A 56,992-nucleotide genomic window follows, 5' to 3' on the forward strand; every position below is an offset into this window, starting at 1 on the left:
TTTACCTCTACTTCTGCAGAGAAACCGTAGTCATCATCATACATTAGTTCAACTGAAACTTCTTCTGGACCAACTTGTCGTTTTTCAGCGATATATACGCAAAGTGCATTTATAAGTTCTTGTTCAGAAATTTTTATTGTTTCCATGCTACTTCATCTGCCTTTTTCTTACGTTGATCTTTGAAGTATTTAAATGCACGAACTGCTAACATTACGATACCAGCCATTACTAACATATTTACCATAAACGCTAATACAGAACCAAGTGCTCCCATATTTGCAAATAAGCTACCCATTAGTAAACCACCAAGACCACCTAGTAATAGGCCTTTCATAAAGCCACCTTTATTACTTTTTGGCGCTGTGTTTGTTGCTTTTGTTTTTGAATCAGTTGTCGTTTTTTGTGAATTCACATTAGAATCTTTTTTGTTTAAATCAACTTTTGACTTTTGACCTGAACTTGGTGTATATGATTTTTTACCAGATTTGTAACTTTTCGCTGCCGCATGATCTACGAACATAAAGCTACTAGCCCCAAAGATAACCATGAATGCTGTCATTACTGCTACAAGTTTTTTCAACATATTATATCCATTCTCCTTTTATATAGATATATGTGAAATCTATCTTTCTAGTAAATTCAGAATGATAGATTTGTTTTAAAACCATTTTAAAGGTTCTTATGAACTTATTATATGAACTTTTGTCGAAATATGCAAGCATTATTTACTTACGACAATTTCATGACATAGGAAAAATTAAGCAAAACGGAATTGACTTTAAATGAAACAAAACATATTATAAGTTCATAAGAACTTTTTATAATTTTGGAGGTGAAAAGATGGAAACATTTCATCTCACACGAAACGAAATGGCAACGCTCCTTCTATCACTAAGAGGATGGAATACGAAGAAGCCTCTCGGCATTTTACAAGAAGCTTGGGCAAAGTCACATAAAAAAGATATTGAAAGCGGACAAAGCGTTACTGCTTTTATTACAACCGCACTTTCACCTATTTTTGAAAAATTGATTAAGATTGACGATACGGATGTCGGTTTTTCTTTAAATGAAATAGTTGCGCTTGGCAATCAGATTGAAAACACGAGTTTCTCTGTAACTGCTATGCAAAACTGGGTGAAACGAGATATAAAAGAAATGATTGGCTCACCTCAAAAAGGGAAAAAATACTCAATCGAACAAGCAGCATTACTATTCATTGTCGAAGATTTAAAAACAGCGCTTGATTTTGAATCTATTCGCAAACTATTACGACTCATCGTAAATGACCCGGCCGATCGAAGTGATGATTTAATTAATCCTCTTCATTTATATGTAGCTTATTCTTCTTTATTTGAAGAACTGAATCAAGGGAATTGCTTACAACTAAATGCTACAGATACAGTTCATACGATCGAAAATATCGTAAAAGAAAAAGCTGATAAAATAGCAAGTAAGTTCGATCAAATTAATAACGAACAACGCGAAGCAATTCGTAACGCTATTATTATCGCCACACTTTCTGTACATACCGCTTATGTACAAATGCTAGCGAAACGATATGTGACAGCAACATTATTTTTACAAAATTTAGATGTGAAACCTTAAAAAACAGGAGCAGATTTGCTCCTGTTTTTTTATATCAATATATCTTTTGTACTATTAAGCTCACATGAAATTCGAAATTGCCCTTCATGAACTTTTTCGGAGACTAAAAAAGTTTTATGTAGACACCTTTATTCTCACTAATATATGAGAAATTTTTAATAATCTTTTCATTATCTCTTCATGAAAACTGGGCTTATATCCTTTACTATAATACTTATGAGAGACATAAAAGAATTGAAATGGCAATCCACTATATAAATAAGGTATAATCTACATATAGTGAACCTTTTACATTGTTAAATAAAGGGGCTTATATTCAAAATTCATAAATTAGAAGGTGCAACAATGTTAAGTAGTTTTATTCATTCAGTATTAACATTTTTTGAGGGATTAGGTTATTGGGGCATAATGCTTGGACTTATGATTGAAATTATTCCAAGTGAGATTGTCCTTGCTTATGCGGGATACTTAGTATTCAATGGTAGTATCTCATTTGTAGGCGCAGTTATATTCGGTACAATTGGTGGGGTTATTGCCCAAATCTTTGTTTACTGGATTGGTCGATATGGTGGTCGCCCTGTATTAGAACGTTACGGTAAGTATATTTTCATACATAAAAAACAAATGGATGCTGCTGAAGATTGGTTTAATCGTTACGGAACTGGCGTAATTTTCACTGCACGTTTCATTCCTATCGTTCGTCATGCGATATCAATTCCTGCTGGTATTACAAAAATGCCATTACTACGTTTCACTACATTAACAGCACTTGCGATCATCCCTTGGTCTATCATTTTCATTTATTTAGGTGAGAAACTAGGTGAAAATTGGGAGAATATTAACGATATTGCTGGACCGTATGTGAAATCGTTCGCTATCGGTGGCGTTGTACTTATACTTTTATATTTCGTAATAAAAAAGTGGACAAAAAAACGTAAAAATCTTGCTTAAGATTATAATAAAAACCGCTATAAATTCATTAAGAATTATAGCGGTTTTTATTATCGGCTTGATCATGTATTAGAAATTGTATTATTTCTTTTTTATGCTTTAAGTCATGCTCGATAAGTGATGAAAAATAATTATTTAACCTCAATTTTTTTGTGCCAAATTGATAGTCATTATTAAAATTCCGAGCAGGAATTCGCTCAATTTGGTCTACTAATTGTTTACGAGTAAAGCTAAATTGATCTATTAGTTCTTCCTTTGAAATACCAGACCTTGCATATTTTATTGCACCCTTATTCATTCCCTCAACATCTGTTGGAACGATATGTACAGATTTCCCGCTTACAAAATATGAAATTCTATACTTCATTAGAAACTCATCCCAAACAATAAAATGTGAAATTACATCCGCAATTGCCCATGAACCTTTTTTAAATGGTTGAAACCATATATCCTCCGATATTCCATTCAATGTTTGGCACCATTCTATTAGATTTAACTTTTCTTCCAGAATCCTTCCTTTCTCCATAATGCACTCCTCTTCCACACTAATAATTCATTCATATTAATGATTTCTAGACATTTCATTAAAACCCTCCAGTCTAAGATTTACATGGATGAGCAACAATTCCACCATAAAATACGTATAGTAACTCAAAAAGGATTGATTCCCTATGCATTGGCAGCAAAAAGTACCATACTTAATCGGACGCCCTGTTGGTGTTTCTCTCATTAATGGGCAAGGGACATCCGGCGTTTTATGCAGAGTTCAAAATAATCAATTATTTGTTTACGAATACCTTTACCAAGCCCAGTTCGCCATGAAACATTATGACTTTAGACAAATTCAAGATATACACGCCTTTCCAAATTGCCCACACCAAAATCCTCTATACTAAAAAACAGAAACGGCTTTATTGCCATTCCTGTTTCTATTGTTTATGCATTATTTTTCAGAGTAAAACTTCTGCACTGCTTCATCAAAATAGATCCATCCTTTCCAGCCTAAATGAATCGTATCTTTTAAGAAATACTTATCATATTCATGGCTAGAAAAATCGACTACTGGGTATCCTGCTTTCTCAACTTGATCGCGAACCTTATTGTAATACACATCACGACGTTCTTTTGGGAAACCAGCGTAATCATACCACGGTCCGTTTACAGGCACAGAAATAAAGAGTGGTTTTACATTTTTTTCTTTGAAAAGATCTAAAACAATTTGTAAGTCATCATATTCTGGTGAATCATCATACGATTCATTTGCTCTAAAGTTTTTTAAACCTTTTAATTTTTTCTTTAAATTATGTTTATAATAATATGGATTTTCAATTCCGAATGTATTTGTTGTGGATCCTACTTTACCTTCTTGTTCCGCATGTTTACGTGCATCTTCCCAAGAAAGCGAACGTAATCCCATATTTGTTTCCTCTTTCATCGGTTCGATCTTAAATAGAGAGTTAAATAAATCTCGATGATCTAAAATGTTCCGGTACATATAAGCTAGCGGTTTAGCTAGTCCAGCTTTTATGTTATGTTTTGTATCGTTATATACAATACTTTCTAGCGAACTACTTAATATCGCATCCTTACGAACAACTTTATAATCTAGTAAACGTTTCGCGATTTTTTTCTTCATTTCAGGCTTTATTTCGTCATTAAAAATAAAGTGATAGGCTTGTTGTTTGGAGAAATTATTTGTAAAATCCCCTTGTGATACACCGGTTTTTGTAAACCATTGTGGTGAAAGAACAAAGACTACCTTTTTACCTTCTAATTCATCCATTGTAGACGTCATATTTAATATATGAGCCAAGCTTTGCGTACCACCAGTCCCTATTAAAAATGGAGTAAAACCTGCTGGATTTACTCTAAAATAGTTAGATGGATGATATGCATCCATTCGTAAAAACTCTGATGAACCATACATCGGTAAATACTGCGAATTCTCTAACATTTTCTGTTGCAAGAAAACACTTTGTAATTTCTCTTTTTGTAAGGAAGTTGCTGCATCTTCTATCTTTTTATCGCTTATTAGTGACACTAAACTCTTAGATGGAATAAGCAATACAATGAAAAAGAGTACACAGGCTAAAATAATTGGTCCGAAAGCATGCTTCATCTTCATCGTTTATTCCTCTTTCTATTGCTAATAAATTGTAACCCTTGTTTATGACACGTCATCATTTTTCTCCTTTTTTCTATACATGTCCCATTCTATTTATCTATTGTATACATGTATGTATTCCTCTCTTTTCTCTGCAAATTCATACATTCATAGAGAAAGAAAATGTTTCCAAAGAAACATGTTAATTATACAAGATTCTACATAAATTTCACACTGGAATTTATGTAATAATTTTATTTTTAAGCTATGAAAAAACTTATAAAATGTCTATAATTCATTTGAATCTATAAGAAAAAACAGACTATCACATACGTGAAGTCTGTTTCTCCATCACTTTATTTTTGTACATCTGCCCATTTTAAACTTGTAGCTGGACCGAATTGATGTACATATAATTCTTTCACATATGGTTTTTGTAAGTAAGAAAGACCGCGCTGGAATACTGGTGCAATTACCGCATCATCAAGGAGCACTTTTTCCGCATCTTGCAGTGCTTTCCAACGAGCTTTTTCATCATTACCTAATTCTGTTTTAATCTTCTTAATTAACGCATCATATTCTGGATTTGCATATCCTGTATTATTTACGGTACTTCCCGAAAGGAAAACTTCTAAGTACGTCATTGGATCTGGATAATCAGGTAACCAACGTGATAACGACATTTCGTATTCTTTTTTCTTCTCTAACGCTAATTTTTGCGTATGTGGTTGTAATTTCACATTTACTTTTAGCCCCGGTAAGTTTTTCTCAAGCTGTTCTTTAATATATTCGCCTACCTTTTTAAAGTTCTCTAAGTCATAGTTTAATAGTTCTAACGTCACTTCATTTGTGCCTGTCTCTTGCTTCGCCTTTTCCCAATATTCTTTCGCTTGTTTTACATCCGTCTTATTAAACTCACCTGCCGTACTTCTAAAATCTTTCTTATCTGGTCCTTTTAAAAATCCTTTTGGTACGTAATAATTCGCAGCAACTGATCCGTCATTTAAAAATGATGTCGCCAAGCCCTTTTTATCAAACACTGTACTTAGCGCAAGACGTGCATTTTTATTTTTAAGAATCGGCACATTTTCATTGAAACGGAAGAAATACATAACCGGATCTGTATATTGTTTCAACTCTTTATTATTTTTATATTTATCTACGAATTCTGTTGAAATGACAGCTCTATCAACTTTATCTGTCTCATATAAATTTACCGCAGTTGAAATTTCTTTAACAATTTGATAGTTTACTTCATCTAACTTCACTTCTTTTTTATCCCAATATTTATCGTTTTTCTTCATTGTAAAGCTCGCTTCGTGCTTCCACTCTGATAATGTAAACGGCCCATTATATATCGCTTTATTTGCCTCTAACCCGTATTTATCACCTTGCTCCTTCGCATATTTTTCATTAATTGGATAGAAAGATGGTAAAATGAGTAGTTTCGTAAAATACGGTACAGGATGTTCCAGCTCTACAACGAACGTTTTATCATCCTTTGCTTTCACACCTAATTCTTCTAAGCCTAATTGTTTCTTATTTATCTTCTCCGCATTTTTCACATCGTACGCGATATATGCATATTGAGAGGCTGTATCTGGATTTATAAGTTGCTTCCAAGCATATACGTAATCATGAGCTGTTACTGGATCTCCGTTAGACCATTTCGCATCACGTAAGTGGAATGTATATGTCTTACCATCTTTACTCACTTCATATTTTTGTGCTCCCGCTTGAATCACTTCATCATTTTTCGATAAACGGAATAACCCTTCCATTACGTTATTCAAAACGTTAAATGATACCGCATCTGTTACTTTCCCTGAATTTAATGATGGAATTTCACCCGTTTCTAGTAGTTGTAATACTTTCTTCTCATCTTTCGGCTTTGTAGCTGTTTTTTCTTTAGCACAGCCTACTAAAAATGAAGATACAAGTAGAGTACTAACTAATGAGTAGCGAACAACCTTTTTCATATAAAGCCCCCCTATCTTTTTTAAGGTAAGTAACGACGAGCACCAGCGTATTCTTCTATATATCCTGGTGTATTTAGCGGTATAATTTCTACCGATCTTTCAGCCTTTGGAGAGTGAATCATATTTCCATCACCAATATACATGGCAACGTGATGAACACTACCTTTTCCTTGATTATGTGCAAAGAATATTAAATCACCCTTTTGTAGGTTTTCTTTATCAACCGCAATTCCTGCTTTTGATTGTGGCCCAGAATCCCTCGGTATTGTAATGCCATGTGATTTATAAATCGTATGTGTAAATCCAGAGCAATCAAATCCAAAACCACTTGTACCAGCCCATATATACGGTAATCCTAAAAACATTTTTCCGGTGTTTATTAAGTCATCAGCGGTTGGAGTCGGAATATCATTTTGAGAATGGTAAACACTTCCATCATTTTTCCGTAGCCACGCCTTCTGACCATTTGGTAACAATACGCGGTATGAGATCGTATCTTCACTTAATAGCGGTAAACGCGTATTATAACTGACTTCTAGCGATTTATGTTTTTCAGAAGGGTTAATATATACAATTGCTGTCGGTTTCGTTACTAATACAAAAGCTTCGTTTGTTTTATCTGCAAATTCCTGATTATACGTTAATTGTTTTTCAGGCATCCACCCTGGATACCCTTCTTCATTTCGCGGCGTTGGCTGTCCGTGCACTAGTACTTTTACCCAATCACCTTTTTTATCAATTACTGTTACTTCTTGACCGAGTAGCGCTTGCGTTTCTAATTTATTTGCACTCGTTAACCAAAGCTTCTCATCTAGCGTCATTGATTTCGTCCACTTCCATAAATCAACTGGATTTGTCGCACTCGGTGCATCAATTGGTCGTAATGAATCTGGTGCAGTCCATAACGTTGCAGCAGATACATCTATAAATGCTTTACTATCCTTCTTCTCTTCAGCATTCACCGAAGTAAACGATGAAAATATAAATAAAGTTGTTAAAAATGCAGTTCCTACTTTTTTCATATATATCCCCCTTATAAGATAGTTTACTAGGTACTACTTCTAAGATTGTATATTCACTATAGAATGCAGGTTTACCTTTGGACCAGTGTAAGTCATCCCTTCTGGCTCTTCTACTAACCATAACGGTGCATCAAGATCAAAGTAATGAATATTCGGATGAGCCGCAGCTAAATGGGCAACAGCGCTAACTGAAAGTGAAGATTCCATCATACTTCCGACCATACATTTCACACCTGCTGCTTCCGCAATATCCGCAATTTTCCATGCTTCTCGTATGCCGCCGCATTTCATTAATTTAATATTAAGTAGGTCTGCATATCCTCCTTGGACAATCTTTAATGCGTCTCTTGCCGAAAACATACTTTCATCTGCCATAATAGGCGTTTGTACATTGTCCTTCACGTACTTTAATCCTTCCCAATCTTTCGCATGAACTGGTTGTTCTACAAATTCTATATTTAAATTTCTATTCTCCATTTCTCTAATAATAGAAACCGCTTCTTTCGGTTTCCATCCTTGATTTGCATCTAAACGTAACGTCGTATTCTTTGGTACTACATTTCGAATTGCCTCTATGCGTTCTAAATCTAAATGTGCCTCTTTACCCACCTTAATTTTTAATGTTTGGAATCCCTTTTCGATATGCTTTTTCGCTTCTTTTGCCATTAATAAAGGCTCATCAACACTTACTGTAATATCAGTATAAATCTCTTTCTTCCCACCTAACAATGCATATAACGGTATGTTGTGAAATCGACAATATACATCGTATAAAGCCATATCTACCGCCGCTTTCGCACTTGTATTTCCTATACAGCTCATTTGAATGTGTAACAATAACGTTTGAAATTGCAGCACATCTTTATCAACTAATACGGAGCGAATTGGCCCTAATATTGCTTCCTCAATCCCGTTGGCAAAATCACCTGTAATAACCGGTGTTGCTGCAGCAGCTCCTTTTCCAACAATCCCTTCATCTGTATGAATAAACACATCTATACTTTCGATTTCCGTTACAGTGCGAAGTGCAGTTTTAAACGGTGTATGAAGCTTTACATGTCGGCGGTTTACCTTCACATCGGTAATTTTCATTTTGTTCATCCTTTCATTGTTTATAGAGTGATACTTTAATATCCGGGTGGCTTTTCCGTTAATGCGAAACAAAAAAATCCAGCCATAAGAAGATTCTTACGGCTGGATTTTGTCTATGAATGGGTAGACAAAGCAGCGATCTGATTATATTTTTTCTGTGCATCCTTTAGCGCTACAAGTAGCGCCTTTTGACACGAACCGAAGTACCGATTTTTTATTTCTGTTACTAATGCTGGGTCATTAATATTTTTATGTAGAAACAAATATTTAACAAATTGAGATGTTAATGCAATTGTGGCTGAGCAATCTGCATCTACAATTTCCCCTGTATCCTTCTCAAGTACAAATGCTACAAAATAACTTTTGAACTTTTCGGTAATGGGATTATTTTGAGGTGCTTTCGCATCCCCTACGACGTAAATTGTATTTGAAGCGTACACAGCTATCTTCCTTTCTTATACGAGGATAACGGTTTTCTTAACAGACGTATAAGCTGTTAACTCAACGTTGATTAAAAAATGTATCCGCTTACCTTGTATTATATACAATTGACAGAATTTTAACAATATTTATTTTGACATATATTCCATAATTATGAAAATCTCTTAAAACAATTAAAATTGGCTCAAACTTCTCATTTTTACAATATGTCATTTCTCCTTGTACCATGACATTCACACTACAAACAACTTTTCCCTCATACATCAAAAAACAGTTAGCTATCGCTAACTGTTCCACCACTTCACTTTGGCAATACGAATATTGTTTCGTTTGACTTAGAAAATTGATACTCTTTTCTAGCAAACTTTAAAATCTCTTCTTCATTATCGGTTAAATTCTCAATGTTAGTCTTTAAAGAACCTTGATCTTTCTTTAAAGAAACTAATTGTTTCTTTTGATTTGTTATTGTATTTTTTTTGCCATTAATTACTTCTTGTTGTTTCGTTAAAATATATTGAACGTACAAAGTAGTCACAGCAATAAAAATGAACATGAAAATAAAACGCCTTAACTTCTTCTTATTTATAGTTCGCTTGTCGTTAGGCTGTGATAGTTGCTCTGGTATATTAGGAACATTGACTCTTTTGAGTTTCCTCATTTTCAAATCCCCCTAACCCATATTTTCTCACTACCATAGGCACGATCTCTTACTAACTTAAATTCTATTCTTATAAAATAACCTCCTTCACAAAAAAATCTCACAAATTAACCAATTAGAGATAGCGTTCGACGACATCTCTGTATTTAAAATGAGAATTTTTATTTATGCTGCTATAAAATAGTAGTTTATGTTATTCTTTTTCCCCAATTGTAGAAAACATTTTTACACATATAAATTCTAGTTTTGCATACCGATGTTATAACATGCTTACAAGGAGGAAAAATGATGCACTACCGTACATTAGGTAAAACTGGAATTACTGTTTCTGAAATTGGCTTTGGAGCGTGGGCGATTGGCGGCGATGAATGGGGTCCTGTTAACGACAAACAATCTATAACCGCTATGAAGAAAGCAATTGAATGTGGCGTAAACTTTATTGATACTGCTGATGTATACGGATTAGGACATAGTGAAAGGTTAGTAACTCAAGCGATAAGAGAGCACCGTAATAATATCGTTTTATCAACGAAAGGCGGTTTAATTGGTCATCACTATGATCCAAGTGGAGAGCCTGTTTATAATACTGCAGAAAAAGTGATCGCAGTATTTGAAACTAGCTTACTGCGCCTAGAAACAGATTATATTGATGTTTATTTCTGTCACATTTGGTGGGATAAACAAGAAGAAACAGAAGCATTTTTACGAGCATTTGAAATATTAAAACGGGACGGAAAAGTAAGAGCTGTTGGTGTTTCAACTCACGACATACAATATATAAAACACTTCAATAAAAACAATGAAATTGATGTTGTGCAACTTGATTACAACATATTAAACCGAAAACCGGAAAACGACATACTGCCCTACCTACAGGAGAACAATTTAGGAGCTGTTATACGCGGCCCTTTAAAAATGGGGATATTAACTGGAAAATTTACAAATAAAACAACTTTTCTTGACGGAGATTTACGCAAAGAATGGCCAAAAGAAAAGTGGTTTCAAGAAGATTTACAAAAAGTAGAGAAACTACGATTACTCTCAAATGAAAATCAAACCTTAGGGCAACTTGCACTTCGTTATGTCCTCACTCATCCAGCGGTATCGGTCGCAATTCCTGGCGCAAAAACAGAAAAACAAGCGAAAGAAAATGCAGACTCGTCTATCCGTCCGATTCTTACAGATGAGGAATTAGCGCATATTCAGTCAATATAAAACAAGACCAGCAGCTGGAAATATCCAACTGCTGGTCTTGTTTTACTTTTAATACTTTAAATCTATATCATATTCCATCCTCTTCGCTGTTTCTTCAGCAACCCGAGCACCCAACAAATTTCGCACAATGTGAAATGACATATTAATTCCAGCTGAAATTCCTCCAGACGTAATAATATGCCCCTCATCTACAAACTTTACATTCTCTAATACTTCCACATTCGGAAAATCATTTCTAAAACTTTCAATACTTGCCCAATGTGTTGTCGCTTTGAAGCCATCGAGTAATCCAGCTTTCGCAAGTAAAAGCGCACCGGTACAAACAGAAGTCATTAACTTTACTTCTTTCATTTGCTCGCGGATCCAATTTGTTATTATTTCATTTTTCATTTCGTTTTCTCTAACACCTAACCCACCAGGAATAATTAAAATATCAACTGGAGGCAAGTTTTCGATACTATAGTCCGGTTGTACCTTTAATCCATTTCTCGCTGTAATCATTTCTCCATCTTGACTAACAGTATGAACTGTAAATAGTTGACCTTCACTTGTTGCTGTAACGGAAAAAACTTCAAATGGACCCGCAAAATCTAACACTTCCACTTCATTAAAAAGAAAAATCCCTACATTCCAGTGGCTAATCATAAGCTCACTTCCTCTTGCAAATGATGTAATAGGGATTCATACCCTTTTTCTAAAGCAATATCATATGCGGTTTTTCCATCATTTTTCTTAATCATTTTATTAGCACCATTTTCAAGAAGTAATATAATGATTTCTTCATTTCCTAATAACGCCGCTTCATGAAGTCCTGTCCAGCCACCACTTTGCACAGCATTCACATCTGATCCCTTTTCAATTAAGAAAGCTACAAGCTCGCTTTGCTTATTCGCAATTGCTGCTTGAAGAGGTGTATTTTCATTTTCGTTTTTTGCTCTAATATGTATTTCTGCTCCCTGTTCTAAAAGGAAACTTGCAATTTCTTTCTGTCCAAAATAAGCAGCTAAGTGAAGCGGTGTCCATCCATCTTCACTAAATGAGTTAACAACACTTGGATCCGTATTAATGATTTCTACTACCTTTTCTTTTTCCCCTCTTATGACTGCTTGTGATATTGATATGATTTGTTCCATAATGAACCTCCATGTATACAAATGTTAAGTACCCCTTAATAAATTCCATTAATAATCACATGTTCCTTTCTAAATAATTAAGTTTACATAATAATATTATTTTTATAATTCGCTATCCTAATAAAAAAACAACCCACTCTAATGAGTAGATTGTTTTTGAATTTCATTTTTATATTTGTTTAAAAAAATATCATTTTCACTTACAACTAATAAACATTAATAAAAATGAAATGAAATTATATATTTAGCAGCCATGAACTCTTTATATATTCAAAACCGGCTATTTACTTAAATTAATAGTTTTTTATCACTTGAAAATAAAAATGGAATTTATCCTTACATTTGAAAAATACATATATAGCAAGAATCTATAGCAGTACTCTTATCATACTAATCTATAACAATTCTGCCTTCTTCCCTTACCTGTATCCTTTAAAACATAAGACTTTAAAACGAGTGCTGTTAGTGAATCTGTTAATGTTTTATATGATAAATTTGAAAGAGCTAATAGATCGTTCGTATATAACATTCTATGCTTCTCTAATAATAATAGTACTAATCGTTCTGACGGTTTTAATGTTTCATCACTTTCTAGTATAAAATCTATATTTTTCATATCCCTACTTCTTACTCCTTATATAAAAAAATGATTTTAGTAGTTATTTAATATAAAAATACTACACAACAAATTTGAAGATATATCGAAATAACATAACACCCAAACACTTTTATACTATAACATAAAAAAGACATTTCCCCAAATTGAAAATGCCTTTTTATATCTACTTCTCTTTTTTATATAATTGATATGATTGTTCTAGCCCTTTATTATATTTCGTATTATTATCTGTCCATTCTCCTCCTAAGTTTCCTGGCCACCCTGATGTATTAGCAACATATTTAAGCAACTCCCAATCCTGCAGTCCTTTTTTCACACCACGTTCATACGATTTGACCATACTTGAAATTGCTATCGTTGTATTTATACGCGAATCCACTAAACTCTCTTCCGATAATTGCGCTGGTGCTAATCCACCACGATGTAATTGGAATAATCCGAAAGATGTTCCGTTATCCCCTATCGCTTTTCGATCAAATTTTGTTTCATGATCAGCAATAGATAATGGTATCCAATCTGGAATATCATACCTCTTTGCAACTTCACTAATTACTTGTTTATTATTTTTAATCTCTTTCTGCTTTTCATAGTTAATATAAATTACATAACTTAAAGTAACTAACGTAAATAATATGAATATATATTGTAGTGCCTTTTTCATCATTTCATCTCCTGTTTTGTATATGTTTCACTTTCTATATACACTATAAGACTTTTATGTGACATTCATTTGACAAAATGATATTAATTATACATAAGCTGTTACAGTTTTAACTATCAATCTAAAAACTACAATTCTTCTAAAAGACTCCTTCAACACATAAAAACAATCAGCCTTTCATGTATAGTACATGAAAGGCTGATTGTTTTTCACTACACTTTTTTATGTATACAGTATATCCCTGCTATAATAAAACAAAAAAGACCTTTATACGTTAAAGATCTTTTTCATCTTATTTTTGTTACAAAAAACGCCAGAATCTAAAAAAACTTACTTTATGATTTGTATTTTTATATATAAATTAAAGGTTATAAGGCTACCAGCATCTTCTCGATTAACATTTTTCACATTAAATATTTCTTGCAATATGCGGTTTGCTGTAATGACTTGTTCCACCACCACCCACTACTACTTTTCCGCCTTTTTCGAAGATTAACAATTTACTTGAACCATCTGAAAGAAGTACTATTACTTCAGCATGATCACTTGTCGCTACATAGATTACATAACCACTTTTTGAAATACAAGTTTCCCAATGCTTATCAAATTCTGATCTTACAACTCGATTAGAATACACTTGATTTTCAATTCTTCCTGGCTGTTCATTTTCCAATTTTTTCTTACCTCCTTCCAAAGTTGTCATTTATATATAAATGACGGTTTCTCAATAAATTAGTGACCGTCCTTAATATAAATAGTATATGTAGTTAGTAGGAGAATGCTTGGACAATGAAAACGTAACAGCATTTAAGTATTTTACAATCGGAATTTTTCCTTAATCATTACAGCTACTTCTTTAGCACTCAAATGAGTATTATTAATTTTTATGTACTCTTCTTTTTCAATTTCATCATGAAATGAATTTAATCTATGTTTTTTCATCGTTTCTTTTAAATTTTTTTCAGACCATTCAATGTCTCTTTTTTTCGGTTTATGCTCTAGTCTATGTGGACTTTTATTTCGCTCTAATCTTTCATCTAATTCTGCCTCGAGCTCTACAAAATATACTGCTGCGCCTTTTGATTCAAAAATACTTACTACATGGTTTATGTAATCCCAATCCGATTGAAGATCAAATGCCCATACATATGTAAAAATCATTCCGTATAAATCACTTTTAGACACTTCTTCAAATAGTTCATTACGAAACAAACTTACTAACCGTTGTGCTTCCGCTTTGTACTGTAATCAAAAAACGAGCTAACAAAATCAATCGTCATATGATTATGAAATAGCTTTAAATCAGTTATTTTTTCTAACTCATGCCCGACCGTCATTTTCCCGACTGCTTGCGGGCCAAATATTAAGATGAATTTCATTTGTTTTCCTCCGATTTTTCTCTATAAACAATTAAATAAAACATATCCTAAAATTGAAAATAAGGCAGTCGATGTTGTGTCGATTGCCTTATTTTCATGAATAGTTCCTATATTATTACTTTCGTACAGCTTCAAAAGTAATAATTTGTTCTGCATTTGACGGTTGCTTTTCATAAACATAGTCAGCAGAGCAAGTAATGTCAGTGAAACCTATACTTTCTAAAAGGAGTTTAAACTCTTCTATTCCATACCACCGCATTGCAAAACGTTGTAGTTCAGTTTGTACTAACTGTCCTTTACTCCATTTTTCATATTTTAAATATGATACAGTTACTTGGTTAAGCCAATCTATTTCAATTGATTTATTTTCTAATGTAATTCCGTCCCCGCTTGGTAAGGAAAAAGTCGATGTATGAATCTCACCCGTCTTCCAGTCATATGGAAGCGCAAGATCTACAATTAAACGCCCGCCTAGATTAAGATGTTCATAAAAACATTTCAAAGCGTTTATAGAATCATCACGATTTTCAATTAAACAAAAGGATCCGGTAGGAATTATTATCGCCTCATATTTATATGGTAATGAAAATTGTTGTAAGCTTCCTTGGTATAAATTAGGGTTTAAGCCTCTCTCTTTACAACGCTTACGGCAAGAATCTAGCATTTCAGTTGAATAATCTATCCCATCAACTTTAAATCCAACTTCAAGAAGTGGAATAATGACACGCCCTGATCCTACTGCCGCTTCGAGAATTCTTCCCCCACAATTATTTAAACGTTCTTGGTAATACTCAATATCACCATTTAAAGAATAACCGACAGGTTTTGTAAAATCATATAGTTCTGTACAAAGTGTACTATAAAAACTAAACATTTATTTTCTCCTCCGTTTTATGTGTACGGAAGATTCTAATTTACTTAATCTTTCCGTACCTCAAATTTTAATGAGAATTCGAAAGAGCTGACTGTCATAATTTATCACTCACTTTCCATGTAATATATTTACATTGTATAATATTTCCTCGCGATTGAACATATAATAGTTGAAAATTCCGATTATAAACAAAGAGCTTACTATAGTAAGCTCTTTATCAAAAACTATTTATTTCACAATCGGCAATGTCACTTCGCTCAATTTCACCGTTAGCTTCGTTCCTGCTTTCGGTCTAATTGTATAATCGTAATCACTTGCGATTAAAACGACCCCCATTTGATGCCCTGCTTTAAATACATAATCATCTGGCTGCATGTCCCATGTAAATGTGTAATCTTTACCAGGTTGAATCGCTGTTGAATTTTCTATACTATTTAAGTTTTGCGGATCCATCCAACCTCTCGTTACAATTTCAGGCCTCGCTCCGCCATAATCAACAAGTAAAGCTGTTAAATTTGAAACAGATCGATCAATATTTCCTGTTATTGAAATTTTAGGCGTACCACTTATTCGCATATCTTTTTGCAGTACAGGCATTGTATATACTAATCGATTCGCTATTTCTAACTCAGGGTTTTCTACTAGTTGATTTGACTTTATTTTAGCATCATCTACTAATGAGAAAACATTGTTTACTGATCCCATACTTAATGGTAGATTGACTGCTTTATTACTTAAATACATACGGACTTTTGATGGTACAGCTGCTGGATCTGGCCAATTTTTTATTTTTTGCCACGATTTATTTTCACGTTGTACATCTACCATCGGTTCATCCATAATTCCATTTTCAATTCCATATAACCAATAATCGAACCATTTATTTTGGGTTTGTTGCCAGTTATTACTTGATGTTCCGCCATGTCCACCTTGATGTAACCACATTTTACGAGGAACATTATTTTTGCCAAGAGCTTCCCACCACTGTGCGAACTGCTTCGTTTTTACATTCCAATCATTTAAACCGTGAACAACAAACACACTAGCCTTCACATTCTTAACATCTTTTACATAGTTACGTTTATCCCAAAAATCGTTATAATCGCCTGTTTTACGATCTTGTCCAGCTGTTAGTTCTTTAATGATTTGCCCGCAAACTTCAGGGTTCTTTCTTGTTAGTACTGCTTCTGCCATATTATCTGTATCTTCTCCCTGATATCCACCTGGCGCAATAACCGCCCCATTTGCACGATAATAATCATACCAGCTACTAATCGCTGCGATTGGAATAATTGTTTTTAACCCTTCCACTCCTGTCGTTGCGACAGCATTTGGTAACGTACCATTATAAGAAACTCCTGTCATTCCTACATTTCCCGAAGACCAATTTGCATTTACTTCCTTACCATCCTCTGTATATGCTTTTGCACGCCCATTTACCCAATCAATGACAGACTTCGTCCCTAGTATTTCTTGTTCATCTCCGGTTGTCGGACATCCATCTGATTTTCCAGTTCCGATGCTTTCGCCTAAAATAACTGCATATCCTCTTGGAACATAATAATTGCCGTATGAACCAAGATTAACCGCTGCATACGGTTTTCCTTCATACGCATACAATTCTTCATCAACATTATAAACAGGAACATCTTTCAATCCAGATCGATATGGACTCATTTCATATATAACAGGAACTTTTACATTTGATTCTGTCTTTGGACGCATAACTTTAATTGATACTCGATCTTTCTTACCATCTCTATCACTATCGACTTCTGTCTCTACAAATAAATTTTCAATAATTGCTTCATCAAGAGAATAGATTGGTTTTGTCATCCCATTTTCCAATTGAATTTTTGTGTTTGGAGTTAAAGCTTCTGAAATTTGACCATTTAACTTAATATCACTCCCTTTTACAGAGCTCCCTTCTTTATTTTCTGCATGTGCAGTCATACTAGAAACTCCTGAAGTAATTGTTAAAGATAATATAGCTGAAAGTGTTATTGCTAATTTCTTTTTCCTCATGCCCTTCCCTCCCCATATATTCCTTCTTTTACTATACATTAAAATTGCAGAAAATTCAGTTTATATTTTATGGAAAGTTGAGAAATTTGTAAAACATTCGAATCTTTCAAGATAATAGAAAAGGAACTAATAACAATTAGTTCCTTTCTATATACATATAAAATTGTATTTCTCCATCTTCTACCGAAACTCCGTATTCAAAACCATGTCTTTCTAATATACTTTTTACAATCGCTAATCCTAATCCAGTACCTGATTTTTCTTTACTGCGAGAAGATTCTAATACGTAAAAAGGCTCCCAAATTTTATCTACCTCTTTAATTACCTCAGCAGCAATACCATTTTGAATTTGAAAATACACAATGCCATTTTTCTCTTCTAATGTGATTTTTATATTTTGATTCGTTGTATATTTTATCGCATTAGAAATTAAATTTTGAAAGACCATTCTCATTTTATTTAAATCAGCATAAACAATCGTGTCACCAACACTATAGTTCACTTGCAACTTGATTTCTTTCGACTCTAGTTCAATCTTATGCTTATCTATTATACTTTGTACTAGTGGTTCAATAGGGAATTCTTCTTTTTGTAAAATATCTCTTTCTAGTTTAGAAAATCGCAATAACTCTTCAATTAAATTTGAAATTTGATCTGTTTGTTTAATGATTGTATCAACATATGTGCCATCATCTAAACCGTCTTTTATTCCCATAGAATATGCTTTTACTAATGCGATTGGTGTTTTTAATTCATGAGTTACATCGCCCATAAATCGTTTTAAGTGGTCATTTCGATCTGTTAAATCTTGATGTGCTTCATGTAATTTATCACTCATAATGTTTATACTATTTGCTAAATCACCTATTTCATCATTCGTTTTAACTTTCGTCCGTTTAAATTTCAGACGTGAAATATCTTCTGCGACATCACTCAATTCATTCAGTGGCGTAGTGATTGTTTTTGAAAAAATCCAGACGAGCACGATAATAAGAAATAGTGAGAATCCCAAAATGTATAAATAAAATGAGTTAAGCGTTTTAATTACTTCATTTGAATGTGCGATAGAAACTCCTACTAAAATCAACATATCATCTTTCGCAATGTATTTCGCAAAAAAACTAGATTTTATCTTTTCTTGATCATATATTTTATTCGATTGTCCGAGGTTCTTCACTTTCGTAATTTCTTCTTTTGTAATCCAAAGTTTATTCAATGCAACTCTCTTTTTTGTAAGTTGCATGCGTAATTCTTCATTAATAGCATCTTCTGAACTATTTATTGATGTATAAGCAATCGTAACATTACCTTCATTTTCAATATGATTTATAGCATTATCCAGCTCTTTACGCGGTATTGACTGGATTTGCGCTGTAATGCCTTCTAAGCTTTCGCGTGTTTTGTGCACATTATATTTTGGTAAAAAATAGTTGATTAATAATAAAGAGATGGCAAAAATAAGGATGACTGTTAAAGAGATGCTGAAAAATAACTTTTTACCGAGTTTATTCACACTCTTCCTCCAAACTGTATCCTAAACCGCGATGTGTCTTTATAATATTTTCTCCTATTTTTTTACGTAATCTTCTTACATGCGTATCAACCGTTCGCTCTTCCCCAAAATAATCAAATCCCCAGACGATATCTAACAACTTTTTCCTCGTTAAAATCGTGCCTTTATGATTTAAAAAGCACTTTATTAATTGTAATTCTGTCTTTGTAATGTCTAATTCTTTCTCATTTTTATATACTTTATTTTTGGTGAAATCTATTTTTAAATCTTGAACTTGAATAACATCTTCATGCTGTACAAGCTTTTTCGCTCGCGTAATTAGCACTCCTGGGTGAAATGGTTTTTTCACATACTCATCTGCCCCGCTTTGAAGAGCTGCTAATTCATCTTCACTTTCACTTTTCGCAGTAAGCATTAATACTTTTACACTCGAATTCTTTTTTATTTCCTGACAGACAGTAATACCACTACTTTTCGGCATCATCCAGTCTAAAATAGCTAAGTCAATTTTCTCATCATAAAATATTTGAAGTGCTTCCTCTCCATCTTTTGCTAATAAAACTTCGAAGCCTTCTTTTTCAAAATATGCTTTTAAAATTTTCAGCATATCTTGTTCATCATCCGCGATTAATACTTTCATTACATTTCCTCCATTACTTATAAACAAATATCAATTTTATCATACAACTTCTTTGTTACATCAATGTGACATAAAAATATTTACAACGTTTGAGGGTATAGTAAGTGTGAGGTGTTATTTCATGTTCAAAAAAATAGGAGTCATTACTCTTCTCTTCTTTTTATTATCAACAAATGCGTTCGCAAATACAAATAAACAAATTGAAGTATTTGATTGTAAAAAAGAAATGGTCGTTCAAAAACAATCTTTAGATCCAGCTATTCAAAAAGAAGCTGTTCAATATGCTAAATACATTACTGGCCCGTTCAAAAACTTAAACGTCGTTCCAAAAGATGGTCACATGATAAAAATCCCTTTATCTAAACCAGTTTCTATTACAAATCAATGGTTACATACAACAATTGATGAGGTACTTATTCTTCTCCCGCTTAATGAAAAACCTTATATTATGCTTTACGATGATGAAAATAATCCGCATTTTTATTATGTAAAAGGTGATCCTAAGGGTTTATTGAAACAAATGAATGTTAAGATGTAATTGCATAAGAAAGGTTCCATACTTGAGTATAGAACCTTTCTACAATCTTATCAGGTGACTTGAACCTTTATAATTTCCGATTTTTACAAATCCATTTGCGCTATAAAACTCCTCACCTTGCTTTGTATCCGAATGTAGAACAACAACGTGAAAATACTTTTCCGCATGTCTTAATAGTTTCTTTAATAACAACTTCCCTAATCCGATGCGCCGATAATCCTTTGAAATATAAAATCTCCTCAATCGGCCAATCTTATTAACTTTCGTATACGGATCTTGATTTAATCCCCCGATTCCAATTAACGTATCACCTCGAAAAATGCCATATAAACATTCGCCCGTTTTACTAAATGTATTTCTTTTACTTTCATATTCATTTATTAGTTTTATTAAGAAGTTAAATCCCTCTTTTGTACTTTCTTGAATAAGGTGATTAATCTCATATTTAAACAAATCTTCAATCTGCTTAATTTGTATATCTTCCAGCTTAATCCCCCACTTTCTCTATCCAAATGTATCTTTTTGAAAAATAAAAATGCCCAAGAATATATTATCCTGAGCATTCATTTGAATGTGAACTTATTCATTTTGTTATGTACGTATTCTTCAATTCTGGTAATATCCCCTTCAGTTCCATTAAATCATCAATTACTAAATCAGCATGAGCAAGTTCATCTTCTTGTGCAAAATCAAAATTACATCCAATTGCAATTAGACCATTATCTTTTGCCGCATTAATATCCGATAAACGATCCCCAACTACCGCTGCCTCTTTTATATCATATTTCATCAAAATACTTTTTACTAAGTCACCTTTATTTAGCGAGTGTATTTGTTCAATACTGAATGTTTCCGTAACCCATTGGTCTAAATCATAATAAGATACGATTGCTTGTAAATATTCCGTTAAACCATTACTAGCAATGTAAACAGAACAATTATTTTCTTTTATAAAACTAAAAACTTCCTTTACATTCGGATATAAAGCACCATTTCCGCTCTTTATATTTTCAATTAGTCTTTCTAAAAAATATGCATCTGTTTGTTCCCTTACTTCATTAGAATGATTAGGTAATAAAGCTTCCCAAACTTTAGATAAAGGTACACCCATAATTTCACGATATTTATCAATTGGTGTTATCGTATTCCATAATTGTAGTGACCGTAAATGATCAAATGTATCATCTAGTGATAACTCTAAAATTTTATCTGTTTGAAATAAAGTTCCATCCATATCGAAAATTAGTGCTTGTAACATGATATTCTCTCCCATTCTTTACTTATGAACTACAATACAGCTTTAATCGAAATATTTTTAAGCATCTCAACAATAATTTCTGAGCAATAATTCGCTGCGGTTTTCGCGAAATCATCATATGAAACTTGCGCTGAATCATCTGCACTGTCAGAAATGCATCTCAAAACGAGAAACGGTATGTCATTTATATAAGAAACATGTCCAATTGCTGCCCCTTCCATTTCTGTACAATGAGGTACATATTCAGTGACTAATTGCTCCTTTAATTTTGAATCCTCGACGAAGCATTCTCCGCTGACGATTCTTCCTTCATGAACAGTAATATTTAAACTACTACTATTAACAGCTTTTCGGGCTAAATCTCTTAATTCCTTGCTTGCATGAAACACTTCTTGAAACGGAAATAGATTCTTCATTTGATTTTTATTAACATCATGATGCGTAACATTTGTAGAAATAACTAGATCACCAATTTTCACATCCGGATGTAATCCACCCGCAATACCTGTATTAATGATAGAATCCACATCAAATTTATTAATTAAAATTTGTGTACATGCGGCAGCATTTACCTTTCCTACACCACATCGCGTAATAATAATTTCTGTATCCATGAAGTTTCCTTTATAAAAAGGTATTCTCGCAATAGTATGTTCCTCTTTAATAAGTAGTTTTTCTAATAGTAAGTCTATTTCGATTTGCATTGCTCCGATAATGCCGATTCTGTTCATGTATGTAGTCCCCTTTATTAATTTGTTCTCCCCCTACATAAGCTGCAAATATTCATCAATATCTTTATTTATTTGTATAAAAGCTTTATTCCAAAATTCATAATTTGTTAGATCAATTTCAAAATGTATTTTCATAAGTTCTTCAACTGGAGCTTTTCCCGTTTCTCGCAAAAATTCTTTATACTTCAAATGAAATTCACTTTTATTTTCTTTCGCTAATTCTAGTAAACTAAAACTTACTAAATACCCAAATGTGTATGGATAATTGTAAAAAGGAACGTCTGCTATATAAAACTGAACGTATTTCATCCAAACAAATGGCTGATATTCTGTTAGTGCATTTCCGTATGCCTTTTCTTGCGCTGCTATAGATAATTTCTCAATTTCATCAGCACTTATAGGACCTTCTTTATTTTTTTCATAAAAACTCTTTTCGAACTGAAACGATGCACGAATTGCCATAACATAATTAAAGCTATTTCTAATTTTCCAGCTAAGCAATGCCTTTTTCATTTCTGTACATTCTGCTGTTTTTATTAAGTGATCTACGAGCACCATCTCAAAGAAAATAGACGCTGATTCTGCTGTACTCATTGGCAGGTAATCATCTAAAAATGAAGTAGATTGTTCCAAACTCATAACATAAAAATGCCAAGCATGTCCTAATTCATGAGCAAGTACTCTTACACTATCAATTGTTCCATCATAACGCATTGAAATACGGGATTCTTTTTCACTGAAAAAAGGAGCACAAAACCCACCTGGTGGTTTATTATCTCTCGGTTCAGCATCTACCCATCCATTTGCTATTGCATTCTGTGCGAACTGTGCCAATTCTTCATCTATATTTTTTAGTGCATCATATATGTTTTTTACTGCTACTGAAAAAGGAATAACAGTCTCATTACTTTCTTTCCATGTCATTAGCTCGTACCATGTAATTGAATTCTTTCCTTTTTTATAACCGTTTAACGCAATTACTAGCTTCGTAAGATTTTGTTCCGTTGCATTCCACATTTGGGATAATGCAGTTTCAGAGATGCCATTTGCTTGTAGTGATTGTTTTAAAATCTCTGTCCCTTCCATTTCATCACTTTTAGCATGACGTAATCTTCCTATTTGATTCAATACAGTAGCGAAGATATCTTTTTCCTTATTCAAAGCATTTGTAAGAGAATCAAATACTATTAATCTTTCATTATGATCATCACTATTCATCGCAACGTAATTTGCTTGTCCAAATGATAAAGTCTCTTTATCGTGTATTACTTCTATTTTATTTCTTAATTGTGTATACATATCTTCCCAAGCTTTTAATTCATTTTCTATTAGTTTAATACTTGAATGATTTGTATTAACACTTTGTCCCTTACTAGATTCTATTAATAGTTGAACTTCTTTCTTTAATTGATTTACTTTTACACTTAGTAAAGTATTTTCAGGATGCTTCTCATCTTCAGCAGCACGGCAATATAAGTAATACTCTGCTTTTTCGATAGCCTCTATAAGTTGTGAAAGGATTACTGAGTCTTTTGTTGCTTTATATTCAATTTTTAATCTTTCTATCGTTTCTATAGAAAACGTGAAGTTTTGTTCTTGAGGATATAGCCTGTCCAAATCCCATTGAGATTGGGCTTGTATTATTTTATTCATTTTGCACCCTTCTTTTTTTACAAATAGTTACAAAAATCTACTCTTTTCACTATTATATATGAACTATCAAAATTTTAATATCTTGAAATGTTCAAACTTATATGAATGTAATTTGATATTTCATTTTCTATTTCTTCCTATACGAAATTCTTATTTTGTGATTCCTTCCCATACAGAACCATTAATGCGTGGGAACCTCTTTTAATTAATAATCTGAGAAAACATATTACTGAAAACCTGTTTTAATCCATTTTATTTTCAGCTGAAATTTTAAAGTACTTCGCAGATAATTTATAAGAGCGATTTTCATTATAAAAGTTACCTAACTCATAGGATAATTCAGCAACTAAGCGATGTTGCTTTTTTTCTACTCCCACGTCAATTGCTTTTTGTATATTTTTCTCATATTCATAATAATCTCCACGTATTTTGAATATTTTAGCTTTCAAACCATATAGTTGGACATGTGCAATTGGTACATCATAAATCGATATAAAATGAAATGCTTCATCCATAACTTTATTAACATTTTTCCAATCTTTAAGTTCTATGTACACCTCTATCATATTTCGTAATGCATACACCTTTTGATCTTTCTCCGATAAAAATTCACTTAACTCCAAAGTTTCTTCATAGTATTTAATGGCATTCGTATAGTCTTTCAAACCTTGATAAATTTTCCCGTAATCATAAGAAATGATAGGTAAATACTTTGAATCACCATTAGTAGCCAAACTATTTTCTACCTGCTGTAAAATTTCAAGTGCCTTGTCATATAACTCATCCATAATATACAATACGGCAAGCATTAAAAGTGCATTTATTACGTTTTTCTGCATACCGTTTTTTCTGTATATATTGAAAGCTTTTAAGGCATACAAACGACTAATACTTTTATCTTTATAAAGCTCCTTATATACATGACATAAATTATAGTATATATGAGCATGTTGTTCAGTTTCTTCTACTCCAAGTAAACTCTCAGCCTGTACATAAATATCATGCGCAGCAATGTAGTCTTGTTTATTATAAAAATAATAACCTCGAGATTTTAAATAATAAATATAATCTTCAGGATCTTGCATTTCGACCTGACTTGGTATCATTTGCGAAGCTTGATCTACAAGCGACTTCACATATAACAAGTTTTTTTGTCGGGCATGATAGTATATAAGTACACCATATACCTTTAATAATAAAGGGATTGAATCCACTTCACGCACATATAATTCTAATGAGGATAATTCAGCTTTAGTTATACTTTTATCTTTTTTATATTTATTACATATTTCAAGAATAGTAAGCTTTATCTCCTCGTGATTACCTTCTATGAGATAATCACCATCAACATCCAGCTTCTTAGAAACTTTCTTTAAAAAAGAAGATGATGGTTTGATTTTCCCACTCTCAATTCTACTTAAATAGGTTACTGAGCATATTTCTGATACGAGCTCCCCCTGTGTTAATCCTTTATGCATACGAACTTGCCGAATACGTTCCCCAATTTCCATCTCTCTACTCTCCCTATTTAACCATTTCATGCTTTTTACTAATTAAGTCATTATGTATTTCTTAATCTTTCATACTAAATAAACTTTATAATTTCACAAATGTAAAAAAATGTATCACCCATTTTAATTTTACATTCATATTATGATTATTTCTAGATACTTTGTTAAATTTAATGGTTAAAATTTGGTTTTTTTGTCCATTTTTTTCATGCAATTTTACTACTTGTTATTAACAAAGACAGCGTCATATACTTGAATTACGATAAACTTAATGAAAAGATTTAACGACATGTAAACTATCCATCTTAAATTAGATCGTATGGTTAATTACATTTACCTAGTACATGAAAGACATCTATTGTATATCAAAATAAATTAATTAAGCTTAATAGATGAATTATCAATATCACTTCCTAGTAATTAGTTTGTCGAATTATTTAGTAAACTCGAAAGGATGATAAACATGATTGTAAGACTTAAAGATGAATCCGCACGAAAAATAGTAAGATATGTTGGAGGCGCTGCTTTACTTTTAATAATCGCTTCTTTCCTTTATCAGTGGAAAAATGACTTAGTAATTGATCAAACTGAAAGAGTCAGCTTTGGACTAGTTATCATTACTTTCCTATCTACCTTCTTACCTTTTAAAGAGAAAGTGAAGAAATAATTACATATTTTTTATTTACATAAAACAATTATAATAGAATAAAAAAAAGGATTGATCAAAAGATCAATCCTTTACTCTACTTCATTTAAGAAGAACAATGTTAACGCACCAGGTCCTGTATGCGCTCCGATTGCAGCTCCAATTGTATTTACGATAAATACTTCACAGCCGAATCTTTCAGTAATTAATGCTTTTAATGCTTCGGCAGTTTCTAAATCATCACCGTGAGTCATACCAATTGTTTGACCTTTAAGGTCTTTCCCACGCTCTTCCATAATATCAACAATGCGGCTTAATACTTTCTTTTTCCCTCTTACCTTTTCAAGTGGTACAAGTTTCCCTTCATCCACATTTAAGATCGGCTTAATGTTTAATAAACCACCGATAAAACCAGCTACTTTACTTAAACGCCCACCTCTCACTAGGTACTGCAAGTCAGCTACAGTGAAGATATGTTCCATATGGTTCATTAGAAAAGCGACACGGTTTAATATTTCTTCTTTTGATGCGCCCTCTTTCGCCATTTTTGCAGCTTCTAATACGACAATACCTTGACCGAGTGAGGCACATTTTGTATCAATAATTTCTAAATCTAAATCAGTGTATGTTTCTTTCACTTCTTCTTTAATGAGAACTGACGATTGATATGTACCGGACAGTTCAGATGAGAAAGCTAAATATATACAAGGATTACCTTCTTTTGCATAAGAAACAAATTTTTCTTGGAATGTTTCAAGTGAAGGCAGTGACGTTTTATACACTGCACCTTCTCTCATTTTTTGCAGTAATGTAACCGATTTTAATGTAACCCCATCTAAATACTCTGTTTCTGCTTCATCATATACACGGAGTGGAATTAAATCAATATCATATGCTTGCAGCAATTCTACCGGTAAATCCGCCGCACTATCCGTAATGATTTTAACACCCATTTTTAAACCTCTATTCTGTTATAAATATAAAAAATATAAAATAAAAATAGTACTTTTAAATTATATACGTAAAACTTAAATGAAGAAAGGAAAAGACTTTATATTATATGCACTCTTCTTCAAAACTTGAACTATTATTAAAAATGATACCGTTTTCTCCTATTTTCATAATTTATTGTGCCAATTATGAATTACAACTCGTATCGTTCTTTATATAATAGAAATATTAAAACATTTCAAATGGAGGCCTAAAAATGGGAATTCAACTAGCTATACCTAATGATATAGAATGGATTAATAACCAATACGAATCAATCGGATTTGTACCGAGTGATTTATCACGAGATAAGGTTGCGATCATTACATACAACAAAGAGTATGCGGGTGTTGGACGTTTAGTCCAAATAGATGAAGATACAATTGAAATGGGTGGAATTTTCATTCTTCCTAAATTCAGGGGTCTACAATTAGCTGGAGAACTTGTTTCATTTTTAGTACAAACTGCGAAAAAATTACAAATACAAAATGTGTATTGTCTTCCTTTTGAAGAACTAGAAAGCTTTTATAAAAAATACGGCTATACTGAAGTCGATACTACAGAAGAAGACGTCCACCCAATTATTCTAAAAAAATATAATTGGTGTTTGGAAAATTACGATAAACATGTTTTACTATTTAAATTGTGAGTTTTGTAAAAAAGGAGTGAATATACTTTATATTACACCCTAGGTTATAAGATGTAATTATCTATGTTATTTAATTAGCTTCATTAATCAAACAACATTTACGCCAATTTTATGTCCGTTTTAAATAAGTGTTAGCAAGTTCGTTGACAAACTTGTTAGCACCTTTTTAAAACTTAAACCTGAAGAAATCCATACAATTAAGTAACTATCCTAGCTAGCAATAATATCATCCTTCATAAATATTAAAATGAATTCATTGAGGATAAACCGTTTGGAGGATATTCTATAGCACTGAATGATTTACAAAAGATTACGCATTGATACGCTACGAATAAAAATAATGAGCTAATCAAGGGAATATAATCATTTTTATGTAATTCGCACTTGTACTTCCTGTTCTTGTATCACTTGAATGATTAATTCCAATACAATATTTTGTACTAACTGATACACATTGTCATGAAATGTACTTTGTTCTGATATGTATTCAATACATTGATATATATATCCTTCTACCAATAGGCTCCCTTTTTCAACTGTAAATTTATTTTGTCCATTCTTTTTTACTTTTGGTACTAAAAATTCGGTTTTTGTCAAAATAATCTCCTGTTCCACCTCTTTTATTCCTATCACTTTTTCTGTAAATACCACTTTTTCTCGTAAACTAATTTCACCTTTATATCTTCCTATTTCTATTGGTAGTCTGGCTGTTATATAATTACTTACTTCTCCCCCATTTTCACTCTCTAATATTATGCTGTGAATAGGAATCCATGAAGATGTCTCTACCTTATTCTCTTCATTATTCCCTTTAACTTTTTGATTATATAATTCAACAAGCACTCTCTTTTCATGAAGATTTAAAGAAACTAATTTACAATAAGCCTCCGAATGATACTGTTGCACTGTAGTTAATAACTTAGAATCTAATTCACGCCCCTCCGCATCTTTTTCATTTCGAAATACAAATGCATCTTGATTTTTCACATTTATTTTTGGAAATACTTTAAAGCTAGACACTTCTGAAATAATAGAAAATGGCGTTTTCACTACCATTGAATGCACTGAAGTCTCTATTTTTGATCCTAAACCTATACTTTCTCTCTTTGATTCAGTTTCTTTACTTTTTTTCTCTGATTCATTTGCTACTTCTACTTTCTCTAATCCAATCACTTTATTTTCTTTTGCTGGTTCAGTCTCTTCACTTTCTTTGTTTGATTCAATTGCTATTTCTTCTTTCTCTAATTCTCTTTCTTCATATTCTTTTACTGATTCAATTTTCACCTCTTCTTCCTCTAATCCAATCGCTTTATTTTCTTTTGTTAATCCAGTTTTTTCACTCTCTTTCTCTATTCCAATTACTTTATCTTCTTTTTTTGACTCTGTTTCTTTACTTTCTTTCTCTATCCCCATTGCTTTATCTTCTTTTTTTGACTCTGTTTCTTTACTTTCCTTTTTTTCTCTTATTTCGCGCGAATCATCTTGAACATTCAGCATTTTCCATTTGTAAACTTTGTTCCATATTTCCTTACCAACCCATGGCTTATTCATCACCATCCCCCCATCTGATGAAATTCATAAAAATATGCTTTTTGTACGCGACCATTCCATCATTATATATGTTTTATAATAATAAAAAAGACATTGTCTTTTTATTAAAGACAATGCTTTTTTAGTCTTATACTTGTACTTGTTGTACTTGTAAAACTTTTAAAGTAAGATCTAGTACAATTTTTTCACGAAGAGTTCCAAATGGCTCGTTTAATTCTGTTGGACAAGGTGAAAAGTCTAATTCGAAAAATTGTGCGCTTACTAATTCACAATATGGTTGTTCATTATAAAAAACTGTATTTTCGAAGAAGTATTTGTCTAAACGTGGTAAATCACCATTTTTAGGATTAATAAAGTGAGATGTAGTATCTGAGGAAGAAGCTACTACAGCTTGTGATAGAAAATCAGCTGCTGTTAAATCTGCAAAACCAGAAAATGGAACATTTGCAATACGATCATATAGCACTCCATTACACTCATCATTTGCATATTCAATATTTTTACGAATATATCCTTGTACAAATAATTTTGCTCTTGTAACTCGGCGGTAATTTGTACCTGGTACTGGAGTAAATGCTACAGGAACTAACTTACATTGTGTTAAAAATACATTTTTTAACACACGTTTAATCTCAGTTGCTGGAGGATCTAATGAAATATCAGATTCTACAACAATTTGAATTGTTCTTTCTGCTAATACAACTGGTATTTTTACAATCGGTGTTCCTGGAGTAAGAATTGGTGTTGCAGCTGCATCACTTAATGGCGTTTGAGTTTGTCCATCTACCTGACATGGTACATTAATTGGGCATTGTTCGCTCATATTTTATAATCTCCTTTATACAATATTTTGGAGTTTTTTAACTCTCTATACTGTATATGTATCTCTTCTATTAATGCGTGGGTTTGTATAATAGTTACTTTCATCATTTACAAAAAAATAGCAAATTTATTGTTAGTTAAGCACACATAACTTAATATATTAAGCCTTTATGATTATCTACCTATATAAAAAGAGAATTTCTGAACCCTCATCGTGGAAGTAGGAACTGATGTGTTAATTATATTCACTAGTAATAGAAGAAAAATCAATATTAGTATCACTCTACTGTTGAAAAAAATAAAAACCGACTAAAAAAAGTCGGTTTTTATACCCAAATTCTTGCGGAATCCCTTCATCCTTATCATTAATATCATTGTTTTATTCTCAAATTTTTCACTAAAATTTATCAACTCTTCTTAGGAAACCAATCTTGTCGTCATTCTTTTCCCTTAATTTCATTTATTAACATCTCTTTTAATACCTTTTTATCTTTGGATAGTTTAGTTTTTGTTTGCAATTATAAAAAATAAGACTACTAAACGTTAATTTACTAGTCTTATGACGTTGTACAATCCGTACACGCTCCCGTTCATTCACTTATTATTTACAAAATAAGTATCATATGCCTTATCAAAAACATACCCTAGCTTTTCTGCTAATTTGACAGAAGTACTATTCGCTGCGTCCCAGTTTGGATACCTCCCCTTTTCTAAACAATCCAATATTAAGGTCGCACAAACTACAGTTGCCAATCCCTTTCTTCTATGATCAAGATCAGTAGCAACTTCAATTTCAATACCATCATTATAAATACTATATGATGATGCACCGCATACGACTTCTCCATTATACAAAATGCTATAACCTATACCTCGATTTACATAATCATCTATTGATCGAAATTGACTTGTAAAATCTTCAGAAACGTTGTGTAATGTTGGATTATTTGCGATATGCTCATCTATTTTTCTTAATTCATATCCTTTTGGAAGTGCAGTTATAAAAGATTGTAATTTTGAGCGATTAAACACTTCTGTATTTCTTTTAAATTTATATCGTAAAAACTTATCTATTTTTCTTTCATGGAATGTTTCTAAACGCTTTTTCCATTGATCACTATTTACGATTACTAAAATTCTTTCAGGGATGTTACGTAATAACTCTTCTGTCTCTTTTGCATTTGGATCCCCAGCGTAAAATGTGAAAATCCCTACCGTAATTTGCGCTACTGTCGGGTTTTCAAGATCGTTCACCCAGGCATTGCCCATATGTCCTTGTAAATAAGAAAGTAGAACAACATTATTAAAATCCTCGAACATAGAAACTAATTTTTTTCTTGTATGTATTTTTGCCTCATATATCATTTACATTCCCGCTTTCTTTAAAATCAACTAGACTCAACATTTTCATGAGTTAACTTTTATTAGTATTCTTATACACACTTATTTATTATCTAAGTAAATGTCTATGAAACTCAACTCTAAAATGTCAAATAATTATAAATTATACGTAAATTAAATTTTATTATAACATCTAATTTCATTGAAATGATTTACCAATCAAGAATTGCTATTTTCAGATTCATTTTAGTCCTCATATCTCATTTTCTATTTACAGGTAAAAACATTATTATTCACAAATAATAGATAGCATTAGGACCATACCACATAGCTATCCACTCAATTAATACATTGTTTCCCAAAACGAAAAATTTGTAATTCCTCAATATAAAAATACATACATCCCAATATTCTAATGAAAACTATTTGTTGATAAATTTTTGCATGTATACCAAATCAAGATAAATAACTGTAAGATTGATTTGTAAATAAGCTTATTAAGGGGGATTATAAAATGTCTGATTTGTATTCTCGTCTTTCAAAAAGTGATGCCGCGGTTCTTCTAGTGGATCATCAAACAGGTCTTATTTCCAGTCTAGTGCGTGACTATGGTGTTGATGAATTCAAGAATAATGTTTTAGCTCTTGCGAATACCGCTAAGTTTTTTGATTTACCTGTTATTTTAACAACTAGCTTCGAAGACGGTCCTAATGGTCCACTCATGCAGCAATTAATCGAACTATTTCCAAATGCGCCTAAAATAGCGCGTCCTGGACAAATTAACGCGTGGGACAATGATGAATTTGTAAAAGCTATTGAAGCAACGGGTAAAAAACAGTTAATTATCGCAGGTGTCGTTACTGATGTTTGTGTTGCGTTCCCAGCTCTATCAGCTATAAATGCAGGGTATGAGGTATTTGTTGTAACGGATGCATCTGGAACTTTTAGTAAACAAGTTGCTGATGCCGCTCTTATGCGTATGGCTCATGGAGGGGTGCAACTAATGAACTGGTTTAGCGTTGCAGCAGAATTACAGCGTGACTGGCGAAATGATGTTGAAGGTTTCGGAGCTTTACTTGCTAAGCATCTTCCAAGTTATCAAAATATCATTGGAAGCTATATGGGGGCTCAAAAAGAATTTAGTAAATAAATTAATTCTTGATTAAACTTGATATCAATTTTTCTTAATTATGTAAACTCAATAAACACTACCAATAGCTATTTTACATAATTAAGAAAAGGGCTGCTTTAATAGCCCTTTTCTTAATTGCTTTACCAATATTGTATGTTCCTCCGTCACTATATTTAAATTACAAATAGCAATTATTAGTACAACTAGCCATCCTATTTACTTCTAACATCCATACTAACAAAGCGATTTCTTCCGTTACTACAATCCGCCTCGTACATTTTAAGAGGATTAATCAATAGGTACGTTATAGCTCCTTCTTAGAAATAAAAGATTCCGTCGCACCATTTTTATATATTTTGGTCAACTTAATAATCGACTTGTACGTATTATTGTCATCCACTATCATTTTTTTCATTTCTTCTATTTCGGCATTGCCAGTTCCACTCTCTATTTTTAAACAGTTCGAAATGGAAAGGTATCCGCTTGATACTAAAATAATAATAAAAGTAACATCAGGGAAATTAATAAATAGCAATCCATAGTTCAAAGGATCCCCAGCTGGATGCGATAAAAGCAATCGGAAATCTAGTAGTTCTGGCACTTGAACAAAATCTTTAGAAACAATCGCTTCACCTACTATTGTAATTTGCTTTACTACATTCCCAAGTTCATCTGTAAATTCAATACATCTAGGCGTATCAATTGTTTTTGCTTGTAGAGATAAATTCAATTCAGAATTATAAAAATCGAAAAAGAGTGTACTTCCCTCCGTTAAACACTGTGGACAAACATTTCCAAGGAGACTAAAATCCTCTTCAATAAATTTAACTTTCGCTTTACAACTACACACTTTTCCTATTCGAATCGCATCAATCCTTGAACAATCTACAAATATTACCTCATTGTCTTCTTGTGCAAATGAAACTATACCTTTTATCTCATTAAATGAAATGAAATATGATACAACTATTTCGTTTCCGTCTATTGTGATACTCTCAATCCTAGAATAAGGATCTAAACTTTTCAAAAATTCACATATACTATTTTGACAACATTGACAATTTCGTTTCGGCTCGCAATCCACTTACATTCAATCCCTTCCCTATATGTTTTTATCTAATACACATAATATGAGCGGGATATATGAAAAGCTTGGACAATATAATTTTAACGTAAGGATATAATTTGTTACGCCTAACATCAATATGGAAATTACACCAATAATAAGTAATAACACATAATTTTTACTATAAATACATATAACAATTTCATCTTTCAATGAAAAAGCGTTATAATGAGGTGCAGCCTCTAAGATTACGTAATAAAGGAGATTAAAACAATGACTAAAATTAAAGTATATCAAGTAAAAGAAGAAAATATGGAAGCAGTAAAAAACATTATTGATGTTGAGGAACAAAACCCAACTGCTGAGAACTTACAAAATCTATATACATGTGTATTAGATACTGAAGATATGGCATTACCTGAATCATACGTTGAAGAAGATATCTTAATTGATTCTATGGAAGTTATGGTTAACGCTTCTCAAAGCAAGCTAAGAGACTTAGGTACATATGATGTAATCGAAGTTCAAAACAAAGGTAAGAAAACACAAATTTTATTATTAGCAGACGAAGAATACGAAATTATCGAAGGCTAATTCGACTCCGTACATAAGAAAAAGCTCCTTTCAAAATTGAAAGGAGCTTTTTCTTTATGCTTTTGATGTTTCACTTTTCACCTTGTTTTGTTCTTTTTTATATACCATGCGCTCATTTCCCATAAAGAAAACGAATACGAACGCTAAACTTGCGGGGACTAACGCCCACATAAATGTCTGAACGATTGAACTAGAGAGAGCTTCAATAATTTTATCTAATATTTGCGGCGGAATTTGAGATCTTGCCGATTCTGATAGAATAGCTCTTGAATCTCCTAAAGCGTTTGTATTCATTCCCCCGCTCATACCTTTAAACGATTCTTCTAATTGATCCTGGAAACCAGTTCTTTGAATCATTCCGAAGATTGTAATACCAAGTGTCATACCTAATGAACGAATGAAGTTACTCGTTGAAGTCGCAGAACCGCGTTGCTCCATACCGAAGTTATGAATAGCAGCCATACTTAGTACAGAGAATGAGAAACCAACTCCAAAACCGATAATAACCATATAAATTGTTAATAATATACGACTTGTTTCTGGCGTTAATGTACTTAATAAGAATAATCCGATTAGCATAATTACAGCAGAAATAATCATAATGTTTCGGTAGCTAAGTTTCGATGTTAAAAATCCACCTAACTGCGCTGTAACTACTGATCCTAACATCATTGGTAATAACAATAATCCTGAGTTTGTTGCGGTACCACCGTATACGCCTTGAATAAATAACGGAATGTACACAGTTGCTGACATAAATGCCGCCCCGTAACATAAGGCAATAATTGTACTCATTCCGAATAGACGTTGTTTAAACATCTCAAATGAAATGATTGGTTCTTCTACTTTTCGTTCAATAACAATAAAAGCAATTACTAAAATAGCGAACCCAGCAAATAAACTTAAAATAAAGCTAGAATCCCAATCATACTTTTGTCCGCCTAATTCTAAGGCGAACATTAAACAAATTACTGCACCAACTAAAGTAATTGCGCCAAACCAATCAATCTTTTGTTCTCTATGAACTCGTGACTCTTTATAAAATAATGTAATAAAAATAAGTGCTAAAATTCCAAGTGGTAAGTTAATATAAAACACCCAGTGCCAGCTAATATAATCCGTAATATATGCGCCAAGTAATGGCCCGAAAATACTTGATAAACCAAATACTGCTCCGAATAAACCACCCATTTTCCCGCGCTTTTCTGGAGGGAAAATATCAAAAACGATAGTAAATGCGATCGGCACTAGTGCCCCGCCGCCAATACCTTGAATGGCACGATAAATACCTAACTGTGTAATATTTTCAGCAGTACCACAAAGTGCCGAACCAATCATAAAGACGATTAAACCGAAAATAAAGAATCTCTTTCTACCATACATATCTGATAGTTTACCGAAAATCGGCATACCTGCCATTTCTGCAACCATATAGGCAGAAACAACCCATACAAAGTTTTCAAGACCTCCTAAATCACCAACGATTGTTCCCATCGCTGTTACGACAATGGTATTATCCATTGATGCCATTAAGATACCTAGCAATAAACCGGCAACAACGAAGCCGAGTTTATTATTCTTCTCAACCATAACCTTGCTCTCCCTCATACTACTTATATTTGTTTATGTTCTTTTACGACTGAATTCCCTTTCAGGTTAAAACTAGTATGATATTCTACTACACTAATTTCACAGCCAGGGCCAATTATAACATGATTTCCTCTAACTACGTCTGCAATTGTATGCTCTAAATAAATATCATCTCCTTCAATAATTGATGTTTGGAGGTTTCCAGCATGACTTGTAAAAGGATTAAATCTCACTTTTTTACGTACTGTAATCTTTTTGCCACCGATTTCCCTTACTTTACTTCCTTCATAACGAAGTGAGATTTCAATATTTTCAGCATTAAGCAAACCATCACTTTCAAGACCACCAGTTAGTAATAATTCCTCTACTTCTATATCTCCCTTCACATTTAAAGCGCCTTTCACATCTACGAAATCACCTGAAAACTTTCCTTTAACTTCAATCATACCTCTTACTTTTGTTTTTTCTATATGAGCATCACCATACATTTGTGTATTGCCATATACTTTTATACATTCCGCATCTACGTTTCCTTGTACTCCACTATCTCCATACACGACATAATTTTTAACTTTCATATTACCACGTACATCACTCGTGCCGTACGTTTTAAATTCATTACAACTCATATGATTAGAAATTGTTCCTTCGCCGCGTATCTTTACTTTGTTATAATCCCCACCCGCTGAGCTACCTGATCCATTAACAGTAAGACTATGTTGATTTTCCATATCGATTGCTCCCTTCTTTACACCTGCCTAATTTCTTTTACATTTGCGCTTTTATCAACAGTAAGAACTCCGGTATATTCAATGAGTTCAATCTCACAGTTCGGTCCTACTGTAACATTGTTTCCTCTTACCGTTTTTATGTGAGCATAATCAATATCGATATTGTCACCTTCTAACAATTCAGCCTCTAACTGCAGGCCAAATACTGTTTTAAAAAGTTTACTAAAAGTACTCAATCTATGTCTTACTTTAATTGTTTGACCGCCAATTTCTTTCGCTCTACATGTACCGTGAATATTAATATTAATTTCATCTGCGCTTAATAAACCACCTACCGTAAACTGTCCCTCTGAAGAAAAAACATCAACCTCGCAATTACCATCAATCGTCGCTTGGCCATTGATTTTAAATTCTTCACCGGTGACATTTCCACCTATCGTACCTTTTCCTGCAATTTTTAAAGTGGTCGCCTTTACATCTTGTGTAATTGTCCCTTTCCCATCGATTCGCATCATTTCTGTGCTAACTGTACCATCAACTTTACCCGATCCGCTAATTCTTGCATTACTACTTTTCAAATCACCAGTAACTGCACCGTAACCATTACATTCAAATTGCTCACATTCAACGTTTCCATTAACAGTTCCTTTTCCGTTTAGCTGTACTTTGTGAAACTCACCGCCATTCGATGTACCGTAACCGTTTATAATTAAATTTTCTGTACGCATGATTTCTCCTCCACTACAACAGTTTAGTTTTTAATGCTTCGGTATATTTCGTAATCGCTTCACGTAAAACAATTTTTGTTCCCTTTTCAAAAATTAAATCATCCACATTTGAAACTAAGAAACATGTAGAAATCCCTAACTTTCGAACGATAATTACGTCACAATTTTTATGCTTAATCGCTTCGTAATTTTCACGTAAAACTTGTAAGACCATTTTCCCCTCTTCTAAACTAACGTCTCCTGATTGAAGAAGTTCTTCTAACACGTATACATAAAGAATCTCTGCAAATTGAAAATCTTCCGTTTTGTTCGTTTGCTCCATGAAAAATTGTAAAACAGGTTCTGATGTAATTTCTTTACGAATAAGATCTTCCTTTGCTAAAAGAATCTCTGTTACGCTTGGTGAAAACATATTTGCCAATTCATCAAGCGATAGCTCCTCTTTCATCGTTTGAATTTTATCAATACGCTCTAATATCTTTTCTTTCGGAAAAAATGTTTCCTGACCTGTGAACGTTGACTTCCGTACAAACCAATCTTCCGGTATTAAATTTTTTCTCTTCCACCTATATAACTGTCCGTATGAAATACCAGTTAACTCTAATAAATCTTTTTTTGAAATTAAATTTGTAATCAACTGTATATCACTCCTTCCTAATAACAATGTAACATAACACTGTTACGCTGTAAATGAACTTTTATAACATGTAGCGTAACAATGTGCAAAACAAACTTCATTTCCATACAAAAAAGGTTCTTACACATCTTACAAAAATGCATAAAAACCTTTATATATCAAGCCTTAAACCATATTTGATAAAAATCAATCCAACCTTGTGGATTGATCATTATATTTTGCACTTTTTCGTGTGAACTTACTTGCTGTTTGTTACGATATAAAGGAATAATATGAATTTGACGTAACAATGTGTCTTCAATATCGTGTAACAGTGTCATCCGTTTCTCTAATTGATTCTCTATAAAATAAGACTGCAATACTTCGTTAAATTTTATATTGCTATGTTGATGAATAAAGCTGTTTTTTGTAAGAAACATATATAGTAAACTTTCTTCAATACGCTCACTAATTGTCACACTATCATGTATTATATCAGCCTTTTGTATCGTACTTGTTTGCAATAACTCTTTTGTTTCAAGAAAAATGACTTCAATAGTGACGCCATACTTCGCACACTCTTTTTGTATCCAATATGAGTCTTCAACATGATCTTGTTCTGTAAATGTATATAGTCGCAGTGTTTCATTACGGTAAGAGCTCTCTTTAATAAGCGTATATATCTCCTCATTTATATGTATAGTGCCACCCTTTGTTAGAACCAATTCTTCTGCTATTTCTCCGCGCGCTCCTTGCAATTCCTTGATAAGCGCATTGCTATGAATGATTTTATATAGAGCTTTCCGAAACATCGTGTTTTGCATAGGTCCTTCTTTTGCGGTATTTAATGTAATGTATGTTACATTCGACTCAAGTCTAGTTAGTTCTTTATGATGCTTTTCTATATTGTTATAGTGTGCTTTCGCTAAAATATCGCACGTATTTACGCTGTGCTCTACATTCCATAATTCAATTCGATCGAGAAATGGTCGCTCGCGAAAATATAAATCATTTGCTTCTAATACGAATACATCCTCATTCTTTTCACATAATCGAAACGGTCCAGTACCGATTAACCTTCCATCTCCATCTTCATTTACAATAGAACACTGTTCTGTACTTAAAGCATGTAAAAACAGCTTATTATCTGTAGATAAACGAATCTGCACAATGTAGTCATCAAGAATATGTAAACTTTCAACGTGCTGTAACATCCACGCATGCGGATTATTTTTCGCTTTCAAGAATCGTTTAAATGTATGTACAACGTCATAAGCAGTAAATTCTTTCCTGTTATGAAACTGAACACCTTTTCGTAAGTAGAAGGTCCATATATATTTCTGGTCATCATATTCCCAATAAAACGCAAGTCTTGGCTCTACACTGTTTGTATTTCCGTCTATATACACTAACGTGTCGTATATATGTTTTACCATATGACATTCCGAACGCATCGTAGCGTATACAGGATCTAATGCAATATCTAGATTCATTTGGACTTGCAAACGTAGTACATCTCTTCTCCCTTTAGATGTCCTTTCGACTTGATACCCGAATATCGAATCTATCCAAGTTTGAAATTGAGTTTGAAGCGATGGAAAATATGAGCTATACCTTTCAATAAATGCACTCCCGTTTTTTACATCCCCTTGTTTCGTTATTTCTTTTCCTCTTTCTAAAATTAAAGAAAGTGGATGTTTTTGAAATAACAACTTTGAACGATTTCCTCTCCCTCGGCCTGGAAACCACATAATCCAATTAAATTCTTCTAATTTTTTTATTATTAATTTACTATTTCGCTCTGTACAAAATAAAGTTTCAGATATATTTTGTATTGTTATTTCTAATTGTTCTCCCTCTGCTCTCCCATTTCCATACTGGAGCCACAGGTGCATATATTGCTCCAAAATAATCATAAAACGCCCCCTAAAAGATGAAAAATCTTCCTCTTTTATTCTACCCTTTTTCATTTCTGGCTTCCATCTTATCATTTAAATATAGAAAGGAGGAAATAAAAATGAAGTATCTTTTAAAACGTTATAATAAGCCTATTCTCATTCGATTGTTCGGTGAATTGTTAGTCCGAACGACTGAAGCGATGTTAGCTATCATTTTTATTGTTCACGTTAATAAAGCGTTAAATGGTAATGTCATCGTTACAATGCTTCTTTTCGGATTACAGCCCCTCGCTGATATTGTGTTTACATTAATCGCTGGGGGTGTAACAGATAAATACGGCCGAAAGAAAATAATGTTACTCGGATTACTTTTACAAGCTTTTGCCGTAAGCGGATTCGTTTTTGCTGAATCGGTCGCCTTTTTCGCCTTATTGTATGTAGTAAATGGTATTGGACGCTCTTTATATATTCCGGCACAGCGAGCACAAATCGCTGACTTAACGAAGGAAGAACAACAGGCAGAAATATTTGCTGTTCTGCATAGTACGGGAGCAATCGGCTCTGTAATTGGCCCATTAATCGGCGCCTTTTTCTATACTAGTCACCCTGAGTATTTATTTATTTTGCAAGGTGTAGCCCTTACGCTATATGCTATTCTCGTTTGGACGCAGCTTCCTGAAACAGCTCCACTCATGAAAAACGTTAATAAAACTAAAGAAGTATATTCGCCAAAACAATTTATTTCAAAGCATTACGCTGTGTTTGGACTTATGGTTTCTACGCTACCGATTAGTTTTTTCTACGCCCAAACCGAATCAAATTATCGTATATTCGCCGAAAGTGTATTTCCAAATTTTCTATTTGTACTCGTGTTTATCTCAACTTGTAAAGCTGTCATGGAAGTGATTCTCCAAATTTCCCTTGTGAAATGGTCTGAACAGTTTTCTATGCCTAAAATCATTGTTATTTCCTATACTTGCTATACGTTAGCTGCGATTGGCTACGGTTATTCCACAACAATATGGTCATTATTCTTCACATTGCTCTTTTTAGTAATTGGGCAAAGTATAGCTTTGAATCACTTACTACGATTCGTTTCACAAATCGCTCCAAGTCATAGACGCGGATTATATTTTTCTATATACGGTATACATTGGGATATTTCAAGAACTTGTGGGCCTTTTGTAGGTGCATTGTTATTAAGTAAATTAAGCGGTAGTACTCTATTTTATATTTGTGCCTTCTTATTAATAATCGGTGGTATCATTCAAGCTTTTTTTGTTCAATCGTTAGAAAGAAACAAAACAAAAGAGCTGTCCCTATAGGAACAGCTCTTCATTTAACCTGCCATTTTATTAATACTATCCTCCGGTGAGAACACAGAAATATGATGTACTTTACCAGTCGATTTTGGAATTACGAATTTCAATTCAAACTGGTCATTTACTTTATAAACATAAATTTTATCATTACCATTTTCTTTAACAGACGCTGGTTTTCCTAAAGCCTTTTCGATTTCTTGTAACGTAATCGATTTGAGCTCTGAATGGTAAGAGCGTACGTCAAAGACTTGTGATCCTTTATTAAAGCCAAATGCTACATTTTTACTTGTAAAAGTTGCATACATCCCGTTTCCTGCTTGCTCAGTCTTATCTGCCTTTCCCCATGCCTTCTCTATTTCTTCAATATCTCCTGTATGAGCTGCATATGGTACGTTAGGTACTTTACCTTCTTTCGCTTGCTCAAATAAATCTTTTACATGGTTAATTGATTTTTGATTAAGCACTGTATTTTTCGTATTAGACTCCGTTGAAGGTTTTACCGATTCTTGACCTTTTGGTTTTTCCACAGGTTCATTCTCTTTTTTGGGAGCAGTCTCTTCATTCTTTTTACTCATTTCTGACGTATCGCTCTTTTTTTCCGTACTATTTTCTGATGTTGAATTAGTTTGCTTCTTTTCCTCAGCGTTAGTACATGCGGTTAAAGCCGCTACACACGTTAAAGTTAGGAAAAATATAAGTACTTTCATATATACTTTCATCATTTTCAACCTCCCTCTTCAATATATTCACTTTTGTAACCATTCCATAACACTACTCCTCAAATTATTTTTCCCCCAAAAAGTAAGTGCTTCCGTTTCTCCGAAAGTACGAACCATATACTCTATATATGATTTTCCTAAAAAATAACCGAGTCGGTTGTATCCGAAATAAGTCCCTCCTGATAGACGGAACCATTCTTTCTCTTTTTCAACTGTCCATCCTTCAACATAATCCTGTAAAAAACGTTTCTTAATGTTCTCTTCAATTTCTTTATAATATTGTAACGATGGATCACCATTACTACTATATGAATAGTAAACGGACTCACTTAAACCTTTAACTATTAGTTGTGATAAATAGGTCGCGACCCCTTCACGATATAAACTTACCAGGGCATCATTCCATTCTCTTGTAATGCTACATTATGATATATATGTCCGATTTCATGAGCAACGATAACACGGAGGTGCTCCCTTACAGGAGATAATTTCTCAGCCGCAAAAAATATATCCCCAATAATCTCCCTTTCCACAAATGCATTAGAACCAACTCCACCTACAAATATATGAAAAGTTACATCTATATTACTACCAAATTGAATGCGATAGTCCTTACTAACTTCTTGAATAATTGATGGTAAAATTTCTGAAATAATACGAATGTCTTCTAGTTTTGCAGGATACTTTCAATCGCACTAGAGAGACGTTCTTCTGTCTTAGGACAGTGAAACTTAAAATACTCTTCGAATGCCTCTGGGTGCATATCATAATATTTGTTCAAGTCATGTAATCCTATATCATCGCTTTCCAAAAGCTTCAAAAAGCTTGGAATTGTATTGTTAATCATCTTATTCATCTCCTTGTATACACCTTCTCTCCATACTCGCTATATCCTTTTTGTAACTTGAATTAAACTGCTACAAAATCTCCTTTAAATGCAAAAAACCAGCAGAAAGTGAATACTCATTCTCTGCTGGTTTAATGTTTTGTTCCTTCTGAATCTTATTCAAATCATTTGTCATGATCAGAAATCCATTAAGATTAACTATTTATATAATTAAAAAAGCTGCCCTATTAAAGGACAGCTTCAAATATGTATTTTTACACTTCGATAGATTTACCGTCTTCAACGATATGGTAAAGTAAGTGCGCTAAATGATGAATTGGACCATTTTCTTCCTCTTCTTCATTTGTCTCACCTTGGAATTCAAGATCATTTAAGTATAGTGCTAAAAATTGATAGAACAATTTCAAATCAAATCCGTAGCAAGCACTTGGTTCTTCATGATCTCCTTCATATTGTAACATTAAGTATTGCTCGTTTCCTTCTGTATCTTCAGCATCAAAGAATACGAAGAAACCAACGTTTGTATCTAAATCAAATAGATGACGAGTACCTTTTTCTGTTGCTTTCTCGAAGTCCTCTTCACTTAATTTATGTACTGTTGTTGCCTTTGCATTATCCTCTTGATGAAAATTTACTGTAAATGATTTCAATGCTGACACCTCCTGATTGTATAACAGTAGCATAACAGATTAGACAACATAATACAAAGGGACTGCTTACAAATGTAGACAGTCCCCTGTATTCATTTCCGCATTGCACGGAATATAAAGCTTACGATGAAAATCAAAACAATGGCGCCTATTAAAGCCGGAACAATCGCATATCCGCCTATAACAGGTCCGAATTTACCAAGTAACGCTGTACCAAGCCAAGAACCGACAATACCTGCAATAATATTACCGATTACACCACCAGGTACATCCTTCCCAGTAATTAAACTTGCAAACCATCCTAATATACCACCAACGATTAAAGACCAAATCATATCATTTCCTCCTTTATAATTGACCAATAAAAATTATAATCAGAAACAATTGCTTACCATTAGTTATGTTACATTTTTCGTAAGTTATTCGTCTTATGAAAATCATTCAAATCTGCTCACCCTTTTAAGGACAATCTGGCTTCAATATTGTTCTCATAAATTCGTCTTTAAACGCTTGATAATTAAATTCAACGGCAATTTTTTGTATAGGACGATTATCAAACGTCGTTGGCTCAGCTATTTTTCTAAAATCTGCAACACTTTGACCTCTCGTTACATCATTCGTCGTACTAATCCAAACTGCTGATTTTTTATATTCAAAAATATCATCATTTATAAATGAAATGAACGGAAGTAAATCGTGAATCGGACTCCCAGCAATACCTGGATATTCTTTTTTGTAAAAGTTCTCGTAATAAAAATCGATCATTGGCTTTATGAGTTTCGCCTGCCCTGTTCCTTCTTTATCAATAATATCGACCATTTCAGGGGTAATAAGAGCACGCTGCGTTACATTTAACGGATATATTGTAGCATTCTGCGCATATTTCATAACGATATTCGCGGCAATTGGATCGCCGTAAAAATTAGCTTCTGATACAGGTGTAACGTTTCCCGGAAATAGAAAAACACCGCCCATTATATAATAAGAACATACTCGATTCATTAAATTGGGGTACAATAAAAATAATGTTGCAAGTGTTGTTAATCGTCCCGTCGCCACTATAATAATATCTTCTGGACAAGGCTCAATTAATTTAATCAATTCACAAAAATTTTCTCTGTCACAAATTCTCATTTTCGGTGGAATAATTGGACCTAAACCGTGATCCCCATGAATTTCAGGGAAAAACAAAGGTTCTTCAGCTGTCATTGGTCTACTGGCACCTTCAATAATCTTCACTTTTGTAGCATAGTATCTTTCTAAAAAATAAACATTTTCCGTAACAATTTCTCTTGATACATTTCCATACTCTGCAACGATACCGATAATATCTAATTTGCATGTTTTATTCGCATAAATTAACGTTACTGCATCATCAATACCAAAATCTCCGAAAAAGATTATTTTTTTATTAACTTTCCTCACCCCTCTCCAGCATAATCTACTATTATTATTATGCGAAAAAGACAAGGCGGTGAAACAGAGATAATTAAAAAAGCCGCCTATTTATTGGCGACTTCAATCTTTTTATAAGATAAATATGCTAGTACACTTTTGCTTGAATCATATTTCGGATTATTCCCTTTTCTCGGTTCTCTCATATGTGTTTTTTCAAACCCAGGAATGTCAGGCATTTTCTCTAAAAATTCAAGCATCTCTTCCTCAGTTCCCTCAATACGTACACGAATCATTATTACTATTCCTCAATTCTCATTTTCTCTGTACTAAGTATATCGTACATCAGAAAGACTGCAAGAAATTTATCTTTTTAATGTTGAACTTTTTTTACATACGAACAGTGCCATTTCAGTATAAAACGATTCTATTTTATTGTTTCCAAATTGAATTTTGAAAAATTCTTGCATTTCATTTGATGTTTTCATCATACACTCTGTTAACTTTACACGTTTTTGCATAGGAACATCCATCATATCGCACCACCAATCAAAATCGAACTTCTTGTCAAAAGTATGACATGACTGCATTTGCAAACCATGTTTTTCTAATAAAGTAATCCATTCTGTTTTTTTCAAAGCTCGTTCATGGCTTGGATCTCTCTTCTTTTCGATAAAGTTATAAAATGTATCAAACTCATTATTTTCTGGTGAAACGTTATCAATTAATATAAATAATCCATTATCTTCTAACGTTCGATTTACTTCAAAAATAAATTGCAAAGGATCAACAAAGTGATGTGCTGCAATTCGGCATGTAATTGTATCAAAGGATTCATCAGCAAATGGTAACCTTTCTGCATGTCCTGCTACAAATGATACATTTTCATGTCCGTTCCCTTCTATAAAACCTTTTGCTTTTTCTAACATTTTTTCTGTTAAATCAAGAGCGACTACCTCTTTGAACATTGGGGCTAACAAATTAGCAACATGTCCACCACCAGTAGCAATATCAAGAAGACGAGTATTATGACGAGTTTCAACTTGCTGAACTACATATTGTAAATCCAGTCCTTTTGCATGAATTTTACTTTTCACATACTTCTCTGCATTACTACCAAATTGTTGTTTCACAAGTTCTTCTTTACTCACTTTTATCATCTTCTTTCTATAAAGTATTATATTTAATTTATAAGTTCTCTTTATATAATTTCAAATCCTCTTTTAGTTTAGTCTCGTCTCTTGTACTAGAGACCTTCTATCAAAAAAATTTAACTCTTTTATTTTTAAGCACAAAACAAAAAAGGTTATGGGGAATTATCCCACAACCCCACAAAGTATCTCTTAAATTTGAGGATATTCTTACACGTCTAATCCCCCTGTAACTTCACAATAACTTCTACTTCGCTATTAGTAGCCTCTCTTGCATGCAATCCATATTGGTCCATGCCAATCCATATCCACCCAGGACTATCATAAAGAATATCTATGTTGAAATGCTTCAACTTAGTAAGCTCTGACCTAATAAATTTATCCCTACTAGCGATTTCCTTATCAAGCAATCCATATTCTTTCCCATTTTCAAATAGCGCTATCATCTTTCCTGCAAGTGGATGTATACGAACTATAAAGTGATATTCTTTTTCATTTATATTCGCTACAATCGTATTAGAATCAGGTACATCACATCTAGAATTCGGCATATTCATATCGGTCAGCTCCTTTATTGATTTCATTAATATCGTAACAGGTTAATATTTAGATATTATTAATATAATGTAAAAAATATAAAAGCTGACTTCCCTTTAGAAATCAGCTTTTACACATTGTTTATCTTTAAACCTTTTTACAAATTTTATAATGTTTCTTTCTCTTCATCATTTCCGGAAACTAAATCTCCTAAAACATCCACCGTAACTTCAACTACAAATTCACAAATCCCTGCTACAACTTCTCCAATTACTTCCTCCATCTTTCTACCCCCTTGTTTTATGGAACCTATTTGTAGTATAGAAGATACTGGTTAATTTTAACTATCGGTAAAGGTGACAAAAACATTACAGATTTGTAAGCTATTTCAATGTTTTTTTGAATTTATACTTCTCCCCTTTGAAACTTTAAGTATTATTAACAACCAGATAGGTCATCATAATATAAAGTATTTAAGAATCCTAATTTAAAGGAGGCGTGTAAAATATACTACGTAAAACTAATTAAAGGTCAATCTTTCTATGCTTTTGATCAACGATTCTTAGTGTCTCATGAAGAAGAGGTTTCGGAAAAAATTTTTAATTACTTACGCCGGAATGAATTCTTCGAAGTACGTAAAGAAGAATATTCTGCCTAAAGTATGAAAAGCATCAAAAAATGACTCTCATAATTGGGTTTTTTCTTGATGCTTTTATATTATCTCTCTTTATTCAACATTACTCCTCAATTCTATTAACATCTTATAGTATATGTCCAAGCTAATTCATCGTTACTTTCATATTTTAGTATATGAGGAGGTGACGAACATGACTCATATCATTGATTACCAAGCTACTCAACCAATAAATAAAACAGGTGAAACAACTTTTGTAATTCCTCATTCCCCAAACAAAGCAATTCTAGCAAATATTAAATTAAAAATTTCAAGAAGCGATTCACGTAATAATCGAGTAGAATTAATCGCTACAGTTGGAGTTAAAGGTATAACTGATATATCACAAATATTATTTAGAATTTTCCGTGACAACACTGAAATTTTCAACACGCAAGTAGGTATTGAATCTACAGATTCAGAGCAATTCTACGCTCAAACATTTCAAGCTATTGATAAAGATGTAAGCTGCGGGACTCACGAATATTCATTAACTGTGGAAAATCTAACAAATGCTGCAAGTGCAGACGTTGTTGGCCCTCTATCTTTTAGTGGTTTAGCTATTGGACAAGATCATAAGTGTTGCTAAAGGAATCTATTGTTTGATGTTGCATTTGAGAAAAGTGAGACGTAGTAACTACGTTCTCACTTTTTTATTTTCTCTATGTTTTTCTTTATTTTCAATTTGTATTTAATCAAGAGTTTTTCACATTTTGAATTACTTATTTCATCATATAATTAATCAAATTTTCAACAAATCAAAAAGATTGAAATTCACTAATGAAACACGTAATATAGACTCTGACTCTAAAAAAAGCGCGTTAAAAAATAATGAATAAATTAGGAGGTTTTATATACGAGTTGTTAATTTTAAAAGACTGAGAGGTTTAAATTATGTGGCGTAATAAAAATGTTTGGATCGTATTAATTGGGGAGTTTATTGCTGGTCTAGGGTTATGGCTTGGTATTCTTGGTAATCTTGAATTTATGCAAAAATACGTCCCTTCTGATTTTATGAAATCCGTTATATTATTTATCGGACTGTTAGCTGGTGTTCTAGTCGGTCCAATGGCTGGGCGTGTCATTGATCAATATGAAAAAAAGAAAGTTCTTCTTTACGCTGGATTTGGTCGTGTTATTAGTGTTATTTTCATGTTTTTCGCTATTCAATATGAAAGTATCGCTTTCATGATTGCATTTATGATTGCACTTCAAATTTCCGCGGCATTTTATTTCCCTGCATTACAATCTGTAATTCCACTCATCGTTAATGAACATGAGCTATTACAAATGAACGGTGTACATATGAATATCGGTACAATCGCTCGTATTGCAGGTACTTCTCTAGGTGGCATTCTTTTAGTTGTAATGAGTTTACAGTATATGTATGCCTTCTCAATGGCAGCATACGCTTTATTATTCCTCTCAACTTTCTTCCTACAATTTGAAGATAAAAAATCCGCTACATCAAGTAAACAATCAGCTAAAGATAATAGTTTTATGGAAGTATTTCGTATTTTAAAAGGAATTCCTATTGCTTTTACAGCACTTATATTAAGTATTATCCCTCTATTATTTATAGCTGGATTCAATTTAATGGTTATTAACATTAGCGAAATGCAACATGACCCAACGATTAAAGGATTCATATATACAATTGAAGGTGTAGCATTTATGTTAGGTGCCTTCGTTATTAAACGTTTATCTGATCATTTCAAACCTGAAAAGTTACTATACTTCTTCGCAATTTGTACCGCTTTTGCACACCTTTCGTTGTTCTTTAGCGATATTAAATGGATGGCACTTGCCTCATTTGGTTTGTTTGGATTTAGTGTAGGCTGCTTCTTCCCTATTATGTCGACAATTTTCCAAACGAAAGTCGAAAAAAGCTATCACGGACGTCTCTTCTCATTCCGTAATATGTTTGAAAGAGTTATGTTCCAAATTGTCTTACTTGGAACTGGCTTCTTCTTAGATACGATTGGGTTACAATATATGGTTCTCATCTTCGGAGTTATTTCGTTGTTGATTATTTTTATTTCCTTATCTAAGCAGAAACAATTTAAAAAACAAACGTCACAATCTGCGAATATATAAAACTAATACTTCTTAAGAATGGATCCCGTATTTTACTGGGTCCATTCTTTTTGAATTTCAAGGATTAAAATCTATTTTCTTTATGTAGTTCAAATATTTAAAGGAGTATCCCCTACTACTTTCGAATAAAATAAATTATAGATTTTTCAAAAAGGAGCTGTGGAAATGTCTTATGGCATCCAATTATTAATTATCCTTCTTTTTTCATTGGTCATGTTTGGCGTCCTTAATTTTTTAGCCATTTCCTTATCTCAAAATAACTTTAAAAGAAGGATTGTTGCAGGTTTCCTATTTTTATTGTTAACTCCCATTATCTTTTTGACTACTACAGCACTCACATCTATATTCGATAAAGGTGGTTTGGGAGTAGCTAACCTAGTCTTCGTTATTTTAAATGTATATATTGTAAATGGAATTGTCATTCTTCTTTCCGCTTCATTTATCCTCAAAAAACATAACATAAGATAGAGTACTAGGCATGAATCTAGCATTACACTAGATTCATGCCTTTTCATTTTAAAAATCTCACCTTTCTCCAAATTTTTATGTGAAATTTAAAAATTCTTTATGAAAATTTAAACTTTATTTTTTACAATATTCCTATCGTATTCGCACGTTTATAAAAACGAATAAGAAAGGAGTACACAATGAAAAAGTTTCTATTTATTTTCCCTATATTAATCGTTCTACTTAGTGGATGTAGCAATAATGATATATACGGCTCTTGGGAAGTCATTGATAATAAAAAAGGTGAATGCCCTGTATATTATAAATTTGAAACAGTTGTGAAAGAAGAAAAGAAAGAAAAGGTTGTTCACAATTTAGTGGAAATGCAAACAACAAATAAAAAAGAGGATTTATTTAAAGGATCGTTTGTTAAAAATTCTAACGTGTATCGTATTGATTATGGTAACTCGTTTACATCGGATCAATCTTTAAAAGTTGTCGATAATGAATTAAATGTATACTTTTTTACAACTGAAAACACATGTACATATAAAAAAACAAACAATTAATCTTCATTTATAACGTAGAAAATATTTTCTACGTTATTTTTATATTTCCCCTTATTATCCTCCCTCTAAATTTGTCAATCGTTTTAATTTTCATAAAAAAATGATAAAATGTAAACATGTGTTTTCAGAATAATTAAAAATACAGAAAGAAAACACTGTTTTTAGGAGGGGTTTTGATGACTTACACTTTAGCAACTAGAATGAAAGCATTCCAATCTTCTATATTTAGTGAATTAGGGGCCTATAAAAAAGAGAAAATTGCAGCAGGTCATAAAATGATCGATTTAAGTATCGGGAATCCTGATATGCCTCCTGCTGATTTTGTGAGAGAAGAAATGGTACATACAGCAAGTGCAAAAGAAAGTTACGGATATACATTATCTGGTATTCAAGAATTTCACGAAGCTGTAACTGAATATTACAACAACACTCATAACGTTATATTAAATGCTGAAAAAGAAGTTTTATTATTAATGGGTTCACAAGACGGACTCGTTCATTTACCTATGGTTTTTGCAAATCCGGGAGATATAATACTAGTTCCTGATCCAGGATATACAGCTTATGAAACAGGAATTCAAATGGCCGGTGCAACATCTTACTACATGCCATTAAAAAAAGAAAATGATTTCTTACCTAACTTAGAAGTTATCCCTGAAGAAATCGCCAATAAAGCAAAGATGATGATTTTGAACTTCCCAGGAAATCCAGTTCCAGCAATGGCACATGAAGATTTCTTTAAAGATGTAATCGCATTCGCGAAAAAACATAATATTATCGTTGTCCATGATTTTGCTTATGCTGAATTTTATTTTGATGGTCAAAAGCCAATTAGCTTCTTATCTGTACCTGGTGCAAAAGAAGTTGGCGTTGAAATTAATTCTTTATCTAAAAGTTATAGTTTAGCTGGTAGCCGTATTGGTTATATGATTGGTAACGAAGAAATTGTCAGCGCGCTTACGCAATTTAAGTCTAATACAGATTACGGTGTGTTTTTACCAATTCAAAAAGCTGCATCCGCTGCATTACGACACGGCGCTGCATTTTGTGAAAAAAACCGTGGAATTTACCAAGAACGTAGAGATACTTTAGTGGACGGATTCCGCAAATTCGGTTGGAATGTCAATAAACCAGCTGGAAGTATGTTCGTTTGGGCTGAAATTCCGAAAGGATGGACTTCGCTAGAGTTCGCTTATGCACTTATGGATCGTGCAAATGTCGTTGTCACACCAGGCCATGCATTTGGTCCTCATGGCGAAGGTTTTGTACGTATTGCACTTGTTCAAGATAAAGTAGTATTACAAGAAGCAGTTGAAAACATTAAAAATAGCGGTATTTTCTCTATTGAAAAAATAGAAGAATTAGTTAAGAATTAATAATAACTCCCCTGCTTAACTTTAGCAGGGGTATTATTATTCCTGGAGGTACGATATGAATATTAAAGATACTCTTCCCCATCGCTATCCATTTTTAATGATTGATAAAATTACAAACGTTAAAGAATCTCAATCAGCTACAGGATACAAACTGATCACAAATAACGAGTGGTTTATTAATGAAAATCAAAACTATATGCCTCATATGCTAATTGTAGAAGCACTGGCTCAACTTAGTGCTTTTGTAAGTACAGGTGAATCTGAAGGACTTGGTTTCCTCTCCTCTTTAGATGGGGTGGAATTTCATGAAAATGCGTATCCCGGTGATAAACTTGACTTACATTATGAATTAACACGTAACAGACGAGGTTTTGTTCTTGGGAAAGGAATTGCCTCTGTAAACGGTCAATCAATCGTTACCATTGAAAAGCTATTAATATATCAAGCTGATTAAACAGATTACATAGTAAGGGGTAGGGAAATGCGGAATGTTGTTGGTATTGATGCTGGGGGAACATTAACAAAAATTGCTTACTTTAACGAAATGAACAAATTAGTTTTTGAAAAATTTTATTCATATGAACATGAAAGAATTAAAGAATGGCTTCATAATAATAATTCAATTACACAATTATGCATTACAGGTGGTAAAGCTACACAGTTAGAACAACTCCTTTCAAGTTCATATAAAATAGTAGAATTAAACGAGTTTGAAGCTACTTTAGCAGGAGTACGATACATACTAAAAGAAGAAAAACGTGCTATAAACAGCTTTGTATTAACAAATATCGGTACAGGTACTTCCATTCACTATGTTCACGACAAGCAATATGTTCGCGCTGGTGGAACTGGAGTTGGCGGTGGTACTATTATGGGTCTTTCAAAACTATTAACAAATATAGATCATTTTGAAGACGTGATTCCGCTTACGAAAATTGGTTCAAGAAACAGTCTAGATATTACAGTTGGAGATATTTATGGCGGGATTCTCTCCCCTCTTGATAATAACTTAACTGCTAGCAATTTCGGAAAAGCGACCATTACAGACTCAAATTATAGTAGTTCAGATATACTAGCTACCGTTCAAGGACTTGTCGGTGAAGTCGTCACAGCATTAAGTCTTCAATTCGCCGAAGCAAAAAATATTGACCATATCATTTACATCGGTTCTACTCTATGTAATAACGTACATCTTCAAAATATTATTAGTAGCTATACAGAATATCAAAACAAAATACCAGTCTTTTTACAAGACGGCGGTTATAGTGGTGCAATTGGTGCTTTACTTCATAGTTCGAAATAAAAAAGCTGACTTTTGTCAGATTTTTTGCAATGGTACTTCAAATTCAATAATTGATTCTCCATTCTCACCAATTCGTTCCACACTAATTCTATCAATTACACAATTTAACTTCTCATGAAAACTAGGAATATCCTTCGCTATTTCAGTTGCTAACTCTGTGCTATGTTTTCTCCCAACTGTTACAGGAGCGACACCTCAAACAGAGCAATTTAAACGTGCAGTAAATGCTCGTATGAGGGCATTTGAAATAGGTTCTGTTAAAGATGTTTCGAAACTTGTATTACAAGCAAATAGCCCATAAAAATAAAAACTTCTCAAATGAGAAGTTTTTATTTTTATATCACATGATTACTATTCCCGCGCCAAACTTTCCTGAATTTTATATAACAAGCAATTCTCCACGGAATAATATAAGACACCGCAACGACGTAAAATAATAAACCAATTATTTGCGGATCTAAGCCAACGATATATTGTCTTGAACTATATCTTAAAATAACAATTCCGATAAAAGTAATTAAAAAGGCAGCACTTTTTTTCGTATAAATGTTTCCGTCTTCTCTTCGCTCATAGTTTGTTAGAAATATAAGTGGGATTGCGAAAATCACCCCAATGGATGCTGCTATAGTCACTTGTAATATAGCTGGATGTACTGGACCAAAAAACAATAAAATACCCGGTGTTAAAAATAGTAATGGCCACAAAATACGTTTTCCCGTTCCCTTTATCGGCTTATACATAGAACGATATCGTCGCCAAAAAATTAGCAGTGCCACGCATAAAAAGACGGTTATTAGTGAAGAAGTATCTCCCATACAGTCTTCCTTCTCTCTTAAAGTATTTGTGCTTAAATCGTATCCTCAAAAGAAACTTTACGAATAAATAGAGCGCTAATTATAAAGTATATTAAAATAAGTACTATCGAAATTGATATAAAATTAGGTATATCAATTAACGATTTACTATCAATAAATACCAATTCTTTCAAACCTACCTTACCATAAATTGTACTCGTCAACCCCAAGAAAAAAATCACACTAAAAGCAAAGCCTATCCAATTAAATCTTTTCTGAAAAATAGTTGTTAATTGAAATAAGCTAGCTAATAATAGATAGAACACGAACTGTGCAAAGAATTGTTCGATTGTATGTGCTCCTAAATTTATATGTTTCGTTTCATAAAATGTACCTTGTAAAAGCAAAACTTGTAGAAATGAAAAAATTACTGATTGTAATATGATAAAACATACTGAACCAATAAAGAATTGTAATCTAGTAACGCCAAATGAGACAACTGTACGAAATATGTCATCTTGAACAAGAAAAACACTTGCCACAATAAATATTGCAATTGCAATAGATGAATTATTGAAGATATCATGTAAAAATGCTACCTTTAGTCCCTTTATATCAGTTGCAGTTGTTGTCCATTTTATAAGTAATGCCACACACCAAAAGATAAGAATAGCCTTATAATGAAATTTCATATGTAACTTTAATTGTTTTAAAAGCATTTTCATTTCACCTCATTATCTGTTAGATAAATAAATAGTTTTTGCAGTGTTACTCTGTCTATTTCTAACCCTTCAGTTTCTATTAGCTCATAATCTCTAGCAGAAAGATCTCCCCATATCGCAGAAATCTCTTTATTCCCATACAACTCTTGTTTTACAACATTTTTCCCCATTAAAAAATTTGTCACTTTATCTTTATGTCCTGATATTATGTGTCCTTTTTCTAAAAAATCTTCCACAGAGGATTGAACAGCTAATGATCCTTCTTTTAATATGATTACATTTTCTATAACATGGGACACTTCCTCAACTAAATGTGTTGATAAGATGATTGTTCGTGGATATTCACTATAATCTTCCAATAATAATTCGTAAAACAACTCTCGATGTGCTGCATCTAAACCGGTAGTCGGCTCATCAAAAATAGTAATTGGTGCTCTACTAGCTAAACCTTTAATAATACCAACAATTGTTTGCATACCATGGGATAAATCATAATATTTTTCTTTTGCATTCAATTGAAATTTTTTAATAAGTTCCTCAGCATATTCTTGATCCCAATTTTCATAAAACATGTTACACAAATAAAAAACATCTTTTACCTTACTACTTAAATTAATGTTTTCTTTCACCTTTACGAAACAAATATTTCGCATCGCTTTACTATTTTCAAATACATTTTCACCAAATACAGATACGCTTCCACTACTTGAAATAATCTGACCTGCGAGTATGTTTAATAAAGTTGTTTTCCCCGCTCCGTTTCTTCCAAGCAAACCATATATTTTATGCTCTTCCAATGAAATAGTTACTTCGTTAACAGCTAATTTCTTTTTATATTTTTTAGACAAGTTTTTCGTTTCAAGTGCAATCATCCCTCTTTCCCCTCCTTCGTAATTTTGTGTATCATGTCCATCAATTCGTCTTTTGATATTTCTAGTACTTTTGCTTCTTCCCACACTTTAGGTAAATACTCGGTCATAAAAGTATTTTGTCTTTTTTTTAGTACGACTTCTTTTGCTCCCTTTGTAACAAACATCCCGATCCCTCTCTTTTTATATAAAATCCCCTCATCTACTAGTAGATTTACTCCTTTTGCAGCTGTAGCCGGATTAATTTGTAACATCTTCGCAAATTGATTTGTCGACGGAACTTGTTCTTCTTCAAGTAATATGTCTTTTAAAATATCAGATTCAATTGTTTCTGCAATTTGTATGTATATTAACTTATTTTGTTCTAGAGTAGGTTTCACGATTTCACCACCTTAGGTTCATAGGTTCATTACTTATGTAATTAACCATAGCACAACGTTATATTTTTTTCCGTAATTTTCATCAAAAAAAGAATCATTCAATACTGAATGACTCCCTTAAAAAAATGTCCGTATTTTCAATCATAAAATAACCACATCTTCCTCCATATCACTTAGATTTCCGCACAGGATGTTCATTAAAAAATTGCTTTCGAAAATCTTTATTATTAACTAGCTTTTCTATTTTTTCTTGATTACCGTAAAAGAAATTCATTACGATTCCCTTATTCCATATAAGATCATCCTTTGGCAAATCATTAAATTCTTTATACAGTATGGGTAAAAGTTCTTCTCTTTTTAATGCAAAACTTTGATTTTCAATCTGAAACTCATACCCTTTCGCATTCGGTACTAAAACTGCAAGATAAATAGCATTAAAGAGAAAGTTCTTTTTCATCGTATCCTTTTCGTCAAACCAATACGTCTCAATGATATCTTCTGTTAAGTTACCGTTCTTTTTCTCACCGTATTTCACCGCGATCTTCTCATTTTTCAAATTTATACTTTGAACTGTTTCACCACCAGGTAAGTTTGTAACAATCGCAAACACATCGGAATTATTTCCAACGTGTGTCCCCATATATTTTTTAAAAGCCCCAGGTTCAATATGTGATATTTCTTTTATTTGCTCCCCATTAGAACAAGCAGTAACAACTAATAAAATTGTTAGCATAACACCTGCTATTCTATTCATATACTTCATTAGACACCCCCACGTTCTATTTATTATCCAATCCATACAATGTATCCTTTAAAAAGCCCTTTTAAATATACGCATTTTAATCAAAATTAAAAATTTTCACTTTTTACGTTTACAATTATCCATTAATTGTATATAATTACTAACGTAAGAAAAATATTCTAAAAGGAGGTCGAAGGAAATGATGAAATTACAATTACATGCTTTAACTTTAGCGTTAACTGCACCTGTGTTTTTCGGACAATTAAATATGAATTCGACCACCCTAACGGAGAATTGAAAATCGTACTTTATTTCTATTAATTCATAAATTCGCCACAGGAGGTCGTATACTTTCCTGTGGCTTTTTCACGCCCAGCCATAGGAAAACGATATCTTCCTGTGGCTTTTTCGTGCGATTTTTTAGTCTCATACATTATTTTTTA

At 32.8% G+C, this 56,992-nt stretch carries 65 protein-coding genes and 3 pseudogenes (1 of these 68 cut by a window edge); 19 read left to right on the forward strand and 49 right to left on the reverse strand.

Features of this window, described 5'->3' with window-relative positions; translation table 11 throughout:
- Together NSQ69_RS13910 and NSQ69_RS13915 are read right to left on the reverse strand one after the other, a co-directional pair.
- A protein-coding gene (locus tag NSQ69_RS13910; RefSeq protein WP_002127770.1) for a YxcD family protein crosses the window boundary here: on the reverse strand, positions 1–146 show its 5' portion. Its footprint begins 163 nt before the window's first position; only the first 146 of its 309 coding nucleotides appear in the window; the start codon lies at positions 144–146; the stop codon falls past the left edge of the window.
- Positions 134–583 carry a hypothetical protein gene (locus NSQ69_RS13915; protein ID WP_002032604.1) on the reverse strand — a complete coding sequence of 150 codons (450 nt, stop codon included), beginning with the start codon at positions 581–583 and terminating at the stop codon, positions 134–136. Before NSQ69_RS13915 ends, NSQ69_RS13910 begins: the two co-directional genes overlap by 13 nt.
- A 257-nt stretch (positions 584–840) precedes the next feature.
- Here NSQ69_RS13915 and NSQ69_RS13920 point away from each other — a divergent pair, with 257 nt between their 5' ends.
- The gene (locus NSQ69_RS13920) at positions 841–1,605 is read left to right on the forward strand and encodes a DUF1836 domain-containing protein (protein WP_002085036.1); all 765 of its coding nucleotides are present in this window, start codon (positions 841–843) and stop codon (positions 1,603–1,605) included.
- 345 nt (positions 1,606–1,950) lie between these two features.
- Complete coding sequence (locus NSQ69_RS13925) at positions 1,951–2,556, forward strand: DedA family protein (protein WP_002032601.1); 606 nt, start codon at positions 1,951–1,953, stop codon at positions 2,554–2,556.
- A 28-nt stretch (positions 2,557–2,584) separates the two neighbouring features.
- Here NSQ69_RS13925 and NSQ69_RS13930 read toward each other — a convergent pair whose 3' ends face one another.
- A complete protein-coding gene (locus NSQ69_RS13930) occupies positions 2,585–3,082 on the reverse strand; it encodes a DinB family protein (protein WP_341099411.1) in 498 nt (165 codons plus the stop codon).
- Between the two features lie 145 nt (positions 3,083–3,227).
- On the opposite strand from NSQ69_RS13930, the gene NSQ69_RS13935 reads away from it, so the two are divergent.
- Entirely contained in the window at positions 3,228–3,452 is a 225-nt protein-coding gene (locus NSQ69_RS13935; protein ID WP_002127774.1) for a hypothetical protein, read from the forward strand.
- A gap of 47 nt (positions 3,453–3,499) precedes the next feature.
- Here NSQ69_RS13935 and dltD read toward each other — a convergent pair whose 3' ends face one another.
- The 7 genes from dltD to NSQ69_RS13970 all read right to left on the reverse strand — a co-directional run bounded on the left by dltD (position 3,500) and on the right by NSQ69_RS13970 (position 9,852).
- Entirely contained in the window at positions 3,500–4,681 is a 1,182-nt protein-coding gene (gene dltD, locus NSQ69_RS13940; RefSeq protein ID WP_002127775.1) for a D-alanyl-lipoteichoic acid biosynthesis protein DltD, read from the reverse strand.
- 335 nt (positions 4,682–5,016) lie between these two features.
- Positions 5,017–6,639, reverse strand: a complete 1,623-nt coding sequence (locus NSQ69_RS13945) for a peptide ABC transporter substrate-binding protein (protein WP_002127776.1) — start codon at positions 6,637–6,639, stop codon at positions 5,017–5,019.
- Between the two features lie 20 nt (positions 6,640–6,659).
- Complete coding sequence (locus tag NSQ69_RS13950; RefSeq protein ID WP_061690271.1) at positions 6,660–7,661, reverse strand: C40 family peptidase; 1,002 nt, start codon at positions 7,659–7,661, stop codon at positions 6,660–6,662.
- Between the two features lie 39 nt (positions 7,662–7,700).
- Positions 7,701–8,762: a dipeptide epimerase gene (locus NSQ69_RS13955; RefSeq protein ID WP_176126856.1), complete on the reverse strand. Its 1,062-nt coding sequence runs from the start codon at positions 8,760–8,762 to the stop codon at positions 7,701–7,703.
- Between the two features lie 104 nt (positions 8,763–8,866).
- The gene (locus NSQ69_RS13960; protein WP_002127779.1) at positions 8,867–9,193 is read right to left on the reverse strand and encodes a DUF3870 domain-containing protein; all 327 of its coding nucleotides are present in this window, start codon (positions 9,191–9,193) and stop codon (positions 8,867–8,869) included.
- An 88-nt stretch (positions 9,194–9,281) separates the two neighbouring features.
- A complete protein-coding gene (locus tag NSQ69_RS13965) occupies positions 9,282–9,557 on the reverse strand; it encodes a hypothetical protein (RefSeq protein ID WP_002127780.1) in 276 nt (91 codons plus the stop codon).
- Positions 9,496–9,852 (reverse strand): FtsB family cell division protein, encoded by a 357-nt coding sequence (locus NSQ69_RS13970; protein WP_078177163.1) that lies wholly within the window; start codon positions 9,850–9,852, stop codon positions 9,496–9,498. The genes NSQ69_RS13965 and NSQ69_RS13970 overlap by 62 nt, the downstream gene beginning before the upstream one ends.
- Before the next feature lie 288 nt (positions 9,853–10,140).
- On the opposite strand from NSQ69_RS13970, the gene NSQ69_RS13975 reads away from it, so the two are divergent.
- Positions 10,141–11,067: an aldo/keto reductase gene (locus tag NSQ69_RS13975; RefSeq protein ID WP_002127781.1), complete on the forward strand. Its 927-nt coding sequence runs from the start codon at positions 10,141–10,143 to the stop codon at positions 11,065–11,067.
- Positions 11,068–11,115: 48 nt separating this feature from the next.
- On the opposite strand, the gene NSQ69_RS13980 is transcribed toward NSQ69_RS13975, so the two are convergent.
- From NSQ69_RS13980 to NSQ69_RS14025, 10 genes and pseudogenes are all read right to left on the reverse strand, one after another.
- Positions 11,116–11,712 carry a DJ-1/PfpI family protein gene (locus NSQ69_RS13980; protein ID WP_002168209.1) on the reverse strand — a complete coding sequence of 199 codons (597 nt, stop codon included), beginning with the start codon at positions 11,710–11,712 and terminating at the stop codon, positions 11,116–11,118.
- Positions 11,709–12,200: an ankyrin repeat domain-containing protein gene (locus tag NSQ69_RS13985; RefSeq protein ID WP_002127784.1), complete on the reverse strand. Its 492-nt coding sequence runs from the start codon at positions 12,198–12,200 to the stop codon at positions 11,709–11,711. The genes NSQ69_RS13980 and NSQ69_RS13985 overlap by 4 nt, the downstream gene beginning before the upstream one ends.
- 385 nt (positions 12,201–12,585) lie before the next feature.
- Positions 12,586–12,816: a hypothetical protein gene (locus NSQ69_RS13990; protein WP_000789035.1), complete on the reverse strand. Its 231-nt coding sequence runs from the start codon at positions 12,814–12,816 to the stop codon at positions 12,586–12,588.
- Between the two features lie 166 nt (positions 12,817–12,982).
- Entirely contained in the window at positions 12,983–13,483 is a 501-nt protein-coding gene (locus NSQ69_RS13995; protein WP_002012946.1) for an invasion protein, read from the reverse strand.
- Between the two features lie 406 nt (positions 13,484–13,889).
- Complete coding sequence (locus NSQ69_RS14000; RefSeq protein ID WP_002127785.1) at positions 13,890–14,153, reverse strand: hypothetical protein; 264 nt, start codon at positions 14,151–14,153, stop codon at positions 13,890–13,892.
- A gap of 143 nt (positions 14,154–14,296) precedes the next feature.
- Positions 14,297–14,859 (reverse strand): annotated as a pseudogene (locus NSQ69_RS14005) (AAA family ATPase).
- A gap of 115 nt (positions 14,860–14,974) precedes the next feature.
- The gene (locus tag NSQ69_RS14010) at positions 14,975–15,733 is read right to left on the reverse strand and encodes a class I SAM-dependent methyltransferase (protein WP_078422489.1); all 759 of its coding nucleotides are present in this window, start codon (positions 15,731–15,733) and stop codon (positions 14,975–14,977) included.
- A gap of 228 nt (positions 15,734–15,961) precedes the next feature.
- A complete protein-coding gene (locus NSQ69_RS14015) occupies positions 15,962–17,758 on the reverse strand; it encodes a Xaa-Pro dipeptidyl-peptidase (protein WP_002127788.1) in 1,797 nt (598 codons plus the stop codon).
- 136 nt (positions 17,759–17,894) lie between these two features.
- Positions 17,895–19,271 (reverse strand): sensor histidine kinase, encoded by a 1,377-nt coding sequence (locus NSQ69_RS14020; protein ID WP_088045066.1) that lies wholly within the window; start codon positions 19,269–19,271, stop codon positions 17,895–17,897.
- Entirely contained in the window at positions 19,264–19,911 is a 648-nt protein-coding gene (locus tag NSQ69_RS14025; protein ID WP_000865958.1) for a response regulator transcription factor, read from the reverse strand. The genes NSQ69_RS14020 and NSQ69_RS14025 overlap by 8 nt, the downstream gene beginning before the upstream one ends.
- A gap of 121 nt (positions 19,912–20,032) precedes the next feature.
- Here NSQ69_RS14025 and NSQ69_RS14030 point away from each other — a divergent pair, with 121 nt between their 5' ends.
- Positions 20,033–20,449: a hypothetical protein gene (locus NSQ69_RS14030; protein ID WP_002012934.1), complete on the forward strand. Its 417-nt coding sequence runs from the start codon at positions 20,033–20,035 to the stop codon at positions 20,447–20,449.
- A gap of 39 nt (positions 20,450–20,488) precedes the next feature.
- Here NSQ69_RS14030 and NSQ69_RS14035 read toward each other — a convergent pair whose 3' ends face one another.
- The 5 genes from NSQ69_RS14035 to NSQ69_RS14055 all read right to left on the reverse strand — a co-directional run bounded on the left by NSQ69_RS14035 (position 20,489) and on the right by NSQ69_RS14055 (position 25,602).
- The gene (locus tag NSQ69_RS14035; RefSeq protein WP_002012933.1) at positions 20,489–20,902 is read right to left on the reverse strand and encodes a GNAT family N-acetyltransferase; all 414 of its coding nucleotides are present in this window, start codon (positions 20,900–20,902) and stop codon (positions 20,489–20,491) included.
- Positions 20,903–21,032: 130 nt separating this feature from the next.
- Positions 21,033–21,707 carry an HAD family hydrolase gene (locus tag NSQ69_RS14040; RefSeq protein ID WP_149190606.1) on the reverse strand — a complete coding sequence of 225 codons (675 nt, stop codon included), beginning with the start codon at positions 21,705–21,707 and terminating at the stop codon, positions 21,033–21,035.
- Positions 21,708–21,736: 29 nt separating this feature from the next.
- Positions 21,737–22,438: a 5'-methylthioadenosine/adenosylhomocysteine nucleosidase gene (locus tag NSQ69_RS14045; RefSeq protein WP_002168203.1), complete on the reverse strand. Its 702-nt coding sequence runs from the start codon at positions 22,436–22,438 to the stop codon at positions 21,737–21,739.
- A 33-nt stretch (positions 22,439–22,471) separates the two neighbouring features.
- Positions 22,472–24,091: a M3 family metallopeptidase gene (locus tag NSQ69_RS14050; RefSeq protein WP_002127792.1), complete on the reverse strand. Its 1,620-nt coding sequence runs from the start codon at positions 24,089–24,091 to the stop codon at positions 22,472–22,474.
- A 242-nt stretch (positions 24,092–24,333) separates the two neighbouring features.
- Complete coding sequence (locus NSQ69_RS14055; RefSeq protein ID WP_002127794.1) at positions 24,334–25,602, reverse strand: helix-turn-helix domain-containing protein; 1,269 nt, start codon at positions 25,600–25,602, stop codon at positions 24,334–24,336.
- A gap of 463 nt (positions 25,603–26,065) precedes the next feature.
- On the opposite strand from NSQ69_RS14055, the gene NSQ69_RS14060 reads away from it, so the two are divergent.
- Entirely contained in the window at positions 26,066–26,269 is a 204-nt protein-coding gene (locus NSQ69_RS14060) for a hypothetical protein (protein WP_002127795.1), read from the forward strand.
- A gap of 71 nt (positions 26,270–26,340) precedes the next feature.
- Here the strand turns inward: NSQ69_RS14060 and NSQ69_RS14065 are convergent, their stop codons facing one another.
- Complete coding sequence (locus NSQ69_RS14065; protein ID WP_000538291.1) at positions 26,341–27,201, reverse strand: DegV family protein; 861 nt, start codon at positions 27,199–27,201, stop codon at positions 26,341–26,343.
- 254 nt (positions 27,202–27,455) lie between these two features.
- Between NSQ69_RS14065 and NSQ69_RS14070 the strand changes: the two genes are divergently transcribed.
- Positions 27,456–27,887 (forward strand): GNAT family N-acetyltransferase, encoded by a 432-nt coding sequence (locus tag NSQ69_RS14070; protein ID WP_002012927.1) that lies wholly within the window; start codon positions 27,456–27,458, stop codon positions 27,885–27,887.
- 369 nt (positions 27,888–28,256) lie between these two features.
- On the opposite strand, the gene NSQ69_RS14075 is transcribed toward NSQ69_RS14070, so the two are convergent.
- The 3 genes from NSQ69_RS14075 to NSQ69_RS14085 form a co-directional block, all read right to left on the reverse strand.
- Positions 28,257–29,438, reverse strand: a complete 1,182-nt coding sequence (locus tag NSQ69_RS14075; RefSeq protein ID WP_078203353.1) for a BC_2427 family protein — start codon at positions 29,436–29,438, stop codon at positions 28,257–28,259.
- Positions 29,439–29,565: 127 nt separating this feature from the next.
- A complete protein-coding gene (locus NSQ69_RS14080) occupies positions 29,566–30,261 on the reverse strand; it encodes a CsxC family protein (RefSeq protein ID WP_002013348.1) in 696 nt (231 codons plus the stop codon).
- Between the two features lie 593 nt (positions 30,262–30,854).
- Positions 30,855–31,625, reverse strand: a complete 771-nt coding sequence (locus NSQ69_RS14085) for a GNAT family N-acetyltransferase (RefSeq protein ID WP_003189734.1) — start codon at positions 31,623–31,625, stop codon at positions 30,855–30,857.
- Positions 31,626–32,115: 490 nt separating this feature from the next.
- Here NSQ69_RS14085 and ycaC point away from each other — a divergent pair, with 490 nt between their 5' ends.
- Entirely contained in the window at positions 32,116–32,751 is a 636-nt protein-coding gene (ycaC, locus tag NSQ69_RS14090) for an isochorismate family cysteine hydrolase YcaC (protein WP_002013351.1), read from the forward strand.
- 286 nt (positions 32,752–33,037) lie between these two features.
- Here ycaC and NSQ69_RS14095 read toward each other — a convergent pair whose 3' ends face one another.
- A complete protein-coding gene (locus tag NSQ69_RS14095) occupies positions 33,038–33,817 on the reverse strand; it encodes a BC_2878 family exosporium-associated protein (protein WP_002127800.1) in 780 nt (259 codons plus the stop codon).
- Between the two features lie 255 nt (positions 33,818–34,072).
- Between NSQ69_RS14095 and NSQ69_RS14100 the strand changes: the two genes are divergently transcribed.
- The gene (locus NSQ69_RS14100; RefSeq protein ID WP_002032538.1) at positions 34,073–34,393 is read left to right on the forward strand and encodes a hypothetical protein; all 321 of its coding nucleotides are present in this window, start codon (positions 34,073–34,075) and stop codon (positions 34,391–34,393) included.
- 54 nt (positions 34,394–34,447) lie between these two features.
- Here NSQ69_RS14100 and NSQ69_RS14105 read toward each other — a convergent pair whose 3' ends face one another.
- From NSQ69_RS14105 to NSQ69_RS14125, 5 genes are all read right to left on the reverse strand, one after another.
- Complete coding sequence (locus NSQ69_RS14105) at positions 34,448–35,983, reverse strand: MDR family MFS transporter (RefSeq protein WP_002127801.1); 1,536 nt, start codon at positions 35,981–35,983, stop codon at positions 34,448–34,450.
- Between the two features lie 23 nt (positions 35,984–36,006).
- Positions 36,007–36,714, reverse strand: a complete 708-nt coding sequence (locus NSQ69_RS14110; protein WP_002127803.1) for a hypothetical protein — start codon at positions 36,712–36,714, stop codon at positions 36,007–36,009.
- 17 nt (positions 36,715–36,731) lie between these two features.
- A complete protein-coding gene (locus NSQ69_RS14115) occupies positions 36,732–37,442 on the reverse strand; it encodes a polymer-forming cytoskeletal protein (RefSeq protein ID WP_002127804.1) in 711 nt (236 codons plus the stop codon).
- A gap of 13 nt (positions 37,443–37,455) precedes the next feature.
- Positions 37,456–38,079, reverse strand: a complete 624-nt coding sequence (locus NSQ69_RS14120) for a YhbD family protein (protein ID WP_088045062.1) — start codon at positions 38,077–38,079, stop codon at positions 37,456–37,458.
- 158 nt (positions 38,080–38,237) lie between these two features.
- Complete coding sequence (locus NSQ69_RS14125) at positions 38,238–40,028, reverse strand: SgrR family transcriptional regulator (protein ID WP_088045061.1); 1,791 nt, start codon at positions 40,026–40,028, stop codon at positions 38,238–38,240.
- Positions 40,029–40,075: 47 nt separating this feature from the next.
- Between NSQ69_RS14125 and NSQ69_RS14130 the strand changes: the two genes are divergently transcribed.
- A complete protein-coding gene (locus tag NSQ69_RS14130) occupies positions 40,076–41,281 on the forward strand; it encodes an MDR family MFS transporter (RefSeq protein ID WP_341099415.1) in 1,206 nt (401 codons plus the stop codon).
- Between the two features lie 14 nt (positions 41,282–41,295).
- On the opposite strand, the gene NSQ69_RS14135 is transcribed toward NSQ69_RS14130, so the two are convergent.
- The 8 genes and pseudogenes from NSQ69_RS14135 to NSQ69_RS14170 all read right to left on the reverse strand — a co-directional run bounded on the left by NSQ69_RS14135 (position 41,296) and on the right by NSQ69_RS14170 (position 46,597).
- Positions 41,296–42,000, reverse strand: a complete 705-nt coding sequence (locus tag NSQ69_RS14135; RefSeq protein WP_016127143.1) for a YjgB family protein — start codon at positions 41,998–42,000, stop codon at positions 41,296–41,298.
- Positions 42,001–42,024: 24 nt separating this feature from the next.
- Positions 42,025–42,844 (reverse strand): annotated as a pseudogene (locus NSQ69_RS14140) (aminopeptidase).
- A gap of 254 nt (positions 42,845–43,098) precedes the next feature.
- Positions 43,099–43,494, reverse strand: a complete 396-nt coding sequence (locus tag NSQ69_RS14145) for a hypothetical protein (protein WP_002084959.1) — start codon at positions 43,492–43,494, stop codon at positions 43,099–43,101.
- A gap of 92 nt (positions 43,495–43,586) precedes the next feature.
- A complete protein-coding gene (locus NSQ69_RS14150; RefSeq protein ID WP_002013368.1) occupies positions 43,587–43,829 on the reverse strand; it encodes a GlsB/YeaQ/YmgE family stress response membrane protein in 243 nt (80 codons plus the stop codon).
- A gap of 124 nt (positions 43,830–43,953) precedes the next feature.
- The gene (locus NSQ69_RS14155; protein WP_002127811.1) at positions 43,954–44,919 is read right to left on the reverse strand and encodes a nucleoside hydrolase; all 966 of its coding nucleotides are present in this window, start codon (positions 44,917–44,919) and stop codon (positions 43,954–43,956) included.
- A 77-nt stretch (positions 44,920–44,996) separates the two neighbouring features.
- Positions 44,997–45,185 (reverse strand): DUF3970 family protein, encoded by a 189-nt coding sequence (locus tag NSQ69_RS14160; RefSeq protein WP_002013371.1) that lies wholly within the window; start codon positions 45,183–45,185, stop codon positions 44,997–44,999.
- 69 nt (positions 45,186–45,254) lie between these two features.
- Complete coding sequence (locus NSQ69_RS14165) at positions 45,255–46,040, reverse strand: class I SAM-dependent methyltransferase (RefSeq protein WP_002127814.1); 786 nt, start codon at positions 46,038–46,040, stop codon at positions 45,255–45,257.
- Positions 46,041–46,258: 218 nt separating this feature from the next.
- Complete coding sequence (locus tag NSQ69_RS14170; RefSeq protein WP_002127815.1) at positions 46,259–46,597, reverse strand: hypothetical protein; 339 nt, start codon at positions 46,595–46,597, stop codon at positions 46,259–46,261.
- 485 nt (positions 46,598–47,082) lie between these two features.
- Between NSQ69_RS14170 and NSQ69_RS14175 the strand changes: the two genes are divergently transcribed.
- The 8 genes from NSQ69_RS14175 (at position 47,083) to coaW (ending at position 53,042) form a co-directional block, all read left to right on the forward strand.
- The gene (locus NSQ69_RS14175; protein WP_078179002.1) at positions 47,083–47,235 is read left to right on the forward strand and encodes a YqbF domain-containing protein; all 153 of its coding nucleotides are present in this window, start codon (positions 47,083–47,085) and stop codon (positions 47,233–47,235) included.
- A 169-nt stretch (positions 47,236–47,404) separates the two neighbouring features.
- Entirely contained in the window at positions 47,405–47,839 is a 435-nt protein-coding gene (gene exsC / locus NSQ69_RS14180) for an exosporium protein ExsC (RefSeq protein WP_002127816.1), read from the forward strand.
- A gap of 305 nt (positions 47,840–48,144) precedes the next feature.
- Positions 48,145–49,347: an MFS transporter gene (locus NSQ69_RS14185; RefSeq protein WP_002032512.1), complete on the forward strand. Its 1,203-nt coding sequence runs from the start codon at positions 48,145–48,147 to the stop codon at positions 49,345–49,347.
- A 165-nt stretch (positions 49,348–49,512) separates the two neighbouring features.
- Positions 49,513–49,815 carry a hypothetical protein gene (locus tag NSQ69_RS14190; RefSeq protein WP_000120186.1) on the forward strand — a complete coding sequence of 101 codons (303 nt, stop codon included), beginning with the start codon at positions 49,513–49,515 and terminating at the stop codon, positions 49,813–49,815.
- Between the two features lie 179 nt (positions 49,816–49,994).
- Entirely contained in the window at positions 49,995–50,363 is a 369-nt protein-coding gene (locus NSQ69_RS14195) for a hypothetical protein (protein WP_002127817.1), read from the forward strand.
- A gap of 176 nt (positions 50,364–50,539) precedes the next feature.
- Positions 50,540–51,739 (forward strand): LL-diaminopimelate aminotransferase, encoded by a 1,200-nt coding sequence (locus NSQ69_RS14200; RefSeq protein WP_002127818.1) that lies wholly within the window; start codon positions 50,540–50,542, stop codon positions 51,737–51,739.
- Between the two features lie 55 nt (positions 51,740–51,794).
- Entirely contained in the window at positions 51,795–52,193 is a 399-nt protein-coding gene (locus NSQ69_RS14205) for a 3-hydroxyacyl-ACP dehydratase FabZ family protein (protein WP_002127819.1), read from the forward strand.
- Between the two features lie 27 nt (positions 52,194–52,220).
- Entirely contained in the window at positions 52,221–53,042 is an 822-nt protein-coding gene (coaW, locus tag NSQ69_RS14210; RefSeq protein ID WP_002127820.1) for a type II pantothenate kinase, read from the forward strand.
- A 15-nt stretch (positions 53,043–53,057) separates the two neighbouring features.
- Here the strand turns inward: coaW and NSQ69_RS14215 are convergent.
- Positions 53,058–53,225: pseudogene (locus NSQ69_RS14215) on the reverse strand (2'-5' RNA ligase family protein); the annotation flags it as partial.
- Here NSQ69_RS14215 and NSQ69_RS14220 point away from each other — a divergent pair.
- Positions 53,200–53,343, forward strand: a complete 144-nt coding sequence (locus tag NSQ69_RS14220; RefSeq protein ID WP_157354806.1) for a hypothetical protein — start codon at positions 53,200–53,202, stop codon at positions 53,341–53,343. The pseudogene NSQ69_RS14215 and the gene NSQ69_RS14220 overlap by 26 nt on opposite strands.
- 34 nt (positions 53,344–53,377) lie before the next feature.
- Here NSQ69_RS14220 and NSQ69_RS14225 read toward each other — a convergent pair whose 3' ends face one another.
- The 5 genes from NSQ69_RS14225 to NSQ69_RS14245 all read right to left on the reverse strand — a co-directional run bounded on the left by NSQ69_RS14225 (position 53,378) and on the right by NSQ69_RS14245 (position 56,570).
- Positions 53,378–53,857 (reverse strand): CcdC family protein, encoded by a 480-nt coding sequence (locus tag NSQ69_RS14225; protein WP_033729220.1) that lies wholly within the window; start codon positions 53,855–53,857, stop codon positions 53,378–53,380.
- Positions 53,858–53,889: 32 nt separating this feature from the next.
- A complete protein-coding gene (locus NSQ69_RS14230) occupies positions 53,890–54,561 on the reverse strand; it encodes a DUF4052 family protein (protein ID WP_033708092.1) in 672 nt (223 codons plus the stop codon).
- Positions 54,558–55,430: an ATP-binding cassette domain-containing protein gene (locus tag NSQ69_RS14235; RefSeq protein ID WP_002127824.1), complete on the reverse strand. Its 873-nt coding sequence runs from the start codon at positions 55,428–55,430 to the stop codon at positions 54,558–54,560. The genes NSQ69_RS14230 and NSQ69_RS14235 overlap by 4 nt, the downstream gene beginning before the upstream one ends.
- Positions 55,427–55,807, reverse strand: a complete 381-nt coding sequence (locus tag NSQ69_RS14240; RefSeq protein WP_000805182.1) for a GntR family transcriptional regulator — start codon at positions 55,805–55,807, stop codon at positions 55,427–55,429. Before NSQ69_RS14240 ends, NSQ69_RS14235 begins: the two co-directional genes overlap by 4 nt.
- Before the next feature lie 169 nt (positions 55,808–55,976).
- The gene (locus NSQ69_RS14245) at positions 55,977–56,570 is read right to left on the reverse strand and encodes a DUF4825 domain-containing protein (RefSeq protein WP_341099418.1); all 594 of its coding nucleotides are present in this window, start codon (positions 56,568–56,570) and stop codon (positions 55,977–55,979) included.
- Positions 56,571–56,992: the final 422 nt, after the last annotated feature.

The organism is Bacillus sp. FSL R10-2201 (assembly GCF_038008665.1).
Lineage (GTDB): Bacteria > Bacillota > Bacilli > Bacillales > Bacillaceae_G > Bacillus_A > Bacillus_A mycoides.

Excerpts from the sequence above, each read along its gene's own strand:
- NSQ69_RS13915 (WP_002032604.1), bottom strand. The coding sequence starts at position 583 with ATGTTGAAAAAACTTGTAGCAGTAATGACAGCATTCATGGTTATCTTT.
- NSQ69_RS13920 (WP_002085036.1), top strand. The coding sequence starts at position 841 with ATGGAAACATTTCATCTCACACGAAACGAAATGGCAACGCTCCTTCTA.
- NSQ69_RS13925 (WP_002032601.1), top strand. The coding sequence starts at position 1,951 with ATGTTAAGTAGTTTTATTCATTCAGTATTAACATTTTTTGAGGGATTA.
- NSQ69_RS13930 (WP_341099411.1), bottom strand. The coding sequence starts at position 3,082 with ATGGAGAAAGGAAGGATTCTGGAAGAAAAGTTAAATCTAATAGAATGG.
- NSQ69_RS13935 (WP_002127774.1), top strand. The coding sequence starts at position 3,228 with ATGCATTGGCAGCAAAAAGTACCATACTTAATCGGACGCCCTGTTGGT.
- dltD (WP_002127775.1), bottom strand. The coding sequence starts at position 4,681 with ATGAAGATGAAGCATGCTTTCGGACCAATTATTTTAGCCTGTGTACTC.
- NSQ69_RS13945 (WP_002127776.1), bottom strand. The coding sequence starts at position 6,639 with ATGAAAAAGGTTGTTCGCTACTCATTAGTTAGTACTCTACTTGTATCT.
- NSQ69_RS13950 (WP_061690271.1), bottom strand. The coding sequence starts at position 7,661 with ATGAAAAAAGTAGGAACTGCATTTTTAACAACTTTATTTATATTTTCA.
- NSQ69_RS13955 (WP_176126856.1), bottom strand. The coding sequence starts at position 8,762 with ATGAACAAAATGAAAATTACCGATGTGAAGGTAAACCGCCGACATGTA.
- NSQ69_RS13970 (WP_078177163.1), bottom strand. The coding sequence starts at position 9,852 with ATGAGGAAACTCAAAAGAGTCAATGTTCCTAATATACCAGAGCAACTA.
- NSQ69_RS13975 (WP_002127781.1), top strand. The coding sequence starts at position 10,141 with ATGCACTACCGTACATTAGGTAAAACTGGAATTACTGTTTCTGAAATT.
- NSQ69_RS13980 (WP_002168209.1), bottom strand. The coding sequence starts at position 11,712 with ATGATTAGCCACTGGAATGTAGGGATTTTTCTTTTTAATGAAGTGGAA.
- NSQ69_RS13985 (WP_002127784.1), bottom strand. The coding sequence starts at position 12,200 with ATGGAACAAATCATATCAATATCACAAGCAGTCATAAGAGGGGAAAAA.
- NSQ69_RS13990 (WP_000789035.1), bottom strand. The coding sequence starts at position 12,816 with ATGAAAAATATAGATTTTATACTAGAAAGTGATGAAACATTAAAACCG.
- NSQ69_RS13995 (WP_002012946.1), bottom strand. The coding sequence starts at position 13,483 with ATGATGAAAAAGGCACTACAATATATATTCATATTATTTACGTTAGTT.
- NSQ69_RS14010 (WP_078422489.1), bottom strand. The coding sequence starts at position 15,733 with ATGTTTAGTTTTTATAGTACACTTTGTACAGAACTATATGATTTTACA.
- NSQ69_RS14015 (WP_002127788.1), bottom strand. The coding sequence starts at position 17,758 with ATGAGGAAAAAGAAATTAGCAATAACACTTTCAGCTATATTATCTTTA.
- NSQ69_RS14025 (WP_000865958.1), bottom strand. The coding sequence starts at position 19,911 with ATGAAAGTATTAATCGCGGATGATGAACAAGATATGCTGAAAATTTTA.
- NSQ69_RS14030 (WP_002012934.1), top strand. The coding sequence starts at position 20,033 with ATGTTCAAAAAAATAGGAGTCATTACTCTTCTCTTCTTTTTATTATCA.
- NSQ69_RS14040 (WP_149190606.1), bottom strand. The coding sequence starts at position 21,707 with ATGTTACAAGCACTAATTTTCGATATGGATGGAACTTTATTTCAAACA.
- NSQ69_RS14045 (WP_002168203.1), bottom strand. The coding sequence starts at position 22,438 with ATGAACAGAATCGGCATTATCGGAGCAATGCAAATCGAAATAGACTTA.
- NSQ69_RS14050 (WP_002127792.1), bottom strand. The coding sequence starts at position 24,091 with ATGAATAAAATAATACAAGCCCAATCTCAATGGGATTTGGACAGGCTA.
- NSQ69_RS14055 (WP_002127794.1), bottom strand. The coding sequence starts at position 25,602 with ATGGAAATTGGGGAACGTATTCGGCAAGTTCGTATGCATAAAGGATTA.
- NSQ69_RS14060 (WP_002127795.1), top strand. The coding sequence starts at position 26,066 with ATGATTGTAAGACTTAAAGATGAATCCGCACGAAAAATAGTAAGATAT.
- NSQ69_RS14065 (WP_000538291.1), bottom strand. The coding sequence starts at position 27,201 with ATGGGTGTTAAAATCATTACGGATAGTGCGGCGGATTTACCGGTAGAA.
- NSQ69_RS14070 (WP_002012927.1), top strand. The coding sequence starts at position 27,456 with ATGGGAATTCAACTAGCTATACCTAATGATATAGAATGGATTAATAAC.
- NSQ69_RS14075 (WP_078203353.1), bottom strand. The coding sequence starts at position 29,438 with ATGAATAAGCCATGGGTTGGTAAGGAAATATGGAACAAAGTTTACAAA.
- NSQ69_RS14080 (WP_002013348.1), bottom strand. The coding sequence starts at position 30,261 with ATGAGCGAACAATGCCCAATTAATGTACCATGTCAGGTAGATGGACAA.
- NSQ69_RS14085 (WP_003189734.1), bottom strand. The coding sequence starts at position 31,625 with ATGATATATGAGGCAAAAATACATACAAGAAAAAAATTAGTTTCTATG.
- ycaC (WP_002013351.1), top strand. The coding sequence starts at position 32,116 with ATGTCTGATTTGTATTCTCGTCTTTCAAAAAGTGATGCCGCGGTTCTT.
- NSQ69_RS14100 (WP_002032538.1), top strand. The coding sequence starts at position 34,073 with ATGACTAAAATTAAAGTATATCAAGTAAAAGAAGAAAATATGGAAGCA.
- NSQ69_RS14105 (WP_002127801.1), bottom strand. The coding sequence starts at position 35,983 with ATGGTTGAGAAGAATAATAAACTCGGCTTCGTTGTTGCCGGTTTATTG.
- NSQ69_RS14110 (WP_002127803.1), bottom strand. The coding sequence starts at position 36,714 with ATGGAAAATCAACATAGTCTTACTGTTAATGGATCAGGTAGCTCAGCG.
- NSQ69_RS14115 (WP_002127804.1), bottom strand. The coding sequence starts at position 37,442 with ATGCGTACAGAAAATTTAATTATAAACGGTTACGGTACATCGAATGGC.
- NSQ69_RS14125 (WP_088045061.1), bottom strand. The coding sequence starts at position 40,028 with ATGAAAAAGGGTAGAATAAAAGAGGAAGATTTTTCATCTTTTAGGGGG.
- NSQ69_RS14130 (WP_341099415.1), top strand. The coding sequence starts at position 40,076 with ATGAAGTATCTTTTAAAACGTTATAATAAGCCTATTCTCATTCGATTG.
- NSQ69_RS14135 (WP_016127143.1), bottom strand. The coding sequence starts at position 42,000 with ATGATGAAAGTATATATGAAAGTACTTATATTTTTCCTAACTTTAACG.
- NSQ69_RS14150 (WP_002013368.1), bottom strand. The coding sequence starts at position 43,829 with ATGATTTGGTCTTTAATCGTTGGTGGTATATTAGGATGGTTTGCAAGT.
- NSQ69_RS14160 (WP_002013371.1), bottom strand. The coding sequence starts at position 45,185 with ATGATTCGTGTACGTATTGAGGGAACTGAGGAAGAGATGCTTGAATTT.
- NSQ69_RS14170 (WP_002127815.1), bottom strand. The coding sequence starts at position 46,597 with ATGAATATGCCGAATTCTAGATGTGATGTACCTGATTCTAATACGATT.
- exsC (WP_002127816.1), top strand. The coding sequence starts at position 47,405 with ATGACTCATATCATTGATTACCAAGCTACTCAACCAATAAATAAAACA.
- NSQ69_RS14185 (WP_002032512.1), top strand. The coding sequence starts at position 48,145 with ATGTGGCGTAATAAAAATGTTTGGATCGTATTAATTGGGGAGTTTATT.
- NSQ69_RS14190 (WP_000120186.1), top strand. The coding sequence starts at position 49,513 with ATGTCTTATGGCATCCAATTATTAATTATCCTTCTTTTTTCATTGGTC.
- NSQ69_RS14195 (WP_002127817.1), top strand. The coding sequence starts at position 49,995 with ATGAAAAAGTTTCTATTTATTTTCCCTATATTAATCGTTCTACTTAGT.
- NSQ69_RS14200 (WP_002127818.1), top strand. The coding sequence starts at position 50,540 with ATGACTTACACTTTAGCAACTAGAATGAAAGCATTCCAATCTTCTATA.
- NSQ69_RS14205 (WP_002127819.1), top strand. The coding sequence starts at position 51,795 with ATGAATATTAAAGATACTCTTCCCCATCGCTATCCATTTTTAATGATT.
- coaW (WP_002127820.1), top strand. The coding sequence starts at position 52,221 with ATGCGGAATGTTGTTGGTATTGATGCTGGGGGAACATTAACAAAAATT.
- NSQ69_RS14225 (WP_033729220.1), bottom strand. The coding sequence starts at position 53,857 with ATGGGAGATACTTCTTCACTAATAACCGTCTTTTTATGCGTGGCACTG.
- NSQ69_RS14230 (WP_033708092.1), bottom strand. The coding sequence starts at position 54,561 with ATGAAAATGCTTTTAAAACAATTAAAGTTACATATGAAATTTCATTAT.
- NSQ69_RS14235 (WP_002127824.1), bottom strand. The coding sequence starts at position 55,430 with ATGATTGCACTTGAAACGAAAAACTTGTCTAAAAAATATAAAAAGAAA.
- NSQ69_RS14245 (WP_341099418.1), bottom strand. The coding sequence starts at position 56,570 with ATGAAGTATATGAATAGAATAGCAGGTGTTATGCTAACAATTTTATTA.